53 protein-coding genes and 1 tRNA gene (1 of these 54 only partly in view) are annotated in these 55245 nt (G+C 72.3%); 30 read left to right on the top strand and 24 right to left on the bottom strand.

From position 1 onward, the window contains the following. The 5 genes in view from ACFCZ1_RS11710 to ACFCZ1_RS11690 are tightly spaced (at most 59 nt apart) and all read right to left on the bottom strand, a layout consistent with a single transcriptional unit that may run on beyond the window. Positions 1–351, bottom strand: partial view of a lipid II flippase MurJ gene (locus tag ACFCZ1_RS11710; protein ID WP_376678201.1) — the beginning only. Its footprint begins 1731 nt before the window's first position; the window shows 351 of its 2082 coding nt (coding positions 1–351); its start codon is at positions 349–351; its stop codon lies off the left edge, out of view. 59 nt (positions 352–410) lie between these two features. Next, positions 411–1817 (bottom strand): O-antigen ligase family protein, encoded by a 1407-nt coding sequence (locus ACFCZ1_RS11705; RefSeq protein WP_376678200.1) that lies wholly within the window; start codon positions 1815–1817, stop codon positions 411–413. Further along, on the bottom strand, positions 1817–3334 hold the full coding sequence (locus tag ACFCZ1_RS11700; protein WP_376678199.1) for an exopolysaccharide biosynthesis polyprenyl glycosylphosphotransferase: 1518 nt from the start codon (positions 3332–3334) through the stop codon (positions 1817–1819). The genes ACFCZ1_RS11705 and ACFCZ1_RS11700 overlap by 1 nt, the downstream gene beginning before the upstream one ends. Next, the gene (locus tag ACFCZ1_RS11695; protein WP_376678198.1) at positions 3331–4518 is read right to left on the bottom strand and encodes a glycosyltransferase family 4 protein; all 1188 of its coding nucleotides are present in this window, start codon (positions 4516–4518) and stop codon (positions 3331–3333) included. Before ACFCZ1_RS11695 ends, ACFCZ1_RS11700 begins: the two co-directional genes overlap by 4 nt. 20 nt (positions 4519–4538) lie before the next feature. After that, a complete protein-coding gene (locus ACFCZ1_RS11690) occupies positions 4539–5642 on the bottom strand; it encodes a DUF3344 domain-containing protein (protein WP_376678197.1) in 1104 nt (367 codons plus the stop codon). 39 nt (positions 5643–5681) lie between these two features. On the opposite strand from ACFCZ1_RS11690, the gene ACFCZ1_RS11685 reads away from it, so the two are divergent. From ACFCZ1_RS11685 to ACFCZ1_RS11665, 5 genes are all read left to right on the top strand, one after another. Next, complete coding sequence (locus tag ACFCZ1_RS11685) at positions 5682–6002, top strand: chaplin family protein (RefSeq protein WP_376678196.1); 321 nt, start codon at positions 5682–5684, stop codon at positions 6000–6002. Positions 6003–6120: 118 nt separating this feature from the next. Next, positions 6121–6531 (top strand): rodlin, encoded by a 411-nt coding sequence (locus ACFCZ1_RS11680; RefSeq protein ID WP_376678195.1) that lies wholly within the window; start codon positions 6121–6123, stop codon positions 6529–6531. Positions 6532–6771: 240 nt separating this feature from the next. Next, positions 6772–7005, top strand: coding sequence for a chaplin (locus ACFCZ1_RS11675; RefSeq protein WP_376678194.1), 234 nt, complete (start codon positions 6772–6774; stop codon positions 7003–7005). Positions 7006–7126: 121 nt separating this feature from the next. Then, on the top strand, positions 7127–8203 hold the full coding sequence (locus tag ACFCZ1_RS11670) for a chaplin (RefSeq protein ID WP_376678193.1): 1077 nt from the start codon (positions 7127–7129) through the stop codon (positions 8201–8203). A gap of 195 nt (positions 8204–8398) precedes the next feature. Continuing rightward, positions 8399–8743, top strand: coding sequence for a hypothetical protein (locus tag ACFCZ1_RS11665; protein ID WP_376678192.1), 345 nt, complete (start codon positions 8399–8401; stop codon positions 8741–8743). Positions 8744–8812: 69 nt separating this feature from the next. Here ACFCZ1_RS11665 and ACFCZ1_RS11660 read toward each other — a convergent pair whose 3' ends face one another. Both ACFCZ1_RS11660 and ACFCZ1_RS11655 read right to left on the bottom strand, forming a co-directional pair. Next, positions 8813–9052, bottom strand: coding sequence for a chaplin (locus ACFCZ1_RS11660; protein WP_376678191.1), 240 nt, complete (start codon positions 9050–9052; stop codon positions 8813–8815). 144 nt (positions 9053–9196) lie between these two features. Next, entirely contained in the window at positions 9197–9664 is a 468-nt protein-coding gene (locus tag ACFCZ1_RS11655) for a hypothetical protein (protein WP_376678190.1), read from the bottom strand. Positions 9665–9937: 273 nt separating this feature from the next. Between ACFCZ1_RS11655 and ACFCZ1_RS11650 the strand changes: the two genes are divergently transcribed. Further along, positions 9938–10348: a rodlin gene (locus ACFCZ1_RS11650; RefSeq protein ID WP_376678189.1), complete on the top strand. Its 411-nt coding sequence runs from the start codon at positions 9938–9940 to the stop codon at positions 10346–10348. Positions 10349–10440: 92 nt separating this feature from the next. Here the strand turns inward: ACFCZ1_RS11650 and ACFCZ1_RS11645 are convergent, their stop codons facing one another. Continuing rightward, complete coding sequence (locus tag ACFCZ1_RS11645) at positions 10441–11091, bottom strand: vitamin K epoxide reductase family protein (RefSeq protein WP_376678188.1); 651 nt, start codon at positions 11089–11091, stop codon at positions 10441–10443. A gap of 192 nt (positions 11092–11283) precedes the next feature. Here ACFCZ1_RS11645 and ACFCZ1_RS11640 point away from each other — a divergent pair, with 192 nt between their 5' ends. After that, positions 11284–12054: a DUF6227 family protein gene (locus ACFCZ1_RS11640; protein WP_376678187.1), complete on the top strand. Its 771-nt coding sequence runs from the start codon at positions 11284–11286 to the stop codon at positions 12052–12054. A 105-nt stretch (positions 12055–12159) separates the two neighbouring features. On the opposite strand, the gene ACFCZ1_RS11635 is transcribed toward ACFCZ1_RS11640, so the two are convergent. Further along, positions 12160–13752 (bottom strand): MFS transporter, encoded by a 1593-nt coding sequence (locus tag ACFCZ1_RS11635; protein WP_376678186.1) that lies wholly within the window; start codon positions 13750–13752, stop codon positions 12160–12162. Positions 13753–13815: 63 nt separating this feature from the next. Here ACFCZ1_RS11635 and ACFCZ1_RS11630 point away from each other — a divergent pair, with 63 nt between their 5' ends. Next, positions 13816–14793, top strand: a complete 978-nt coding sequence (locus ACFCZ1_RS11630; RefSeq protein ID WP_376678185.1) for a helix-turn-helix transcriptional regulator — start codon at positions 13816–13818, stop codon at positions 14791–14793. Between the two features lie 96 nt (positions 14794–14889). Here the strand turns inward: ACFCZ1_RS11630 and ACFCZ1_RS11625 are convergent, their stop codons facing one another. The 4 genes from ACFCZ1_RS11625 to ACFCZ1_RS11610 all read right to left on the bottom strand — a co-directional run bounded on the left by ACFCZ1_RS11625 (position 14890) and on the right by ACFCZ1_RS11610 (position 19671). Continuing rightward, entirely contained in the window at positions 14890–15867 is a 978-nt protein-coding gene (locus ACFCZ1_RS11625; RefSeq protein WP_376678184.1) for an RNA polymerase sigma factor RpoD/SigA, read from the bottom strand. A 492-nt stretch (positions 15868–16359) separates the two neighbouring features. Beyond that, positions 16360–17127: a dioxygenase gene (locus tag ACFCZ1_RS11620; RefSeq protein WP_376678257.1), complete on the bottom strand. Its 768-nt coding sequence runs from the start codon at positions 17125–17127 to the stop codon at positions 16360–16362. A 148-nt stretch (positions 17128–17275) separates the two neighbouring features. Then, positions 17276–18820 (bottom strand): MFS transporter, encoded by a 1545-nt coding sequence (locus tag ACFCZ1_RS11615; RefSeq protein WP_376678183.1) that lies wholly within the window; start codon positions 18818–18820, stop codon positions 17276–17278. Between the two features lie 62 nt (positions 18821–18882). After that, entirely contained in the window at positions 18883–19671 is a 789-nt protein-coding gene (locus tag ACFCZ1_RS11610; RefSeq protein WP_376678182.1) for a TetR/AcrR family transcriptional regulator, read from the bottom strand. Positions 19672–19919: 248 nt separating this feature from the next. On the opposite strand from ACFCZ1_RS11610, the gene ACFCZ1_RS11605 reads away from it, so the two are divergent. The 7 genes from ACFCZ1_RS11605 (at position 19920) to ACFCZ1_RS11575 (ending at position 26380) form a co-directional block, all read left to right on the top strand. Then, positions 19920–21197 (top strand): M6 family metalloprotease domain-containing protein, encoded by a 1278-nt coding sequence (locus tag ACFCZ1_RS11605; protein WP_376678181.1) that lies wholly within the window; start codon positions 19920–19922, stop codon positions 21195–21197. Positions 21198–21231: 34 nt separating this feature from the next. Next, positions 21232–21624, top strand: coding sequence for a molybdopterin-binding protein (locus ACFCZ1_RS11600; protein ID WP_376678180.1), 393 nt, complete (start codon positions 21232–21234; stop codon positions 21622–21624). 37 nt (positions 21625–21661) lie between these two features. Continuing rightward, entirely contained in the window at positions 21662–22384 is a 723-nt protein-coding gene (locus ACFCZ1_RS11595) for an RNA polymerase sigma factor (protein WP_376678179.1), read from the top strand. Continuing rightward, on the top strand, positions 22381–23124 hold the full coding sequence (locus ACFCZ1_RS11590) for a hypothetical protein (RefSeq protein WP_376678178.1): 744 nt from the start codon (positions 22381–22383) through the stop codon (positions 23122–23124). The genes ACFCZ1_RS11595 and ACFCZ1_RS11590 overlap by 4 nt, the downstream gene beginning before the upstream one ends. A 41-nt stretch (positions 23125–23165) precedes the next feature. Next, positions 23166–23684 (top strand): hypothetical protein, encoded by a 519-nt coding sequence (locus ACFCZ1_RS11585; RefSeq protein ID WP_376678177.1) that lies wholly within the window; start codon positions 23166–23168, stop codon positions 23682–23684. Between the two features lie 48 nt (positions 23685–23732). After that, entirely contained in the window at positions 23733–26039 is a 2307-nt protein-coding gene (locus tag ACFCZ1_RS11580) for a bifunctional polysaccharide deacetylase/glycosyltransferase family 2 protein (RefSeq protein WP_376678176.1), read from the top strand. A 62-nt stretch (positions 26040–26101) separates the two neighbouring features. Then, the gene (locus ACFCZ1_RS11575; RefSeq protein ID WP_376678175.1) at positions 26102–26380 is read left to right on the top strand and encodes a hypothetical protein; all 279 of its coding nucleotides are present in this window, start codon (positions 26102–26104) and stop codon (positions 26378–26380) included. 92 nt (positions 26381–26472) lie between these two features. On the opposite strand, the gene ACFCZ1_RS11570 is transcribed toward ACFCZ1_RS11575, so the two are convergent. Both ACFCZ1_RS11570 and ACFCZ1_RS11565 read right to left on the bottom strand, forming a co-directional pair. Further along, entirely contained in the window at positions 26473–26616 is a 144-nt protein-coding gene (locus tag ACFCZ1_RS11570; protein WP_376678174.1) for a hypothetical protein, read from the bottom strand. Positions 26617–26761: 145 nt separating this feature from the next. Next, positions 26762–27028: a hypothetical protein gene (locus ACFCZ1_RS11565; protein ID WP_376678173.1), complete on the bottom strand. Its 267-nt coding sequence runs from the start codon at positions 27026–27028 to the stop codon at positions 26762–26764. Between the two features lie 354 nt (positions 27029–27382). On the opposite strand from ACFCZ1_RS11565, the gene ACFCZ1_RS11560 reads away from it, so the two are divergent. Next, a tRNA-Arg gene (locus ACFCZ1_RS11560) sits at positions 27383–27455 on the top strand. A 76-nt stretch (positions 27456–27531) separates the two neighbouring features. On the opposite strand, the gene ACFCZ1_RS11555 is transcribed toward ACFCZ1_RS11560, so the two are convergent. From ACFCZ1_RS11555 to ACFCZ1_RS11540, 4 genes are all read right to left on the bottom strand, one after another. After that, entirely contained in the window at positions 27532–28800 is a 1269-nt protein-coding gene (locus tag ACFCZ1_RS11555) for an ATP-binding protein (RefSeq protein WP_376678172.1), read from the bottom strand. 994 nt (positions 28801–29794) lie between these two features. Continuing rightward, positions 29795–29995: a hypothetical protein gene (locus tag ACFCZ1_RS11550; RefSeq protein WP_376678171.1), complete on the bottom strand. Its 201-nt coding sequence runs from the start codon at positions 29993–29995 to the stop codon at positions 29795–29797. 116 nt (positions 29996–30111) lie between these two features. Beyond that, positions 30112–32013 carry an MFS transporter gene (locus ACFCZ1_RS11545; RefSeq protein ID WP_376678256.1) on the bottom strand — a complete coding sequence of 634 codons (1902 nt, stop codon included), beginning with the start codon at positions 32011–32013 and terminating at the stop codon, positions 30112–30114. Positions 32014–32126: 113 nt separating this feature from the next. Beyond that, positions 32127–35012 carry a hypothetical protein gene (locus ACFCZ1_RS11540; RefSeq protein WP_376678170.1) on the bottom strand — a complete coding sequence of 962 codons (2886 nt, stop codon included), beginning with the start codon at positions 35010–35012 and terminating at the stop codon, positions 32127–32129. Positions 35013–35175: 163 nt separating this feature from the next. Between ACFCZ1_RS11540 and ACFCZ1_RS11535 the strand changes: the two genes are divergently transcribed. From ACFCZ1_RS11535 to ACFCZ1_RS11525, 3 genes are all read left to right on the top strand, one after another. Beyond that, positions 35176–35910 (top strand): GPP34 family phosphoprotein, encoded by a 735-nt coding sequence (locus ACFCZ1_RS11535; protein ID WP_328926181.1) that lies wholly within the window; start codon positions 35176–35178, stop codon positions 35908–35910. A 223-nt stretch (positions 35911–36133) separates the two neighbouring features. Further along, entirely contained in the window at positions 36134–37018 is an 885-nt protein-coding gene (locus ACFCZ1_RS11530) for a helix-turn-helix domain-containing protein (protein ID WP_376678169.1), read from the top strand. 212 nt (positions 37019–37230) lie between these two features. Beyond that, positions 37231–37440, top strand: a complete 210-nt coding sequence (locus ACFCZ1_RS11525) for a DUF397 domain-containing protein (RefSeq protein WP_376678168.1) — start codon at positions 37231–37233, stop codon at positions 37438–37440. Positions 37441–37612: 172 nt separating this feature from the next. On the opposite strand, the gene ACFCZ1_RS11520 is transcribed toward ACFCZ1_RS11525, so the two are convergent. Continuing rightward, on the bottom strand, positions 37613–38497 hold the full coding sequence (locus ACFCZ1_RS11520; protein WP_376678167.1) for a hypothetical protein: 885 nt from the start codon (positions 38495–38497) through the stop codon (positions 37613–37615). A 127-nt stretch (positions 38498–38624) separates the two neighbouring features. Here ACFCZ1_RS11520 and ACFCZ1_RS11515 point away from each other — a divergent pair, with 127 nt between their 5' ends. Further along, positions 38625–39851 carry a PLP-dependent aminotransferase family protein gene (locus ACFCZ1_RS11515; RefSeq protein WP_376678166.1) on the top strand — a complete coding sequence of 409 codons (1227 nt, stop codon included), beginning with the start codon at positions 38625–38627 and terminating at the stop codon, positions 39849–39851. A 58-nt stretch (positions 39852–39909) separates the two neighbouring features. Here the strand turns inward: ACFCZ1_RS11515 and ACFCZ1_RS11510 are convergent, their stop codons facing one another. Both ACFCZ1_RS11510 and ACFCZ1_RS11505 read right to left on the bottom strand, forming a co-directional pair. Then, a complete protein-coding gene (locus tag ACFCZ1_RS11510) occupies positions 39910–40905 on the bottom strand; it encodes a hypothetical protein (RefSeq protein ID WP_376678165.1) in 996 nt (331 codons plus the stop codon). A 52-nt stretch (positions 40906–40957) separates the two neighbouring features. After that, entirely contained in the window at positions 40958–42574 is a 1617-nt protein-coding gene (locus ACFCZ1_RS11505; RefSeq protein WP_376678164.1) for an MFS transporter, read from the bottom strand. 175 nt (positions 42575–42749) lie between these two features. Here ACFCZ1_RS11505 and ACFCZ1_RS11500 point away from each other — a divergent pair, with 175 nt between their 5' ends. From ACFCZ1_RS11500 to ACFCZ1_RS11490, 3 genes are all read left to right on the top strand, one after another. Further along, entirely contained in the window at positions 42750–43532 is a 783-nt protein-coding gene (locus ACFCZ1_RS11500) for an SDR family oxidoreductase (RefSeq protein WP_376678163.1), read from the top strand. A gap of 51 nt (positions 43533–43583) precedes the next feature. After that, the gene (locus ACFCZ1_RS11495; protein ID WP_376678162.1) at positions 43584–46160 is read left to right on the top strand and encodes a bifunctional FO biosynthesis protein CofGH; all 2577 of its coding nucleotides are present in this window, start codon (positions 43584–43586) and stop codon (positions 46158–46160) included. A gap of 536 nt (positions 46161–46696) precedes the next feature. Further along, positions 46697–47824, top strand: coding sequence for an ADP-ribosylglycohydrolase family protein (locus tag ACFCZ1_RS11490; protein ID WP_376678255.1), 1128 nt, complete (start codon positions 46697–46699; stop codon positions 47822–47824). On the opposite strand, the gene ACFCZ1_RS11485 is transcribed toward ACFCZ1_RS11490, so the two are convergent. Next, entirely contained in the window at positions 47821–48438 is a 618-nt protein-coding gene (locus tag ACFCZ1_RS11485; RefSeq protein WP_376678161.1) for a hypothetical protein, read from the bottom strand. The genes ACFCZ1_RS11490 and ACFCZ1_RS11485 overlap by 4 nt on opposite strands. A 90-nt stretch (positions 48439–48528) precedes the next feature. Between ACFCZ1_RS11485 and ACFCZ1_RS11480 the strand changes: the two genes are divergently transcribed. The 3 genes from ACFCZ1_RS11480 to ACFCZ1_RS11470 are packed head-to-tail and all read left to right on the top strand — an operon-like array spanning position 48529 to position 52289. Continuing rightward, positions 48529–49671, top strand: coding sequence for a TIR domain-containing protein (locus ACFCZ1_RS11480; protein ID WP_376678160.1), 1143 nt, complete (start codon positions 48529–48531; stop codon positions 49669–49671). After that, positions 49592–51385: a WD40 repeat domain-containing protein gene (locus ACFCZ1_RS11475; RefSeq protein ID WP_376678159.1), complete on the top strand. Its 1794-nt coding sequence runs from the start codon at positions 49592–49594 to the stop codon at positions 51383–51385. Before ACFCZ1_RS11480 ends, ACFCZ1_RS11475 begins: the two co-directional genes overlap by 80 nt. Before the next feature lie 43 nt (positions 51386–51428). Next, positions 51429–52289 (top strand): TIGR03619 family F420-dependent LLM class oxidoreductase, encoded by an 861-nt coding sequence (locus ACFCZ1_RS11470; protein ID WP_376678158.1) that lies wholly within the window; start codon positions 51429–51431, stop codon positions 52287–52289. A 27-nt stretch (positions 52290–52316) separates the two neighbouring features. On the opposite strand, the gene ACFCZ1_RS11465 is transcribed toward ACFCZ1_RS11470, so the two are convergent. Next, complete coding sequence (locus tag ACFCZ1_RS11465; RefSeq protein ID WP_376678157.1) at positions 52317–52739, bottom strand: ATP-binding protein; 423 nt, start codon at positions 52737–52739, stop codon at positions 52317–52319. Positions 52740–52868: 129 nt separating this feature from the next. On the opposite strand from ACFCZ1_RS11465, the gene ACFCZ1_RS11460 reads away from it, so the two are divergent. From ACFCZ1_RS11460 to ACFCZ1_RS11445, 4 genes are all read left to right on the top strand, one after another. Further along, complete coding sequence (locus ACFCZ1_RS11460; protein WP_376678254.1) at positions 52869–53705, top strand: Scr1 family TA system antitoxin-like transcriptional regulator; 837 nt, start codon at positions 52869–52871, stop codon at positions 53703–53705. Beyond that, the gene (locus ACFCZ1_RS11455) at positions 53702–53953 is read left to right on the top strand and encodes a DUF397 domain-containing protein (protein ID WP_376678156.1); all 252 of its coding nucleotides are present in this window, start codon (positions 53702–53704) and stop codon (positions 53951–53953) included. The genes ACFCZ1_RS11460 and ACFCZ1_RS11455 overlap by 4 nt, the downstream gene beginning before the upstream one ends. A gap of 137 nt (positions 53954–54090) precedes the next feature. Next, positions 54091–54342: a hypothetical protein gene (locus tag ACFCZ1_RS11450; protein WP_376678155.1), complete on the top strand. Its 252-nt coding sequence runs from the start codon at positions 54091–54093 to the stop codon at positions 54340–54342. Between the two features lie 42 nt (positions 54343–54384). Next, positions 54385–55092 (top strand): hypothetical protein, encoded by a 708-nt coding sequence (locus ACFCZ1_RS11445; RefSeq protein ID WP_376678154.1) that lies wholly within the window; start codon positions 54385–54387, stop codon positions 55090–55092. Positions 55093–55245: the final 153 nt, after the last annotated feature.

The raw sequence follows: 55245 nt of genomic DNA, 5'->3' as shown, positions 1-55245 counted from the left end.
GGCGGATGCGAGGGACCCGCCGGATCCGGGGAGCGCGCCGGATCCGGGGGGCGAGCCGCTGGTGGCGTAGGCCGCCACCCGCACGCGTCCGCGCCCGGCGGCGCCGGGTACCGCTCCGGCGATGAAGCCGGGGTCGGTCGGAGGCGGAACCGCCTCGGCCCGGGCCGTCCCGCCCGGCCCGGGCTCGTCGCCGGAGCCGGGCAGCGCCGCGCCGCCGCCGCGGACCGGCGGGGGGCCGAAGACGAGGCCGGGATCCGGCGGCACCGGGGGCCGGGCGGGCAGGAAGGGGTCCCGCAGCGTCCCCGGGGCCGGATGCCGCAGGCTGCCGGGATCGGCGGGGCCGCCCGGCACACGGGCAGGGCCCGCCCCGGCCGGGGGGCCGGAGGCGGGCCGCCAAGGCGTGGTGTCCGTCACCGGCGGGCCGCAACCCCGGGGGCCCTGCCCCGCGGAACCTCACCGGAGACCGGCCCGGCGGCCGAGGGTGCCCCGCGCGGTGGGCCGGCGTCCCCCGGCGAGGGCAGGGCCCACCATGCGGCGAGTCCGATGATCACTCCGGTCAGGACGGTGGACGGCCCGCCGATGTCCGCGTAGAGGAAGTCGGTCAGCTGCCACACGAACAGCCCCACGGCGATCAGCCCGCAGTCGCGCGCGCGACTGCCGGAGGCGGTCCGGCGCAGCCCCGCCACCAGCAGCGCCGCCCAGCCGCCCGCCAGCGCCACCAGCCCGGTCAGCCCCTGCTCACTGAGGATCAGGAGGTACATGTTGTGCGGGGAGAGCAGCGGCTGGCGGAGGTACGCCTGCCCCGCGCCCCCGGTGTCACTGCCGGAGGACAGCCCCAGGGAGGAGTGTCCGTCACGGTTGGCCGGGAAGCCCTTCAGCCCCACCCCCACCGCCGGCCGCTCCCGCCACATCGACTCGGCGGCGGCCCACATCGTGTAGCGGTCCGTCACCGACTGGTCGGGGGCGCTGGAGACCTGCGTGATGGAGGTCAGCCGCTCCGCGACCATCTCGGAGCCGACCCCGAGCCCGCCCACCAGGACGACCCCGGCGGCCCCCAGCGCGACCAGCACCTGCAGGGCCCGCCGGATCCCGGCCAGCACCATCACCAGCACCGCCGCGCCGAAGGTGGCGATCCACGCGCCGCGGCTGAAGGACAGCACCAGCGGCAGCACCAGCGCCAGCGCGCAGCACCCGGCGATGCGCCGGACCCGCCGCGGCAGCCCCGGCGCCAGCGCGCCGGCCGTCGCCACGACCAGCCCGTAGGCCACCACCGTGGCCATGCCCATGACGTCACCGGGGCCGAAGGTTCCCACGGCCCGGATGTCCTCGCCCTGGTACGAGGCCCCGGTGTGGGTCGCGTACTGCACGACCCCCACCGCGCCCTGCACCAGCGCCAGCACCACGAAGCACCCGGCGGCGATCCGGAACTCCCCGGCGTCGCGCACCAGCAGCACCACGGCCGCCGGGACCAGCACGAACACCTGGAGGTAGCGGACGAAGCCGGGCAGGGCCGCGTACGGATCGCCCGCGGTCACCGTCGCGACCGCGAGCCCGACGGCGGGCGTCCCGAGCACGAGCACGCCCAGCGGGGTCAGCGCCCGCACCCGGCCGCGCAGCGCCTGCACCGCGCAGACGAACACCAGCAGCAGCGAGGCCGCGTCGGCCGGACCGACCTTCCCGGAGGCGGTCGCGTCCCCCGCGGGGAGCGGGGCGAGCAGGAAGAGCACGGTCGCGGCGAGCGGCAGCAGCGGCCAGTGCCGCCGCAGCAGGCCCGGCACGTCGGGCCGTACACCGTTGAGGGATACGGCAAGGCTCATCAGCTGCCCCCCAGCCGGAAGCGGAAGAAGGAGGCCGCGGTGCGGGCGAGGATCCACAGGTCCTGCCACAGCGACCAGGTGTCGATGTAGTGGTTGTCGAAACGGGCCCGGTCCTCGATGGAGGTGTCCCCGCGCAGGCCGTTGATCTGGGCCAGGCCGGTGATGCCGACGGGCATCCGGTGCCGGGCCTCGTAGCCGGGGTGGACGGTGGAGAACTTGGCGACGAAGAACGGCCGTTCGGGCCGCGGGCCGACCAGGCTCATGTCACCCCGTACGACGTTCCACAGCTGCGGCAGCTCGTCCAGCGAGGACTTGCGCAGGAAGGAGCCGACCGGGCTCATCCCGCGGTCGCCGGCCACGGTCCAGCGGGTGGCGGACTCGTGCTCGTCGGCGCGCAGCGTACGGAACTTCAGCAGGGTGAAGGGGCGCCCGTACAGGCCGACCCGCTCCTGCCGGAAGATCACCCCCGGTCCGTCCCAGACCCGTACGGCCAGCGCACAGGCGGCCATCACGGGCGCGGCGACGACCAGGGCGAGCAGGGCGAGCACGGCGTCGAGGGCGCGCTTGGCCCAGCGCTCCAGCGGCCGCGCCGGACGGGGCAGCAACGGCTGGACGGCGTACCCCCACAGCTGGTCGGCGGGGACCGCCACCCGCATGCCGGTGATCTTCGCGGTGCCGGCCGGGTCGGCGAGCCAGAGCCGGCAGCCGTGGTCGTGGAAGAGGCGGACCAGGGAAGCGGTGCGTTCGTCGGCCTCGGGCGGGCAGGTGAACACCGCGTGCCGCACGGAGTTCTGGATGACGGCGCGCCGGACGTCCTCGTGGGTGGTGAGCACCGGCAGGGGTCCGGTGTCCCCGTCGGCGGCACCGGTGTCGGCGACCCCGACGGGGCGCAGCCCGTACTCGGGCCGGCCGTGCAGGGCGGCGGCCACCGCGCCCGCCCCGGCGCCCGGTCCGACGACGAGGACGGAGGCGGGCCGGCGGATGCGGGTGCGACGGCGGAGCTGGTTGACGAACCCGCGTCCCGCGCACGCCAGTACGGCCTGGAGGCAGACGGCGGTGAGCACTGCGGCCCAGCCCAGGGCCCGGCCCGGATCCACGGCGGCCACGACCGTGGCGACCGTGCACCACAGGACGGCGGACCGCACGGCCAGTGCGGGCAGTTCGAGGAGGGCCGAGGGGGCGAGCCGCGGCCGGTACAGCCCGGCGTGCGCGTGCAGCACGCCGAGCAGTACGGCGAGCGGCGCGGCGGCCGTGGCCGGCAGGGCCGGTCCGGACAGCGCCGCCACGGTGAGTACGGCGGCCAGCGCGTCGGCGGTGAGCAGGGGGAGCAGCCCGGCCGCACTCACGTGGCGGCGGCCCCGGCCCGTGCGTACGGCGGGCCGGTCCTGGCCGGCCCTGGGTCCGCGCGGGGGGTGGATGGCGGTCGCGGAACGGCGTACGGCTGTGGCGCCGGCCCCGCCGGCGGGCCCCGTGACGCCCTGCCGGGTGTGCCGGGCGGGTGCGCTGTCCATCGTCATCGGCTGATGCGCTCCTGGTTCAAGGGCCGGGGCCTGCCCAGCAGTTCGTGGTACAGGCTGGTGACCGCGTCCGTGGTCCGCCGCACGTCGAAGTCGGTCCGTGCGTGCTGCCGGGCCTGCTCCCCGAGTTCGGCGAGGAGCCGCGGTTCCGCGAGGAGCCGTCCCAGGGCCTTGGCCAGCGCCGTCGGATCCTCCGGCGGCACCAGGCACAGGCGGCCCTGGCCGGGCGGCAGGCTCTCCCGGGCACCGCTGACGTCGGAGACCAGGACCGGGCGGCCGCAGGCCATGGCTTCGAGCGGGGCGAGCGCCATGCCTTCCCACCGCGACGGAAGTACAACGAGATCGGCGGCCCGAAGCCACGGTCGGATGTCGGCGGCGGCGCCGGCGAAGAGCACTCCGGGCGGGGCGGTGCGGCGCAGCCGTTCGGCGTCGGGGCCGTCGCCGACGAGGGCGAGGCGGGCTCCGGGAACGGTGCCGAGCAGCTCCGGCCAGGCCCGCAGCAGGACGTCCTGCCCCTTCTGGGGGCAGAGCCGGCCCACGCAGACGGCGAGGGGTCCGTCGCCCCGGAAGGCGGCGGGCAGCGGAAGTCCGGCGCGGGCCCGGTCCTTGTCCTGGCCGGGGTCCGGTCCGCCGGGGCGGAAGTGGTCCAGGTCCACCCCGTTGCGGATCACCGACCAGCGGGCGTTGATCCCTTCGGCCTCGCCGGTGCGGCGCTCGGCCTCGCTGACGCACAGCACCCGGTCGGCCCAGCGGGCCCCGTACCTCTCCCAGCGCAGCGCGAGTGCGCCGGTGGCTCCGGCGACGGCGTCGAAGGACCAGGCGTGGGGCTGGAAGACGGTGGGCAGGGACCCGCGCGCGGCGAGCCGCCCGGCGAGTCCGGCCTTGGCGCTGTGGGCGTGCAGGAGGTCGGGCCGGACGCGGCGCAGGAGCCGGCGGACGCCGAGCACTTCGGCGGGCAGCGCGGGCCCGGGGGCCCGCCCCGCCTGCCAGGTGAACACCTCGGCGCCGGCCTCCCGGGCGGCTTCGGCGAGCGTGCCGCCGGGCGGGGAGCCGACGACGGCGCGCAGGCCCGCGCGGGTCTGGGCCCGCACGAGGTCGGCGACGACCCGGGCGACACCGCCGTCTACGGGCTGGGCGAGATGGAGGACGGTCGTGGGCTGTGCTGCCCATGGCTGTGCGGGCACGGTGGAGTGGTCTCCTACGTTCAGCGGCGCGCGTCTGTCTGAACGAAGAGCACACCGAGGAAATGACCCTGGCTTTCACCCGTGAGCTTGAAACTCAGGCTGCGGGCCCCACCGGAGAGGGCGGGACTCAGGTCGAACACGTCGGCGTCATACCCGAGATTGTTCACATAATCGGGCTGTCGCACGAACCCCTGTTGTCCGAATTCCGTGATCGTGGAATTCATAACATCATTGAAAGGATTTTCCGCATCGCTGAGGGCGACGCGGCGGCCACTGTCGGCCGTCACGGTGAGTGAGTCCTCCAGGACGCCCCGGTCCCCGTCGTACGCGACCACCCCGACCTTCCCCGCCGTCCCGGGGGGCGCGTCCAGGCCGTCGAGCTCGACCAGCCCCTCGCCGGCCCGGGCCGCCAGCCCCTCGAAGCCGTCCCACAGCGAGATCCGGCGGACCGGCTCCTGCGGGTGCTCGTAGGCGACGACCAGCGTCCAGCCGCCCCAGGCGCCCGCCTCGGAGTGGCCCATGGCGATGTTGAGCTGGGCCACCGTCCACATGCCGGCGCCCCCCTTGCGCACCAGCGGGGTCACGTCGGCGGAGGCCTGGTAGGCATCGCTGCCGGCGTCCGAGCGGTGGCCCATCACCGTGTCGGCGATGACCTCCTTGTACGCGCCGCCCGGCTCGGCGACCAGCACCCGGCCGTTGTCCTCCGGCGGTTTCTGCTCGCCCACCCGGAGGTTCCCGCCCCAGTACAGGCGGGCGTACGAGACCTTCGCGCCCTGCGGGACCTTGAGCTCGGCCCGGGTCGAGTTGTAGGTGTCCGGGTCCTTGTCGACCTCGCTGTAGAACATCTCGAACTCGCCGTTGACCCCGGCCGCACCCCGCTTCACCTCGGCGCACGGCTCGGCCTGCGGGGACTCCTCCCGGCGGCAGCTGATGCCGGAGTTGGAGGCCCGTACCAGCCCGCCGTGCTGCACGGCCTGGTAACGCTGGGTGAACGGAACCCGGGGCAACTCCTTGGGAGCGGGCGCTTTGCGGAAGGGGACCGCACCCGCCTGCGGGGCGTTCACGGAAAGGACGAGGCAGGACAGCAGACCGAGCGTGCCGAGGATTCTGCGGGAGGAACCCATGACCCTGTCTCCATTTTCGATCAAGGGAACAAAACAGGAGTGAACTTTGTCAGAAATCGGGCTGGAAATCACGTCAGACTCGCTCGTACGGCCTTTTGGGCGATAGCACGCACCCTCGAAGCGGGGGGGTCGTTATGGGCTTCCCCGTTATTCGAACAGAAAGGGAAATCGGAGATACCGAAGGCGCTGACGTGCGGCGCCACCCCGGCCGTCGCGGGCGCCGCGGCCGACGCCCCCGGCGTCCTCGGCGGCAACCCGCTCCGGATCCCCGCCGCCGCCCCGGTGAACGCATGCGGCAACCCCGGCGACGTGATCGCCCTGCCGAAGCCCTCGTTCGGCAACACCCGCATGAACGTCTGAGCGTCAACCGCGCCGTCCGAAACGGCGGCATCCGGGTGAAGTCACGCAACCCGAGCGGGTCCAGGACCGTTGTTCCGGATGCTCCAGTACCGGGCAATCCTGCAAAAAAGGGACGACAATGATCAAGAAGATGATGGCCACGGCAGCGGTTGCGGCCTCGGTCGTGGGCATGGGCGCCGCCATGGCGCCGCAGGCGATGGCCATCGGGAACGACAACGGCGTCAACACCGTCAACGGCAACGGCGCTTCGCAGATCTACGGCAACCAGGCCACCTACGGCAACATGAGCCCGCAGATGGCGCTGATCCAGGGCTCCTTCAACAAGCCCTGCATCGCCCTGCCCGCCAAGGCCAACGTGCAGTCCGTGCTCGCCCTGCTCAACGTCGGCGTCCAGGACATCCCCGTCCTGTCCAGCCCGCAGAACCAGCAGTGCACCGAGAACTCGACGCAGGCCAAGGGCGACGAGGCCCTCTCCCACATCTTGGACAACATCCCGATCCTCTCCGGCAACGTCTCCGCCGGCAGCTGACCGGGGAACGCCCAGCGAGGCCGTCGCACCTTCGGGGTCGCGGCGGCCTCGCCGCGTGAGAATCCGCCGCCCCGGATTCGCTCCTTGAATACTGACGCGAATCCGCGGGCCGCCGTGAATTCACCCGGACCATCGGGGTGAATTCACGACAGGGCATCGAATTGCATGGTTTCTTTTATCCGGACCGCTCGTTGTTATTTCTGCAGTGGACACGCCTCTGCGGGAAAGGATCGAAATCAAATGATGTACAAGAAGGCAGTGGTGCTGGCCGCCGGCGCGCTGATGGCCGCCGGTGCCGCCTCCCCCGCCATGGCCGACAGCACCGCCGCGGGCAGCGCCGTGGGCTCCCCCGGTGTCCTGTCCGGCAACAACGTCCAGGTGCCGATCAACATCCCGGTCAACATCTGCGGCAACACCGTGAACGTCGTCGCGCTGCTGAACCCCGCGTTCGGCAACGTCTGCCTCAACCACTGACGCAGCGCTTGCGCCCGCGAGGGCAAGCCTCCTCGGGGTGGCCCCGGAGTGCACGGCGGTGCACTCCGGGGCCGCCTCCGATTCAGCACCGGCAGCAGCGCCGGTAGACAGGGAAGGACCCATGCGACAGGTACTGAGCCGACAGGTACTGGGCAAGGGGATGCTCACGGCGGCGGCCGCGTCGAGTCTGCTGTCGATCGCGACCGGCGCGGCCTACGCGCATTCCGGGGCGACGGCCGAGGCCTCGCACTCACCGGGCGTGCTGGCGGGCAACAGCGTCTCGGTACCGATCACCTTCGCGCCCAACGTGTGTGGCAACAGCGTGGACGGGGGTGCCGCCCTCAACCCCGCGATGGGCAACACCTGCGTCACCACGACCGGCTCGCACACCGACGACGGCCACGACTACGGGCGCCACCTCAGCCCGGAGCACGCCGAGGTCTTCGACCGCTACCTCCACGAGCGGGAGGGACGGCACAGGCTGCCGGAGCAGCGCCGGGAGACGCCGCGGTACGACACCCCGGCGCCGCGGCACGCGGCTCCCCGCCACGAGGAGCCGCGCGGCGACGGCCGCTACGGCGCTCCGGAGGAAGAGCGGCACGGGGAAGGGTGCGACGACCACCCCGAGTCCGCGCCGCCCCCCGCCCCGCCGGCGCACCACGCGCCCCCCGCGGCCCCCGCGCCCCCGGAGCCCGACCGGCCGCACCCGATGCCGGAACCGGTGGAGGAGGCCCCTCAGCCGCTCCCCGCGCCGGCGCCCGTCGAGGACGCCCCCCACCCGCTCCCCGCGCCGGCGCCCTGGCCCGAGCCCGCCCCGGAGGCACCGGCACCGCTTCCGGCCCCGGCCGAGGAAGCACCCGTAACGCTCCCGGCTCCGGCTCCGGAGGCCCACGCCCCCGTCGTGGAAGAGGCGCCCGCGCCCCGGCCGCCGCACGGAAGCCAGCCCGTGGGGCGCCCGGCGGACCAGCCGCCGGCCGCCCCGGCCGGTGACCTGCCCGTCCACCTGCCCCCGGCGGTTCCCGCGCCCGCTCCGGTGCCCGCGTCCGCGCCCGCACCGGCCCCGGCCCCGGCACCGGCCCACGTCAGCGCACCCGTGCTGGCCGAGACCGGCGCGGGTCAGCCCGCGGCCGCGGCGGCCCTCGCCACGGCGCTGATCCTGGGCGGCGCCATTCTGTACCGGCGGTCGCGAATCGCCTGACCCGGTGTTACCGGTAATCAGAAGAAACATCGGCCGGAGAATGCCTTTTCGGGTTCTCCGGCCGCTGTCATGCCCTCGTTCCCAACCGGGTGCCCGACGGCGTTTCCGCAGCGGCCGGGAATCGTTACCCAGGGCGAAAGCGGCGCGACGGTCGCCGCTGATGCCTCTGCCCACGAAAAGAAGAGGATTTCGATAATGAAGCTCACGAAGGTCGCCGCTGTCGTCGTCGGCTCCGTCGCCGCCCTCGGCTCCTCCGCCACCGCTTTCGCGGCCGAGGCCCCGGCCGCGATGCCCATGAGCCTGACGAGCGGGGTGACCGCGGTGACCGAAGCCGTGAACCCCGTCTCCGAGTCGCTGCCGCAGACCCTGGGCAACGGACTCGCGGAGCAGGGCGACAACGTCAACAAGGTCGTGGGCACCGTCCAGAGGGTCAACGAGGTCCGCAACAACGCGCCCGGCGAGGTACTCGGCCTCGCGAACGGCGCCACCCAGGCGTCCCCGCTCCTCGGCGGCGTGAAGCTCAACGGCGGCGCCCACTGAGCGACGCGGACACGACTGTGGGCGCCACCGGCGAGGCCGGGGCGCCCACGGTCGGTCGTACAGCCGACGTCAGTCGTTGACGCAGACGTTGCCGAACGCCGGGTTCAGCGCGCCGATGACGCTCACGGAGTTACCGCAGACGTTGACCGGAACGTGGACCGGGACCTGGAGCAGGTTGCCCGAGAGGACACCGGGGGAACCCACGGCCGCGCCCTCGGCCGACGAGTCGGCCATAGCGGAGCCGGCGGCACCGGCCGCAGCGAGACCAGCGGTGGCCAGGACCAGGGCGGCCTTCTTGGCAGAGTTCATGGGAAGTGCACCTTCTGTTCGATGTTCTGCCCCGATGCCGGGGCTCACACCGAGCGAAACGGTCCATCAACCCGGATGACACGGCTGTGTCCGCGATCAGACCTGTTCGGCTCAATAGTCGTAACCGCAGCGCCGTCAGGACCGTTACGGAAGGTTGCCCAGCGGGTCCGGGATCTCCGGGATCTCCGGGATCTCCGGGATCTCGACGCCGGGGAGCTCCGGCACGATCTCGACCGGCGCCCCCGGATCCGGCAGCGTGGGCGGTTCGAGACCCGGGATCCCGGGGATCTCCACGCCCGGGATCTTCGGGAGCTCGACGCCCGGGATCTCCGGCAGCTTGATCTCCGGGATTTTGATCTCCGGGAACTTGATCTCCGGGATCTTGATGTCCGGCAGGCTGACGCCGGGCGGCAGGAGGCCCCTGATGGCGTCGAGGATGCCCTTCACCAGGTCGTCGACGGGACCGGCCGCCGCCGCCCGGGTGTGAGCGGCCTGGTGGTCGCTCTCCACGGCGCCCGCGGGAGCCGCCGCACCGGAGAGTATGGCGACCGCGAGGGCCGACGGGACAAGAAGGCGGGCGCGGCGGGCGCGGGACGGCTTCGTGGAGCGCATGGATGTTCCTTACTCGTGGTCGCGGGGATGCCGGACCCTGAGCGGTCCGCTTCCTCACCCACCGTGCGAACACCCGACACGGAGCGCAACCGGAGATCCGGTGGCTGCTCGCTTCGTACGGGCTTCGCGCAGGCGTCCGGGGGCCGCTCACCCGGGACGGGGAAAACCTCGCCGCCCGCAGGCCGTTTGAGTGAAGCAGCGGAACCAACCCGCTGGCAGGGCAGTTGACCAGGGCGCTCCATCAGCGGGCACTCGTGCGACAGAAGGAACAAGATGTTCAAGAAGTTCATGACCGCCGCCGCGGTCACCGCCGTTGCGGTCGGCGCGGGCGCTGCCGCCGCGGCCCCGGCCATGGCCATCGGCAACGACAACGGGGTCAACACCGTCAACGGCAACGGTTCCCAGCAGATCTACGGCAACCAGAAGACCCACGGCGACATGAGCCCGCAGCTCAGCCTGGTCCAGGGCACCCTGAACAAGCCCTGCATCGGTCTGCCGGCCAAGGTCAACGCCCAGTCGCTCATCGCCGCGCTCAACATCGGCGTCCAGGACATCAACGTCCTGTCGAACCCGCAGAACCAGCAGTGCACCGAGAACTCCACCCAGGCCAAGGGTGACGAGCCGCTCTCGCACATCCTGAGCAACATCCCGGTCCTCTCGGGCAACGCCTCCGTCGGCAGCTGATCTCCGGGCCCCGTGCCCGAGGAGCGACGCGTGACGCGTAGAGGGCCCCGGCGGCGTCCAGCTGCCGGGGCCCTCGTGCGTGCGCTCCGCCGTCAGCCGGTCCAGAAGTCCCACCACCGGGTGAGGATGAGCATGCCGATCACTCCGGTGTGCAGGGCGGGCGGCGCCCAGCCGAACTCGGTGAAGAAGCCCCGCAGCGGGCCGGGGGCGGGGAACACGCCCGTACGGGCGTTGTGCGCGGTGACCGCCCAGAACATCAGCAGCGTGGCCACCCAGGCCAGGCAGCACCACAGGCAGAGTGCGTTGATCTCGTAGAGCGACTGGACCATCAGCCAGGAGCAGAAGCCGACGCCGAAGAGCATCCCAGCGTTCAGACCCAGCCAGAACCAGCCACGGTAGCGGGCGCCGGCCAGCAGGCCCGCGCCGGCGCACACCACGACGGCGTAACCCAGCAGTCCCAGCATGGGGTTGGGGAAGCCGAAGGCCTGCGCCTGCTCGCTCTGCATCACGCTGCCGCAGGAGACCACCGGGTTGAGACTGCAGGCGGGCTTGAAGTCCGGGTCCTCCAGCAGGAGGAACTTGTCGAGGGTGATCACCCAGGAGGCCAGCAGCCCGGCCGCTCCGGTCAGTGCCAGCAGCCAGGCCGTACCCCGTCCTGTGGCGGGTGGGGCCGGCCGTTCGCTCTCGCGCCGGGCGCGGGACTGCCCCTGCTGGCGGGGAACGTCCACTGTATTCGTTGCCATGTGGCCCATAGTCCCGCGCTCCGCCACAGAGCGGGCCTAACCATGCTCATCCATACGCAAGTTGACCTGAAGGGGTGGCGGGAACCCCTGATGGTTCCCGGACGTTTTACCGAACCCCGGACGTGATGTCAGAGCCAGGGGCTACGTTGAGCTTCCGCGAAGTGACAAGCTGCGACGGCCTGGAGACCCACCGTGAGCGATCCGTACGAGACAACCGAGGCGCACCTCGACCGGCTCCTCGGCCGCGCCCTGAACTCCTTCGACCTGCCCGACAGGTTGGTAGAGCGCCTCGGCACGGCGCTCGCGCACAGCTCTTCGCTGTACAGCACCCACCACAGCCCGGCGACGGGCGTCTGGCGGGAGACCCACCGGCACACCTACCTGCTGACCGACGGCGGTTCGGTGGCGCTGTGGGAGCTGGCGTACCGGCAGGAGGGCGACCGGACGGTCCGGCACGAGATCTTCGTGAGCAAGGCGGAGACCTGCCTGGCCGTGGCCCGGCTGTTCGGTGAGGTCCCCGCCCAGGCCACCCTGGACCCGGCGTTACTCCCGGGCGACGAGGAGCCCTACGACGACGTGGCCGCGCTGACCGCGCTGTTCGCGGCCGGTGCGTCGGCGCACCGGCACCGGGAGTACGCGGTGGAGCAGTCCGCCGACCACGCCCGGCGGGTGCTGCGCCGCGCGGAGAACACGGACCGGCCCGGCAAGCCGGTGGCGGAGCGCCTGCGGTCGGCGTACGCCCACCAGATCACGCAGTCGTTCGGCGGCGGCCCGTGCCTGCCGGGCGCGCGGGACGTGGTCTTCAGCCTGTACGAGCACGCCTTCGTCCTGCTGGACGGCAGCGAGGTGAGCCTGTGGGAGGTCGAGCACACGGCGACGCCGGACGGGCGGCACATGTGCGAGGTGTACGAGAGCGAGGCCGCAGCGCGTGGAGCCATGGAGCTTCGCGCGCGGGTACGGTGACGCGGACCGCCGCCTGGCGCCGCCTCCCGCAGCCGGTGACCCATGAACGGAACGGACGTGCCCACCCCTGAGGGCGGGCACGTCCGTGGCGGGAGTCGGCCTGCGTCAGACGGCCGGGACCTTGTCCGGGGCCGGGGCCCCTTCCGGGGCCTGGTGCTCGGAACCGCCCTCGCGCTGCTCCATCGGGAGCGAGGTGCGCGGCAGCATGAACATCACCGCCCAGATCACGACGAGGATGGCGACGACCCACCACAGCGCGTTGCGGAACGCATCGACGTAGGGGGCGCCGAAGACCGTCTCGTTCTCGATCACGCCGAAGTACACGACGGAGGTGAGGGCGAGGCCGAGGGCATTGCCCATCTGCATGGTCGAGTTGATCAGCCCGGAGGCGGAGCCGGCGTGCTCGCGCGGCACCTCGGACAGCACGGCGTCGGTGAGCGGGGCCACGATCAGGCCCATGCCGAGGCCCATGACGATCAGCGGCGCGGCCATCTGCCAGGAGGCGATCTCCATGCCGTAGTGCGCGGACTCCCAGATGTAGAGGAGCAGGCCCGCGGCCATGGTGAGTGCGCCCGCCTGGAGCACCTTGCGGCCGAAGCGCGGCACGAGCTTCTGGACGGACATGCCGGCGGCGACCGAGACCGCGATGGAGAAGGGGATGCCGGTGGTGCCGGCGCGCAGCGCGCTCCAGCCGAGGCCCATCTGCATCATGAGCGTCCACACCAGGAAGAAGATGCCGGTCGCGAGGCCGAAGGTGAGCTGGACGGCGATACCGCCGGCGAAGCTCCTGACCTTGAAGAGGGAGAGTTCGACGAGTGGGGAACCGTCCTTCCTGATCTTGTGCTTCTCGTAGGCGATGAAGGCGACGATCACGAGGGGCACCGCGCCCATGCAGACGAAGCCCCACAGCGGCCAGTCGTTCTCCCGGCCCTGGGTGAGCGGGTAGATCAGCATGACCATGGCGGCGGTCGCCAGGACGACACCGACCAGGTCCAGGCGCAGCGCGTTCGGGGCCTTGGACTCGGTGATGAACTTGCGGCCCAGGATCACGCCGGCGATGCCGACGGGCAGGTTGATCAGGAAGATCGGGCGCCATTCGAGACCGAACAGGTTCCATTGGGTGAGCAGCGCGCCGAGCATCGGACCCGAGACGGCGCCGAGGCCCACGATCGCACCGAACATGCCGAAGACCTTGCCGCGCTCGTGCGGCGGGAAGGTGACGTGGATGATCGACAGCACCTGCGGCACCATCAAGGCGGCCATTGCGCCCTGGAGGATGCGCGAGGCGACGAGGATGCCCGGGTCGGCGGCGATGCCGCAGAGCAGCGAGGCGGTGGTGAAGCCCGCGATGCCGATGAGGAAGAGCCGCTTGCGGCCGTAGATGTCACCGAGGCGGCCACCGGTGATCAGGCCGGCGGCGAAGGCGAGCGCGTACCCGGCGGTGATCCACTGGATCGCGCTGGTGGAGGCGTTCAGGTCCTGGCGCATGCTGGGTATGGCTATGTTGACGATGGTGACGTCGACCAGGTCCATGAAGGCCGCGGTCATCACGATGGCGAGCGCCAGCCAGCGGCGGCGGTCGGCGGTCGAGCCGTCGGTGGGTGAGCCGTTCGTGGATGCGGGGGCTGTCTCGGTCCGCTCTTCTCGTACGGGCCCGTTCTCTCTTCCGGGCGATGTCTTGGACGTCTCGGTGCTCATGGAGAGAAACCTAGACGGGATGTAGGTCAGTCGGTGTCCTATTTCGCTGGCAACCTGGATGCCATGACCGACACCCCGGCACGGCTGCTCTCCCTGCTGTCCCTCCTCCAGACCCCGCGCGAATGGCCGGGGAGCGAGCTGGCGCAGCGGCTGCGGGTGAGCTCGCGGACGATCCGCCGCGACATCGAGCGGCTGCGGGACCTCGGCTACCCGGTGGAGGCCACGCTCGGGGCGGAGGGCGGTTACCGGCTGGTGGCGGGAGCGGCCATGCCGCCACTGCTCCTCGACGACGAGGAGGCGGTGGCGATCGCGGTGGGGCTGCGGGCGGGCGCCGGGCATGCGATCGAGGGGGTCGAGGAGGCCTCCGTCCGGGCTCTGGCCAAGCTTGAGCAGGTGCTTCCGTCACGGCTGCGGCGCCGGGTGAGCGTGCTGCAGTCGGCCACGACCGCGCTGACCCGGGGGGACGGGCCGAGCGTGGACCCGGGGACGCTGACGACGATGGCGTCGGCGGTGGCGGGGCCGGAGCGGCTGCGGTTCGCGTACCGGGCGGGGGACGGGGCCCGGTCGCGGCGGCTGGTGGAGCCGTACCGGCTGGTGAGCACGGGGAGCCGCTGGTACCTGGTCGCCTATGACCTGGAGCGCGAGGACTGGCGGACCTTCCGGGTGGACCGGGTGGGCGAGGCGTTCGCGACGGGGGCCCGGTTCGTGGCGCGGCAGCTGCCGATGGATGCGGAGGAGTTCGTGCGCCGGGGGCTGCGGGGCGGGGACACGACGTACGCGGTCGAGGTCACCTTCGCGGCGGACGCGGCGGCCCTGCCGGGCTGGTTGCGGGAGTCGGCGGCCGGGGGTGCGGACGGGGAGGGCGACGGGGACGGCGACGGCGGCGGCCGGACGCGGATCCGGTTCGAGACCGCGGACGCCCCGGAGTGGCTGGTGGCGCGGCTGGCGCTGACGGGAGTGCCGTTCACGGTGCAGGCTCCGGCCGCGCTGGCCGCGGCGGCGCGGGCGCTGGGAGCGCGGCTGGCGGGCGCCGGGGCGTAGCGGGCCGGGGCGGGGCCCCGATTCCGGGGAGGGACACGGGGCAGGGGGGAGCCCCGGCACCTGGGGGGGATAGGTACCGGGGCTCGTCGGGGGGGGTCAGGCCACGGCGTCGAAGCCGGTGTCGCGCGCCATGCGCTTCAGTTCCAGCAGGGCGTGCTTCTCGATCTGGCGGATCCGCTCACGGGTCAGGCCGTGCTGCTTGCCGACCTCCGTCAGGGTCCGCTCGCGGCCGTCGACGATGCCGTACCGCATCCTGATGATCGAAGCGGTGCGCTGGTCGAGCTTGCCGAGCAGGTCCTCCAGCTCCTCGCTGCGCAGCAGCGAGAGCACGGACTGCTCGGGGGAGATCGCGGAGGTGTCCTCCAGGAGGTCACCGAACTGCGTCTCGCCCTGGTCGTCGACCGACATGTTCAGGCTGACCGGGTCGCGCGCCCAGTCCAGTACGTCGCCCACGCGCTTCTCCGTCGAGTCGAGCTCGGCGGCGATCTCGGCGTGCTCCGGGTCCCGGCCGTTCTCACGGTTGAACTCGCGCTGGATGCGGCGGATCCGGCCGAGCTCCTCGACCAGGTGGACGGGGAGGCGGATGGTGCGGGACTGGTCCGCGATGGAGCGGGTGATGGCCTGGCGGATCCACCACGTCGCATACGTGGAGAACTTGAATCCCTTGGCGTAGTCGAACTTCTCGACCGCGCGGACCAGACCGGCGTTGCCCTCCTGGATGAGGTCGAGGAGGGGCAGACCACTGCGCGGGTAGCGGCGGGCGACGGCCACGACGAGGCGCAGGTTGGAACGGATGAAGACTTCCTTGGCGCGCTCGCCTTCGGCGGCGAGCGCCTCCAGCTCCTCGCGCGCGGGCGTCTCGCCCTCGCGCTCTATGACGCCGTCGAGGATCTGCTGGGCGTACACGCCCGCCTCGATGATCTGGGACAGCTCCACTTCCCTGGCGGCGTCGAGCAGCGGGGTGCGTGCGATCTCGTCCAGGTACATGCCGACCAGGTCGCGGTCTGCGATCTCCCCGCCCGCAGCGCGAGCGCTGCTCGTGGACTGACGACGGGCGACGGCGCGGGTTGCCATGCGTGCTCCCTTGCGATGAGTTCGGTCGCGGTGCGGCTGCCGGACGGCACCGGTGGTGCGGTGTGCGTCCCCGGACACTCTCCCGAGTGCCCGCATCCGAAGGAAACAACGACTGGAAACGGGACAGAATTCCCACGTTGCCCTCTCGTTTTCGAGATCTTGCAGTATCCTGCCCCGCCGCGAGAGGGGGCAGTGCCCCTGCAAGGACACGAAGAGGTGCAGGTCAGGCCCGGAACGGAGGCTGACCTGACAGTTCCCGCAGAGGTGCGGGACCACCACGTCCGCGAGACCGCCGTCACCTTCGGCACGGCCGTCTTCGCTCCGCAACAGCGCCGCCCGTGGCCGCACTCCCACCCTGAAGACGGCCGCCACCGCCTTCTGGTTGCCTGGACCGGCCATCGAATCGCTGGATAGGCGACAAGCCTCCTTTTCCGTATGAAACCGGCCTGCACCATGTCGCGGGGGCCGGTCACGGGGGCGCTGCGGGACGTCCTAGCCGAACTGGAGGGAACGCTTCGAGAGGCCCATCCAGAAGCCGTCCACCGCGTCGCGGCGGGCGGTGAGGTCGCCCGCCGCGTCGGCCGCGCCGAGGGTGACGAAGAGCGGGGCGAAGTGTTCCGTACGGGGGTGGGCCAGGCGGCCCGCCGGGGCCTTGGCCTCGAAGTCGAGCAGGGAGTCCAGGTCGCCCGCGGCCAGGGCCTCGTGGCCCCAGGCGTCGAATTCGGCGGACCAGGACGGCACGCCCGGACCCGTGTGCCGCAGCGCGGCCAGGTTGTGGGTGAAGAAGCCGCTGCCGACGATCAGGACGCCCTCGTCGCGCAGGGGTGCCAGCTTGCGGCCGATGTCCATCAGGCGGCGCGGGTCCAGCGTCGGCATGGAGATCTGCAGGACCGGCATGTCGGCCTCCGGGAACATCTCCACCAGCGGGACGTACGCGCCGTGGTCCAGGCCGCGGTCCGGGATGTCCTGGACCGGAGTGCCGGGAGCCTGCAGCAGCTTCCGCACCGAGGCGGCGAGCCGCGGGGCCCCCGGGGCGTCGTACCGGACCCGGTAGTAGTGCTCGGGGAAGCCCCAGAAGTCGTAGACGAGCGGGGCCGGCGTGGTGGCGCCGAGGGCGAGCGGGGCCTCCTCCCAGTGGGCCGAGACCATCAGGACCGCCGTGGGGCGGGGCAGTTCCGCGGACCAGGCGGCCAGTTCCCCCGGCCATACGGGGTCGTCCGCGAGCGGCGGCGCGCCGTGGCTGAGGTAGAGCGCCGGCATGCGGGTCTGGGCGGGGGTGGTCACGGTGACGCTCCTCGGTCGTCGGTACGGGGTCACCCGAAAAGACTAACCCCGCTTGGTTCAAATTTGAACCAAGCGGGGCGGTCAGTCATTCCCGGGCGGGCGCCCCGTCAGAGGGCGGTCACCGTCAGTGGGCGATCACCGGAACCTTGAGCCCGGCGTCCTCGGCGGAGCCGGTGCCCGCGCCGGAGGCCACCGGGCCGCCCGCGCCGGGACGGCCGGTGTTGATCAGGGTCAGCGCGATGGCCGAGCTGGCGGCCAGGATGCCGACCGCCCACCAGATGGCGGAGGAGTAGCCCTCGACCATGGCCTGCGCCTGGACGAGCCCGCCCGCGGCCCCGCCCGCCGCGGCCTCGGCCGCGTGGTCGGTCAGGTACGCGGTGGTCGCCGAGGCGGCGATGGTGTTCAGCAGCGCGGTGCCGATGGCGCCGCCGACCTGCTGCGAGGTGTTGACCATGGCGGAGGCGACACCGGCGTCGGCCGCGTTCACCCCGTGCGTGGCCAGGGACATGGCCGGCATGAACGCCGTACCCATGCCGAGGCCGAGCAGCAGCTGCGCCGGCAGGATCAGCGCCGGGTACGAGGACCCGACTTCGAGCTGGGTCAGCAGGAGCATGCCGGTGGCGGCGAGCAGGAAGCCCGGTCCCATCAGCAGGCGCGGCGCGACCCGGGTCATCAGGCGGGCACCGATCTGGGTGGAGCCCGTGATCATGCCCGCGATCATCGGCAGGAAGGCGAAGCCGGTCTTGACGGGCGAGAAGCCCTTCACGACCTGGAGGTAGTAGGTGAGGAAGAGGAACAGGCCGAACATGGCGATGACGGCCAGGCCGAGCGAGAGGTAGACGCCGCCGCGGTTGCGCTCCAGCAGGACGCGCAGCGGCAGCAGCGGGGACCTCACCTTGGACTCGGTGTACACGAAGGACGCCAGCAAGGCCGCCGATGCGACGAACATGCCCACGGTCGTCCCGTCCGACCAGCCGGCCGACTCGGCGCGCGTGAAGCCGTACACCAGGGCGACGAGACCGAGCGTGGACAGGACCACGCCGGGGATGTCGAGCGGCGCGCGGTTGCGGCCGCCGGCGGGCTCGCGGACGACCAGCCAGGCACCCGCGGCCGCGACGATCGCGAAGGGGATGTTGACGAAGAAGGTCCAGCGCCAGTTGAGGTATTCGGTGAGGAAGCCGCCGAGGATCAGGCCCACGGCGCCGCCGCCGCCCGCGATCGCACCGTAGATGCCGAAGGCCTTGGCGCGCTCCTTGGCGTCGGTGAACATCACCGCGAGGAGGGAGAGGGCCGCAGGGGCGAGCAGCGCGCCGAAGGCACCCTGGAGGGCCCGGGCGCCGAGCATCATGCCCTCGCCGTTCGCGGCGCCGCCGAGCGCGGAGGCCAGGGCGAAGCCGGCGAGGCCGACGACGAAGGCGTTCTTGCGGCCCCACTTGTCGGCGATGCGGCCGCCGAAGAGGAGCAGTCCGCCGAAGGCCAGCGCGTACGCGGTGATGACCCACTGGCGGTTGCCGTCGGAGATGCCGAGGTCGCTCTGGGCGGAGGGGAGGGCGATGTTCACGATGGTCGCGTCGAGGACGACCATCAGCTGGGCCAGGGCTATGAAGACGAGTGCCTTCCAGCGGCTGGGATCTGCGGCCGGCGGAGATGTCGCGGCTGTTTTTGGCATGGGGGTACCCACTTCACTGTGCGGAATGACCGAAAAGAGCTATTTCGAGAAGCTTGAGCGCGTCACATGGTTTTCTGCCTCAGGTCTTCCAGCGTCGCGGCCGAGCCCGGCAGCGGGGAGGGCGCCGGGGCGCGCAACCCGTCGAGGAACAGCTGGAGATGACGGTGGACGAAGCGGTCCGCGTCCAGGCAGGCGATGCCGGGGAGGGGCCGGCTGAGCTGGGAGAGGGCGATCATCAGGTCGCCGACGCCGATGTCCGTACGGACGAGTCCGGCGTCCTGGCCGGCCGCCAGCAGGGTGTCCACGGCAGCCTCCAAGGCGCCGCGCGCGGCGAGGAGTTCGGGGTGGTCGCGGTCGAAGCCGTCCGCGAGCATCGGGCACAGGGCACCGATCCGCTCGTCGGCGGCGGCGTGCGTGAACCGGCACAGCGCGGCGAAGGCGTCGGGCTCCTCGGCGAGGGAGGCCTCGGCCGAGGCGGTGACCTGGTCCATGACGTAGAGCACGACGTGATGGACGAGGGTCGGGCGGTCGGGGAAGTGCCGGTAGAGGGTGGCGTTGCCGATGCCGGCCCGGCGGGCGACCTCGTCGAAGGGGGCGCCGGAGCCGTGTTCGACGAGCACCTCGCGGGCCGCCGCCAGGATCCGCTCGCGGTTGCGGACCGCGTCGGCGCGCGGGCGCGGGACGCGGGTCCGGGCAGCCGTGCCGGTCGCACCGGCGGCACCGGCCGCACCGCCCGCCGGGGCGCAGGCCGGGCCGGCGGGCGCGGGCGCCGGGCCCACGGCCGCGTCCGGGGCGGACTGGGCCGCCGGGACGGACGGGGCCGCCGGGGCGGTGGTGGTGGAGCGCTTCATTCCGGGGCCTCCCCGACTCGGTGACACGCACGGACCCCGCCAACCGGGGAGCCTGTCCCCACTTAGGTGGACTCACATGCAAACGGGGATCCCGTCCCCGGTTATTTCACTCCTCCGTGTGACCTGAGCCACAACCCGCTTCACGTTCGGCCTCTCCCGACGCGCGGGCGCGCCGCAGCCGTCGGAGGGTGAGCGAACAGAGCGCAGACCGGGCAGGGCCGGCTGCCGCGGACCCGAAGGCGATCTCCATGCCGCAGACCCGCCACCGGATACGCAGACCACACCGCAGCTGCGCGTTCATCGCGCTGACCGCGCTGGCGCTCGGCGTCACGGCGACGGCGAGCACGGGGATATCCAGCCGGACCCGTTCGGCGGCGGGGCCCGTGGCCACGACCGCCGAATCGGCCCTCGCGCCGTGCCGGATCACCGGCACGATGGGCGTGCAGATGTCCGAGGGCATGCCGACCCCGCCGGGGTACTCGCGCTCGACCGGTGAGGTCAGGGCACTGAACCTGATGATCGACTTCCCCGACGCCAAAGGCGAGGGATCGGCGCTGGACCGGCTGGCGGAGTTCTTCCCCCAGACCTCCGACTGGTTCCGGACCAGCTCCTACGGGCGGCTCAGCTACCGGGCCGAAGCGCCGATAGGGACCTGGCTGCGGATGCCGATGCCCTTCGCGGCGTACGGGATCGAGCGCGGGTCCGCGTACGAACCGGGCTACCGGCAGCTCGTCGAACACATCGCCAAGGCCGCCGACCCCGAGGTGGACTTCAGCCGGTACGACCTGATCAACATCCTGGTCACCCCCAACGCCGGGCCCTCCGCCCTGGACACCGTCCTGTCGGTGACCTTCTCCGGCAACGGAGAGGCCCCGACGGCCGACGGGGTGCCCCTGGCCAACACGTCCTTCGTCTACAGCCGGCAGGACGACGGCTCCGGCACCCACCGCGAGACCGGCTACCGGGTGCTCCCGCACGAGAACGGGCACGTCTTCGGACTGCCCGACCTCTACACCTCCGACGGCGGGGGAACGGTCGGGCACTGGGACATCATGAGCGAGGACTGGGGCGCCAACAACGACCTGCTGGGCTGGCACAAGTGGAAGCTGGGCTGGCTGGACGGCACACAGATCAGCTGCGCGTCGAAGTCGGGCGTCAGCGACCACGTCCTGGCGCCGCTGGCGCTGGAGGGCGGCACGAAGCTGGCCTTCGTCCCGCTGTCGGAGAGCACCGGATACGCGGTGGAGGTGCGGACCCGGGCCGGCAACGACGAGGCCGTGTGCAAGCCCGGCGTCCTCATCTACAAGGTGGACTCGGACGTGGACACCGGACGCGGCCCGGTGACGGTGTCGGACAGCGCGAACGCGAGCGGGGGCTGCACCCGGCGGCCCAATGTGCACGCCGAACTGTCGGACGCGCCGTTCCGCCCGGGCGAGACGTTCACCGACGAGAAGGCGGGCATCAGCGTCTCGGTGGTGGGCGAACTGCGCAACGGCAGCTACCAGGTGCGGATCATCCGGCCGTAGCCGCCCGCTCCCGGCGGCGCCTTAGGGTGGGCGCATGGAGTCCTACACCATCGGACAGGCGGCGCGGCTGCTGGGCGTGAGCGTCGACACCGCTCGGCGGTGGGCGGACGCCTCGCGCTTCCCGACCCGCCGGGACGGCAAGCGCCGCATGGTCGACGGGCCCGACCTGGCGGCCTTCTGCGTGGAAGCCGCCCAGGAAGGCTCGGAGGAGGCGGACGCCCCGTACACCTCGGCCCGCAACGCCTTCCCCGGCATCGTGACCGGGATCAAGCTCGGCGATGTCGCGGCGCAGGTGGAGATCCAGGCCGGGCCGCACCGGGTGGTGTCGCTGCTGACCCGCGAGGCCGTCGAGGAACTGGGGCTGGAGGTCGGCATGCGGGCCACCGCCCGCGTGAAGTCCACCAGCGTGCACATCGACCGCGACTGAGCACATCGGCTGAGCCGCCCCGGGCGCATGCCGCATCATGTCCCGCGTGCACAGTGCGGAGGAGTTCGGCCCGGCCGACAGCGAAGCAGGCGTCCCCGGTGGCATACCGGATCCCGGCGCCATGTCCGACGAGATCAGAGCGGCACGGCACGGCGACGAGGCGGCGTTCAGGGCGCTGTTCCGGGCGGTGCAGCCGGGGCTGCTGCGCTACCTGACCGTGCTGGTCGGGGAGGACGCCGAGGACGTGGCGTCCGAGACCTGGCTGCAGGCGGCCCGCGATCTGGGCTCGTTCAGCGGGGACTTCGGGGACTTCCGCGGCTGGGTCGCGGCGATCGGCCGCGACCGCGCGCTGGACCCGCTGCGCCGCCGGGGGCGCCGGCCGGATGCCGAAGGGGCCGCGCAGGCCGCGCCCGGTACGGCCCTGTCCGCTGCGGCCGCACCCGGTACGGCCGACGCGCTGGCACTGATATCCCGGCTGCCCCGCGATCAGGCGGAGGCCGTGCTTCTGCGGGTGGTCATGGCCCTGGACGCGGAGGGCGCCGCCCGCGTCCTCGGCAAAAGGCCCGGTGCGGTGCGCAGGGCGGCACACCGCGGCCTGCGCGAGCTCGCCGGGCTCATCGCACGGCAGGAGGCGGGTCCGCCGGGGGGCCAAGGGCGCGCGGAGGGGGCGGACGGGGCGGCCCGGCCGAAGCCGCGGCGGAGGGGTTTCACCACGGGAGTGACATCGGCGGCGCCTTCGACGCTGAAGAGCAAGAGATGAGCACGCACCGAACCCACCGGATCGACCACGACACCGCCGAGCGGCTGCTCGCCGGTGCCCGGGCCGGTACCGGTGCCGGTGCCGGTGCTGGACACGACGCCCTCGTGAGGCTGCTCGCCGCTGCCGCCGCCCCCGCGGCGAGCAGCGAACTGCCCGGCGAGGAGGCGGCCGTGGCCGTGTTCCGGGCGGCTCGCCTCGCCCCTGCTGCCGCCGTGTCCCGCACATCCCGTACATCCCGTACATCCCGGAGGCGGTCGGTGCGCACGCCCGCGGTGGTCCTCGCCGCGAGGGTGGCGGCCGCCGTGCTGGCCACCGCCGTCGGCGGTGTCGCCGTCGCCGCCGGTACGGGCCACCTGCCCGCCGTCCTGGACGGTGGGCCCGAGGACGGCGTTCCGGCCCCCTCGCCATCGGCCGGTGCCGGGGCCCCCGGTGCGCGGAACCCGGGCACGCCCTCCGCCTCGCCCTCCGCCTCGCCCTCCACGGCGCTCCCCGACCCGGTGGGCGGCGGGAGCGGAGCAGTTAGCGGCTCACCTGCTCCGCGGCCGACGGACATCGCCGACGGCGCCGCGTCACCGGCGCAGACCGGCCGGCACGAACCCGGCGCCCGCCCCGGCAGCCCGGGGCCGACCCGGAGCCCGGGGGCGCCGGCCGTCCGGCCGACCGGCCCACCGGCCACCGACCCGGCTCCCTCCCCGTCCCCGCCCCGCAAGGACACACCGACCGGTCGCCCCACAGGGTGACCCCGCCGCTCCCCGCCCGCCACCCGCAGAGGCTGCCCACGATGCAACAACCGGCTTACCGGGACGACGACACGATGCCGCTCCCCCGCATCTGCGACGTCGCGACGGACGCCCCCGCCCCGAGCCCTGTCTTCGTCGACTCCTCCGGCCGGCGCCAGCGCCGGGTACGCCGCCTCGGCTGGTTGCTCGTCGTCCCCGCCGCCGCTTACATCGTGCTCCTGATCAGCTCACTGTTCGGCGGACCCACGCTCCAGTCCCCGTTCCTGCCGTCCCCGCGTGTCCCGGAGAACACCCAGAGCAGACCTCCCGTGGCCGAGCCGGGCTCCCCCTCACCCGGCGCCGTACGCCGCACCGGTGCGCCCGACACCTCGCCCCGCCCGTCCCCCTCCCCGTCCCGCGCCGGAGTCCAGCCGACGACCGGGGGCGGGCCCGGCACCACCAGCGGGCCGGCTCCCTCCGCCTCCCAGGGGAGCAGCCCGGCGCAGGGGAACGGATCCGGCCGCTCCGGCAAGCCCACGTCCCCGCCCGGCCAGGGCGGGAAGCCCACCGCTCACCCGTGAGCCGCCCCGTGACCCGCCCGGACCACCACAGGTAGGAAGCACATCCCCTTGTCGAAGAACCGCCGCCTGCCCCGGGGCCGGCACGGCACCGTGCGCAACGTCCCCCTGCGCACCCACTGGCTGCTGCTCACCGCGCTCGTCCTCACCCTCTCGGCCGCGCTGCTGCTGCAGGGCTACAGCAAGCACATGTTCGACACGACGGCCGACGGCGCACCGCGCGCGGCGGGTCCGGCCGCGGCCGTGCCGGAGCAGATCCTGTCGGGCGGCCCGGTCATCGACGGCGCAGCCGCCCGGACGGTCGGCGCCGCGCCCCGCACCATCGCCCTGACCTTCGACGACGGCCCCGACCCGGTCTGGACGCCGAAGGTCCTGGACGTCCTTCGCCGCAACGGCGTGCACGCGACGTTCTTCACCGTCGGCGCCCAGGTGGCGGCCCATCCGGAACTGGCCCGGCAGATCGTCGCGGACGGCCACCAGCTCGGCGTCCACACCTTCACCCACACCGATCTGGGCGCGGCCTCCGACTGGCGGCGCTCCCTGGAACTGCGCGAGAGCCAACTGGTCGTCGCCGGCGCCACCGGGGTCACCACCCCGCTGCTGCGCCCGCCCTATTCGTCGACCAACCGAGCGCTGGACGACGCCGGCTGGGCCACCGTCACCCAGGCCGGACGAGAGGGCTACCTGACGGTCCTCACCACACTGGACAGCGAGGACTGGCGTCGCCCCGGCGTCGGGCAGATCGTCGCCAACGCCACTCCCAAGGGCAGTGCCGGCCAGGTCGTCCTCATGCACGACGCGGGCGGCGACCGCTCGCAGACCGTCGCGGCCCTTGAGCAGCTCGTCCCCCGGCTCAAGGAGGCGGGCTTCCGCTTCGCCACCGTCAGCGACGCGGTCGGCCTCCCGGCACCCACACGACCGGCCACGACCCTCGACCGCTGGCAGGGCCTCGCCCTGAGCCAGGCGCTGCGCACGAGCGACTGGGTCCTCGAAGTGCTCTCCTGGCTGCTGTGGGCGGCCGGTGCGATCAGCGTGCTGCGCGCGGTGGCGGTGTTCGTCGCCGCCCGCCGTCACGTGCGGATGCGCCGCAAGCCCTGGGGGAACCCGGTCACCGAACCCGTCAGCGTCATCGTCCCCGCCTACAACGAGAGCGCCGGCATCGAGGCCGCCGTCCGCTCCCTGGTCGCATCGGACCACCAGGTGGAGATCATCGTGGTCGACGACGGCTCCACCGACGGCACCGCCGACATCGTCGAGGCCCTGCGCCTGCCCGGTGTGCACGTCATCCGCCAGCGCAACGCCGGCAAGCCAGCGGCCCTCAACACCGGCATCGCCGCCGCGTCCTGCAACCTGCTGGTCATGGTCGACGGCGACACCGTCTTCGAGCCGGACGCGGTCCGCATGATCGTCCAGCCCTTCGCCAACCGGCGCGTCGGCGCGGTGTCGGGCAACGCCAAGGTCGTCAACCGCGGCGGCCTGCTCGGCCGCTGGCAGCACATCGAGTACGTCGTCGGCTTCAACCTCGACCGTCGCCTCTTCGACCTCGCGGAATGCATGCCCACCGTGCCCGGTGCGATCGGCGCGTTCCGCCGCGAGGCGCTCCTGCGCGTCGGCGGCGTCAGCGACATCACCCTCGCCGAGGACACCGATCTGACCATGGCGCTGTGCCGGGACGGCTGGCGCGTCGTCTACGAGGAACGGGCCAAGGCCTGGACCGAGGCCCCCGCATCACTCGGCGCACTGTGGAAGCAGCGCTACCGCTGGTGCTACGGCACCCTGCAGGCCATGTGGAAGCACCGCGGCGCCCTCACCCAGCGGGGCCAGGCCGGGAAGCTCGGCCGTCGTGGCCTGCTCTACCTGCTGATGTTCCAGGTCCTGCTGCCGCTGCTCGCCCCGGTCGTGGACATCATCGCCGTCTTCGGCCTGGTCTTCCTCGACCCCCTGCGGATCGTCGGCCTGTGGAGCGCGTTCCTCGTCCTCCAGGTCCTGATGGGCCTGTACGCCTTCCACCTCGACGACGAGAGGCCCGGGGCGCTGTGGAGCCTACCGCTCCAGCAGTTCGTCTACCGCCAGCTCATGTACCTGGTCGTCATCCAGTCCGTCTTCACCGCGATCGCCGGATCCCGCCTGCGCTGGCAGCGGATGGAACGCTACGGAAGCCTCCAGGCCCCCGCCGGGTCCGGCTCCGAGACGCAGCCGCGTTCACGACCACAACCACAACCTCAACCGCATCAGGCCGCGGAACCCGCCCCGTACCTCGCCGCCCCGTACCTCGCCGCGCCGGGCGTCGAGCGCTGGCCCCCGTACCCCCAGGAGACCGGAAGCGCCGGCGGCCCGGCGGGCATGCCGCCCTGGTAGCTCGTGGTTACGCTGGAGATGCGGAAGAAGCCAGCCGTGATGACGAGGTGGGAGGTGCACCGATGAGACGACGTCATCACTTCCACGTCGATCACGCCGGGCACTCGGTCAGTGCCACCGTCCAGACGGGCCGCCGAGTGGAGGTGGAGGTGCTCGTCGACGGCAAGGAGACGGGCCACGCCACGACGCACGACGACCATCCCGTCAGCGTGCCCGTGGAACTGCCGACCGATCCACCGAGCACGGTGTCGGTGCGCGCCACACCCGGTCCGGGCGTGCCGCGCTGCTTCCTCGAGGCCGCCGGAGCCGATCCCCAGGTCATGTCCCCGCGTCCGTACTGACCGCGGTCACCGGCTTCCTCCCCGGCCCCGCACTCCCGCGGCCCGCGAAGGTCCGGCCGCCGGCTGCCGCGGTACCCCGGCGCTCCTCTTCGTCAGCCGCCCGGGGGGAGAACCGCGGCCGTCCAGCCGCTGACGAGGGCCGCCGTGACGCCGAGCAGTGCGGGCGCCCGGTGCCCGGGCCACCGTGCGGAGAGCAGGCTCCCCACGACGGCTCCGAGGAGCCACGGCGGCGCCATCAGGGCGCGAGGCTCCTGACGTCCGGGCGCGGGGTCCGGCCCGAGCCGAGCGGGCTGGATATCGAGCGCGAAGCCGTGCCGACTACCCGCCATTCATCCCTGCGTTGTGCGGCGGTTCCGCGTTTGAAGTTCTCCCGGGTCAAACTCATCCCGGTTGCCTCGTCGAAGTGCTCAGAAAAATCCATCTTCTTCCTCCCACCACGTCGATCGGTCCAATCGGCCCGGCCTCCGTCGCCAGGACGCCGGCCTCGAAGCGGCTACGTGCTCCGAGGCGGCCCGTCATTTCCGACATCATCCGGCGGGCGGTGCGCAGACCGATGCCGAGCTTCTTCGCTGCGATCTCGTCGGTGGCACTTTGGGTGGGCCGGCACAACTCCCGTTCCCGGTCGGGGGTGCGCCCAGTCGACGCCATGCGCTCCCACGCTCACAGGACCGACGCAAGGGTGCCCGTCACATCAGGTGACACCCGGCGCGGCAAGGAGGGAGGCGGTCTGGCGCGGTGAGGCCGCCCACGGACCGACGCGGCCCCGCTGATCTGCATCGGCCGTGCCCGGCTCAGCGACTCCGTCGCCCGAGCCAAGATCACCCACGGCCTCGCGGCCTGAGCCAGTACACACGTATCTCCGCTTACGGATCATGCACCACCCGCTACACTGACCGCGGTGGCCAGGCCTCACAGCCAGGTCTCCGCACCCTGCCGGGAAACCCGTCCGGATCGTCGCGTCCACCTGGACCGATTTTCAGACACGTTTTCCGACAGATCCCCGCCTTCGTAGCTCAGGGGATAGAGCACGGCTCTCCTAAAGCCGGTGTCGCAGGTTCGAATCCTGCCGAGGGCACACATCGAGGACCCCCAGCCGATCTCGGCCGGGGGTCCTCGTCGTCGTGCGGGAACGGGCGGGGCCGGGGCGGGAGTTACTCCGCGCCCTCGGTGGCCGGTGGGGCGGGGAGGGTGAGGCGGGCCTCGGCGCCGCCCGGGGCGGGGTTGCGGAAGGCGAGGATGGCGCCGAGGGTGCGGGCCTGGCCCGCGGCGATGGTCAGGCCCAGGCCGTGGCCCTTGTTCATGCCCTCCGTACGGAACCGCTGCGGGCCGGCGGTCAGGAGGTACTCCGGGTAGCCGGGGCCCGCGTCCGTCACGGTCACGGTCCGGCCGTCCACCCTGACCGCGACGGGGGCCGCGCCGTGCTTGTGGGCGTTGGCGATGAGGTTTCCCAGGATCCGCTCCAGGCGGCGCCGGTCCGTCTCCACCCGGGGGGACGAGACCACCTCCAGGGCCGTGTCCGTCCCCGAGGCGCGGATCGTACGGGCCGCCAGGTCGGCCAGGTCGTGGGAGTCGAGGTCCACGCGCTCGGTGCCCGTGTCCAGCCGGGAGATCTCCAGCAGGTCCTCGGTGAGCGCGCGCATGGCCCGTACGCGGTCCCGTACGAGCTCGGCCGGGCGGCCCGGCGGCAGGAGCTCGGCGGCCGCGTTCAGGCCGGTCAGGGGGGTGCGGAGCTCGTGGGCGACGTCCGCCGTGAACCGCTGCTCGGCTTCCAGCTTGCGCTGGAGCGTGGAGGCCATCGTGTCCAGGGCCCGGGAGACGGCCGCCACTTCGTCCTTGTTCCGCGGGCTGTCGCCGACCCTCGCGTCCAGGTCGCCGGCGCTGATCCGGCGCGCGACCTGCGCGGTCAGGTGCAGCCGCCGGGAGATCCGGGTGACGCCGAGCGCGCCGATGAGGAGGGTGCCGCCGATGGCGAGCACCGAGGAGCCGAGGATGGCCCGGTCCAGTTCGGCGATGGTCCGCTCGGCGGCGGTGAAGTCGATGGAGACGGCTATGGCGCTGTCGTGGTCGGCCGGGCCCGCCGCCCACATGGCGGACCGGCCGCGGTGTTCGCCGATGGCCGTGCCGCGCTTGCCGCTGACCGCCAGCCGGCGCAGTTCCGCGGGCAGGCCGACGGGGTCTATGCCCTCGCCCCGCGCCATGCGCGAGCCGGCCTCGTACGCGGCGACGGTCCGCTCCAGCTTGGCGAGCGCCTTCTCGCGCGCCGTGCCGACGGTCTGGTGCGTCATGGCGTTGTGCACGAGGCCGCCGAGGAGGGCCGCGAGCCCGCAGCACATGAAGGTGATGAAGAGGGCGGCCTTCCAGGTCAGGGTGGAGGTCCAGGCGGGCAGCCGGAGGCTGATCGTGCGCTGGGTCTCGCTCATGATCCTGGGACCCGTCCGTCCTCACTTGTCCGTCGCCGGGCTCCCCGGTCAGCTCACGGTAATGCGCCCGCCTGAGCGGGCATCAGGCGGCCTCCGGTCGAGATCACGCCAGATCAGGCCAGATCACGTCGGGGCCCGCCGGATCAGCCGGATCGCGGTGGATCACAGGGGAATCGCGTGGGAATCGCGGGGAATCGCGGAGGGATCGCGGAGGGATCGCGGTGGATCACGCCGCCAGGTCGGCGCAGAAGACGGCGTCGTCGCGGCAGGGGTGGCACACCGGGTGGCACAGGCGGTGACCGCGAGGGCGGTCACCGCCCCTGCGAGCCGGACGGGGCTGCGGAGGCGGGTCCGGGCGGCGGCGCGGGTCCGGCAGGAGGGCGGGTCCGGGGCGCGGGCGGGGTGCGCACGGGGCGCCGACCCGCGCGGCGGCGCGGGCACAAGCGGGGCGCGGGCACAGCCACGCGCGGCGGCCCGGGCACGTGGGCCCCAGGCACCCGCGGCGGCACGGGCACGCCGGGCGCAGGCACCGGCGGCGGCGCGGGTCCGACAGGAGGGCGGGTCCGGGGCGCGGGCGGGTGCGCACGGGGCGCCGACCCGCGCGGCGGCGCGGGCACAAGCGAGGCACAGGCACAGCCACGCGCGGCGGCCCGGGCACGTGGGCCCCAGGCACCCGCGGCGGCACGGGCACGCCGGGCGCAGGCACCGGCGGCAGCGCGGGGGCATGGCGTACTCCGGGCGGGGGCATGGCGTACTCCGGGCGGGGGCCGGCGCAGGGCGGGCTCGGAGCCGGGCCGACCGCCGACCGCCCTGTCAGCCGGTTTGCCCTGACGGCCGTCCCGATCGCCGCGAGGGCGATGTGCGCACCGTCCATCGGCGACGTGACGATCGCCCGACACCTGCACGTCCCCCGCAAAGCCGTGAAAGGTCGGGCGCGACGCACGAAGCCCTCCCGGCCGTAGCCGGAAGGGCCGTCCGAGTAGTTACGAAAAGGTCAGCTCAGGCCTCTGCTGCGCTCGCCGATGCGGTCGCCCTGCGGAGTTCCGGCCCGCTTCAGGTCCGCCTTCGTGTGCGCCCCGCCCTTCACCTTGCTCCGCACCAGGCCGTCGAAGCCGTGGCCTGCCGGACGCGGCGGCCGATCCGGCTCCTGGGCCTGGAAAGCCGCTCGGAAGTCCTGCTTCTGCTCTTTGCTCATCCCGTCGTCAACTCCCTCGGGAAGCACCCAATCGGACTACTGGGATCGTAAGCAGATATACGAGACAACGCACCCGGACCGGACGCAAAGTTTCCGGATGCCGATCGCCTCCCGGATCAAGGCCGGGGCGGAGCGGGCCGCTCCGGCAGCCCCAGCGACCCGTTGACCAGTTCCTCCGGGCACGGCGTGCCCCGCGGCAGCTGGTACTTCGCCGCCACCCGGTACTCCCCCGCCGTCGGCGCGAGCAGCTCCGTCCACACGTCGCCGGAATCGTCCGGAGCGGCCTTGAACAGGCATCCGGCCGTGTTCGCGTACTCCTTCGGAGCGGCCGCCTTCGCCTTCGACGCGAAGGTCTCCTCCGGCGGCGCCACCGGCTTGCCGGCCGTGTCCACCAGCCCCAGCCACGGCGAGTGCGGGATGCGCACCAGCACCCGCCCGGGCCGCTGCACGTCGATGACGAGCCGGTCGGCGCCCGCCCGCACCACCGTCGCCGGCCCGGACACCAGATCGGTCGGCTCGTGCACCTTGAACAGCTGCCAGTTCACGTCGCCCCACACCAGCTGGAGGTACGGGAGCCCCTGGCGCACCAGCTTCGCCTCGTCCTCCCCGCCCGAATCGGGTTTGTCGGCGGGCAGCACCACGTAGTGCACGGCCCAGCGCTCCAGCCAGGCGCGGTAGCTGTCGGCGGTGAGGGTGTCGTCGTAGAAGAGCGGGTTCCGCTCCAGGTCGGCCTGCCGGTTCCAGCCGCGCGCGAGGTTCACGTACGAGGGGAAGGCGGAGGATTCCCGGTGACTGCTGGCCGGGACCACCTCGACCCGGCCCCGGTCCGCGCCCGCCTTCTGCAGCTGGTCGACGAGCGGGGCCAGCTCGCGGTTCCAGGCGGCCACCGGAGTGGTGCGCACGATGTCCATGACGCTGTTGGTGGTGATCCAGATGTTCAGCCCGGCGAAGGCCAGCAGCACCCCGTACCAGTGCCGCGAGCGCCTGACCGGGTACGGGAGCGCCGCGAGCAGCACGGCCCCGCCGAACAGCATGACCAGCCGGGTCACGTTCGAGCCGACCTGGGAGTCGATCTGCCAGGTCAGGTAGACCCCGAAGGTGTAGACGGCCGAGGCGATCCGGACCGTCTTCCAGCGCTTCGGCACGAGGAACAGGATCGCCAGGGCGAACACGAACGGCGGCGCGGCCGAGCCCAGCTTCATCGGCTGCGTCCCGGCGAAGGGGAACAGCCAGGCCGACAGCCCGACCACGGCCACCGGCGCCAGCCCCAGCGCGTACGCGCCCGGGCGCCGCCTGCTCAGGAACAGCGCGGCCGCGATCACCCCGAGGAAGAGCCCGGCGACCGGGCTGGCGGCGGTCGCGAGTCCGGCCAGCGGGGCCGCGACGGCCGCCTTGGCCCAGCGCCGCTCCGCCCATTTGCGCGGCCAGCAGAAGACGGCGGCGACCGCGCCGAGCGCGAACATCACGCCGAGGCCGAACGTCACGCGGCCCGAGAGGGCGTTGCAGAACAGCCCGTACACCCCGGCCAGGGCGGGCCACAGGGGCTCGCGCACGGCGCCGCGGCAGCGGGTCAGGACCAGGGCGAGCAGCGCGGCCGAGACGGTGCCCGCGATCATCATCGTGGTCCGCACGCCGAGCATGTGCATGAGGTACGGCGAGACCACGCTGTACGAGACCGGGTGCATGCCCCCGTACCAGGCGAGGTTGTACGCCGAGTCGGGGTGGCGGCCGACGAACTCCGCCCAGGCGTCCTGCGCGGCGAGATCGCCCCCGCTGTTGGCGAAGCTGAAGAACCAGACGACGTGCAGCACCCCGGCGAGCAGCGTCGATACGGCGACCGGGTGGCGGCGGAGCCGGTGCAGGAGCCGGTGCAGGAGCCGACGGGGTATGCCGCCGGGCGCGGCGGGAGCGGGCAGCACGGCGCCGCCCTCGCCGTCGGCGATCGGCGAAGCGGCTGCCCGCGGGCGTCCCTGCTGCTCAGCGGTGGTCACTGCCGCACTCCCCGCACTCCCCCACACATGGATCAACACACGGGTCCACACCTGCGGACACGTCCCGGGTCCCGGGACGTGAGACGTGCTCCGGCGCCCCGGGGTTGCCCGGGGCGCCGGATCCACGCTCCCACCTGCTGTCAGCCGACGCGCGTCAGCTTGCTGCCAATGCCCGGCGCGGCGAGGTCGCTCTGCAGGGCCACCGGCACCTTCACCTGGCTCGCGCCCTCACCGACGGTCAGTACGCCGATCTCGGTGCCGGCCCTGGCGGTCTGCGGGATCTTGCTGCCGCCGTCGGCCAGCTTCACGTCCACGGTGAGGCCGGCCCAGCCGACCGCCTGGACGTCGGCGGTGGCCACGACCGGGGTCCGGCCGCCGAGGCCGTCGTCCACGTGTCCCACGACATCACCCTTCTTCACGACGGGCGCGCCTTCGAGGGCCTTCTGGGTGGCGATCATCAGCTGCTTGCTCGCGGCGAGCACGCTGTCGATGATCGGCGGCTTGTGCTGGCCGAGGACGGCTCCGACGATCAGCTGGTTGGTCTTGCCGACCTTCTTCTGGGCGGCGAAGAGGAGGTTTCCGCCGGCCTTGGTCGTCGTACCGGTCTTGATGCCGAGCGAGTCGTTGTACGGGACCAGGCCGTTCCAGTTCCGCCAGCTCTTGCCCGACGGGTCGACCCAGCTGGGCTTGGAGGTGATCTCCAGCAGCGCGTCCATCTCGACGAGCTTCAGGCCCAGCTTCACCTGGTCCTCGGCGGTGCTGACCGTCGTCGCGTCCAGACCCGAGGGGTCGGTGTACGTGGTGTTGGTCATGCCGAGTTCCTTGGCGGTGTCGTTCATCTTCTTGACGAACGCCTCCTGGGAACCCGAGTCCCAGCGCGCGAGCAGCCGCGCGATGTTGTTGGCCGACGGGATCATGAGGGCGGCGATCGCGTCGTGCTCCGAGATCTTGTCGCCCTCCTTGACCGTGTCGAGGGTGGACTCGTTGTCGGTCGAGTTGTTCTTCTTGCCCTCGGTCTCGGCCGTCTTGTCGACGTCGATCATCTGGCCCTGCTCACCCTTCTTGAAGGGGTGGTCGCGCAGGATGATGTACGCCGTCATCGACTTGGTGACGCTCGCGATCGGCACGGGCTTCTGCTCGCCGGACTGCCCGAGGGTGCCGAGGCCGGCGGCGGCCATGTAGGCCTGGCCCTCGCTGGGCCAGGGCAGGTCGGGCTTGGCGCCGTCGAAGGTGTACGAGGACTTCGCGGTCATCACGAGCTTCGGCTGGGGCAGGGGGCGCACCAGCTGCACGACGGCCAGGATGATCGCGAGGAGCACGACGAGCGGGAAGTAGATCTTGAACCGCCGGATCGCGGTGCGGAGCGGGCTCGGCGGCGGCGGCGGGTTGTTCGTGAGGTCCGCCAGCATGTCGAGCGGCGGCTTGGGCGGCAGGGGCTGCTGGGTGGTCCGTTCGGTGCGGTCCGTCGCGGCGGCGGGCGCGGGGGCCGGCGCGGGGGCCGGGACCTTCGGGGCCGGAGCCTTCGGGGCCGGAGCCTTCTGAGCCGGGGCATCGGCCGTCTTCGGCTTCGGCTTCGGCTGCTGCCCGGGCTCGTCGGTCCGTAGCGGCACGAAGGTGCTGGCCTTCGGCGCCGCCGCGGCGGATTCGGCAGCGGCGGGCTTCACCGCGCGGAACACGGCGGTGCGCTCGCTGTCGGCGGACTCCTCCGCCTGAGCGGCGGCCTTCGACTCGGCCTTCGACTCGGCCTTCGACTCCGTCGCTGAACCGGCATCCGCAGCCGGCTTCGGCTTCACCGCACGGAACACGGCGGTGCGCTCGCTGTCGGCGGACTCCGCCTCGGAATCCACCTTCGGAATCCGGAACACCCCGGTCCGCTCTCGCGGAGCGGGCTCCTTGACCGACTCGCCCGCGGAATCGGAATCGGAATCGGAGGGGGAGGTGGAGGGAGACGCGGAGGGGGACGCGGACGCCGAGGCGGAGTCAGCCTTCGGCTTGACGGCCCGGAACACGGCGGTGCGCTCACTGTCGGCCGATCCGCCGGCGGGAGCGGCCTTCGGCTCCGCCGAAGCGGAACCGCCGGACCGGTCGGCCGGGGTCTCCTTCGACCCGGCTGAAGCGGAGTCGGCAGCGGCAGGCTTCACGGCCCGGAACACGGCGGTGCGCTCACTGTCGGCCGATCCGCCGGCGGGAGCAGCCTTCGGCTCCGCCGAAGCGGAACCAGCGGGCCGTGCGTCGGAGGCCGGCTTCCCGGTGCGGAAGACGGCGGTGCGCTCGCTGTCGGCCGGCCCATCGGCGGCAGCCGCCTTCGGCTCCACGGAAGCGGAATCGGCAGGCCGATCGGCCGGAGCCGACTTCCCCGCCGGGGACTCCTTCGGCGCAGCCGAACCGGAGCCCGCGGACCGCCCGGCAGCAGCCGGCTTCTCGACCTCCGACACCACCTCCGACTTCACCGAAGCGGAATCGGCAGGCCGATCGGCCGGAGCCGGCTTCCCCACCGGGGACTCCTTCGGCGCAGCCGAACCGGAGCCCGCGGGCCGGTCGGCCGGAGCCGGCTTCTCGACCTCCGGATCCGCCGAAGCGGAATCCACAGACCGGTCAGCCGGAGCCGACTTCGACCCGGCCGGACCCGAAGCGGAACCAGCGGCCTGCGGCCGCACGGCAGCCGGATCCGCCGCCTCGGCCTCGGCCTCAGCCCCGGCACTCGAACCCGACCCCGACCCTGAGGCCCGCTCCGCCCGTTCGGAGGACCCGGCGGCGCCGGGGTCCGGCGCGGGCACCGCTGCCCGACTCGCCGCTTCCGGAGCCCGGTCCTCCTCGGAGGTCTCCTCGTCGGCCGTGGCGACCCACGCCGCCACCACGTCCCGCAGCGCATCCCGCTCAGCGGCGGGGGCCTCGGAATCCCGCGGCCGGAACACCGAGAGCCTCGGGTCACCCTCCGCGGAGGTCGACGCCACCCCCGGCGTTCCTTCATCAACCGACTTGTCGGGGGACTCGCCCGCCACCAGTTCCTCCTCCGTCGTCGCCATGTCCGGCTGTCCGAATGTCTAACAGTGTCCCGTCTAGGGGGCATCGCCCCCGTGCTAGACGAGAACGACATAGCTGCGGGTTCCCCCACAAAGCGGCCACGCGCTCTCGACAGATGAATGTGAGAGGCGTCACCCTGTCACTCATCCACGCGGGGAGGCATGGATGGGCAGGAGCCGCAGAACAATTCCGGAGGAGCTTCTGTTGCTCGCCTTGGACCCGGCCACGGGTACCACGGCGCAGCCGCAGTCGCTCGACCTCGGCCTGGCCGGGGCACAGCTAGTGGAGCTGGCTCTGGCAGGACGGATAGCCCCTGACGGGGATCGTATCGCCGTGGTGATGCCACGGCCGACAGGAGATCCGACTCTGGACTCCGCACTGGAACTGCTGCGCAGGCGCGGCAGTCCGGTACGGGCCGTCCACTGGATCGGTGGACCCCGCCTGGGGCTCCGCCAGATTTACCTCGCGCACCTGGAGCGCTGCGGCATGGTCCACGCCGTCGCGGGACAGATGTGCGGGGTGCTGCCGACAACTCGCTACCAGGCGACGGACACGGCGATCAGCCGGGAGATCCGTGCCCGGCTCGACAGTGCGATCCGCACCGGCGTACCGCCGGACCCGCGGACCGCGGCGCTTGCCGCACTGGCCCACGCGGTCGGGCTCGGCAAGCACCTGTACCCCGGCAACGAGGGGCGGTCGTCCAGGTCCCGGCTGCGGGACCTGATCCGGCACGACCCGATGGGCGGACTCGTGGCGCACGCCGTGATGGACGTCCAGAACGGTGTGGCCGCACAGCCGCGCCGTGACCGCGCACCAGCACCGCCGGCCCGTGCCACGGCGAGCAGCGTCCCGCTGCAGCCGCGCCGGACGGGTGCGATGGCCCGCGCGGCCGCCCACTGATCCACCCGCTCCATCGCAATGCCATCGCCGTGACCGACGTCCGCAAAGACCCGGTTCGGGAGCCGCCAGCGCGCGGGGTGACGAGGCCGATACACCGGCCGCGTCGCCCCGCGCGTCTGTTTTCCCGGCCGTTCCCCAGCGGTGACGCCCGCTTCGGTGGCAGTCTGCTCGACATCAGACACGCAGAGAGACCGCTACAGAAGAAGGCGGAGGTGCCGTTCACGTGGCGTCCAATGTCAATCCCACCGTCCGACGCCGCCGACTGGGCATGGAGTTGCGCAAGCTCCGCGAGGACAAGGGCATGACGGCCGAGCAGGTCGCCGAGCGCCTGCTCGTCTCCCAGTCCAAGATCAGCCGGCTGGAGAACGGCCGCCGCTCCATCAGCCAGCGCGACGTACGGGACCTGTGCGAGGTGTACGAGGTGGAGGACCTCCGGCTGGTGGACTCGCTCATGCAGATGGCCAAGGACTCCCGCCAGCAGGGCTGGTGGCACGCCTTCGGAGACATCCCGTACAGCGTCTACATCGGCCTGGAGACGGACGCCGCGAGCCTGCGCACGTACGAACCGCTGGTCATCCCGGGGCTGCTCCAGACCACGGAGTACGCGCAGGCCCTCGTCCGCGGCGCGTGGCCGGAGACCGCTCCGGCGGACGTGGAGAAGCGCGTCCAGGTCCGGATGCACCGCCAGAAGCGGCTCTCCGAGACGGACAACAACAACCCGGAGCTCGGACCGCTGCGGCTGTGGGCGGTCATCGACGAGGCGGCACTGCGCCGGCGCGTGGGCGACGACCAACTGATGGTCCGCCAGCTCCAGTACTTGATAGAGCAGTCGGAACAGCCGCACGTCACGGTGCAGGTGATGCCGTTCTCGCTCGGGGCGCACCCCGGCGTCAACGGCCAGTACGCCATCCTCGAATTCCCGGACGCCTCCGACTCGACCGTGGTCTACATCGAGGGCGTGACGAGCGACCTGTACCTGGAGAAGGCCAACGACGTGCAGAAGTACAGCGTGATGTACGAACACCTGCGCGCCCAGGCCCTCAACGTCGACCAGACGCGGGAGTTCATCTCGGGGATCATCGACCGCTACGCGGGCAAAGGCGAGTAAATCACCAGGAGGCAGGGCGAGTCCGGGAGCGCGGCGGGGCGGGTCGGCACGGTACACCGTCACTCCCCGGCCACATAAGACCTGACTGGAATATGCCACTCGGTCGGGTGAACGGCTCCTTCACCTATCAGGAGCTGCGGGTAGCGTCGATCACGTCGGCCGGACCAGTGGCCGACACGCCAGCAGAACTACTCGCTGAACCGGAGAGAAACATGGCTATTCGCCAGGGCGCCACGGACAACTGGACCAAGTCCTCCTATTCCGCCAACGGGGCCTGTGTCGAGGTCAAGTCCCCCGTCATGGAAGCCATCGCGGTCCGCGACTCGAAGGTGCAGGACGGCCCGTCCCTCACCTTCGCCCCCGGCTCCTGGTCCTCGTTCGTCGACGGTGTCACCGAGGGCCGGCTGGGACGCCTCGCCTAAACGTCACTGCATGCGACCCAGCCACCCCGGATGCGCCGTCGGAACCACGGGCCATCCGTGCTACCGCAGCACTGACTAGAGCCCTCTCGACTGGCCGCCGTCCTGGCCGAGGGGGCTCGGCCGTGTCCGGGGGCTCCCGGGTGCGGTCACCTCAGCTGGTCACCTCAGCTGCTCACCTCAGCTGGTCGACGTACCGGTCCGTTCCCGGGACCGTGGGGACGAATGGCGCCACCAGCTCGACCCGCCCGAGTCCCGCCTCCGCGACCTCGGCGTCCAGCCCCTGGAAGTGGGCCCAGCAGGCCGGCTCCCGGGGGTCCTGCTCCAGGAACCACAGCAGCGTGAGGCGGGTGTCGACCCCCTCGACCTGCTTGACGTACGTCATCCGGTCGCCGGGCAGCGGCGTGGGCCGGAAGACCGTCACCATCGCGGCCGCAGAGCCGTGCAGCCGCTCGGGCAGGGCGCGTGCGCGCAGCCATTCCAGCAGTTCGGCCCGCCGCTCCGGGCCGTCGGCGTCGACGACCTGCACGACGAGGCCCGCGTACGGATGGTCGAGGGCGTGGAAGTCGCGCGGGCCCGCGGCGCCGTCGCGGTAGACGGTGGCCTCGTGGTCCTGGAAGGCCGTGAACACGTGGGTGCGGTCCCGGTACACCCGGCCGTCGCGGTTCAGCCGCTTGTTGATGCCGACCGTCCACTTCATGTGCTCGTCGTAGCGGCCCTCGGTGACCCAGTACGTGGACAGGTAGCAGCCGGCGGTGACCGGCTGGGCGACGGCCGACTTCTCGGGGTAGCGCAGCTCCTGGAGCTCGCGGGTGGCCACCCAGCGGCGGCCCGCGTACATCCACGGCATGGCCATCGCACCGGCGTAGTAGTGGTCGTCCTCGTACCAGCGGTTGTACGCGTACTCGTGCCCCGGGTGCGGCTCCACCATGGTGATCAGCGCATGGCCGGGGCGGACGCCGTAGGGGCCGACGGCCGCGAGGGCGGCGTAGTCCTCGGCGCGGGTGTCCTGCTGCGGCCGCCGGTCCTGGGGCGGGCGGCCCTGCTCTCCTGTCGTCATGGGACCGGTCTAGCTGATGTGCCGTCAGATGGGGAGGGGGCGGAGCCGGTTCACGATGTGACACATGCGTGCCGTCTGCATCTTTCTGGGGCTACGATGCGCCCACCCGACTCCCCGAGGAGCTCCCGTGCCCGCTGAAGCCGCCCTCCCCGTCACCGTGTCGCCGCCCCCCGCGTTCGCCGCGCGCGCCACGTCGGTGGGGGGTTCGCCCGTACGCGAGATCCTCGCGCTCACCGGGCGCCCCGGGATCGTCTCCTTCGCCGGCGGCCTCCCCGCCCCGGAGCTCTTCGACACCGAGGGGCTGCGGACCGCGTACGACGCCGCCTTCTCGGCCTCCGCGCGGCGGGCGCTGCAGTACTCGACCACCGAGGGGGCGCCGGAGCTGCGGGCAGCCGTCGCGCGGCGGGCGACGGCGCGGGGGCTGGCGACGGGCGAGGACGACGTGATCGTCACCTCGGGCTCCCAGCAGGCCCTCACGCTCATCACGAGCGCCCTGATCGAGCCCGGGGACGTGGTCCTCGTCGAGAACCCCACCTACCTGGCGGCGCTCCAGTGCTTCGCGCTGGCCGGGGCGAGGGTGGTGGCCGTGCCCTGCGACGAGGAGGGCCTGATCCCCGAGGCCCTGGCCGAGGCCGTCGTACGGGAACGCCCCAAGCTGCTCTACACGATCCCCACCTTCCAGAACCCGACCGGGCGCACCCTGCCGGGGACCCGGCGGGCGGCGGTGGCGTCGACGGCCGCCCGCCTCGGGCTGTGGCTCGTCGAGGACGATCCGTACGGAGACCTGCGCTACGAGGGCGCGGAGGTCCCCTGGCTGGCGGCCCACCCGGGGGCCGAGGACCGCACGGCGCTGCTCGGCAGCTTCTCCAAGATCATGGCGCCGGGGCTGCGACTGGGCTGGCTGCGGGCCCCGGCGGCCCTGCGCCGGGCCGCGGTGATAGCGAAGCAGGCGGCCGACCTGCACACCTCGACGGTGGACCAGCTGGCCGCGGCCCACTACCTGGCCGCGGCGGATCTGGACGCCCACATCGCAGGAGTCCGCGCCGCCTACCGTTCGCGGCGCGACGCCCTGTTGGCGGGCCTGGCCGGTGTCCTCCCGGCGGGCTCCGCGTGGAACCGCCCGGAGGGCGGCATGTTCGTCTGGGCCCGCCTCCCGGAGGGCCACGACGCGACGGCCCTCCTGAAGACGGCCCTCGCACACGAGGTCGCCTTCGTGCCGGGGTCCTCCTTCTTCACGGGCCCCCCGGACCCCCGCACCCTGCGCCTGTCGTTCACGACGCACACGCCGCAGGAGATCGCGCGGGGCGTGGCCCGCCTGGGCGCGGCGCTGACGGAGCACGGGAGCCGGTGGTAGCGGTGCCCGGCGGCGGGCGGCGGCGGGCGGCAGCGGCGGCGGACCGTTCCCCGCACCGTCACGGGCAGGCCGCGGCCGGGTCGTCGTGCACGAGGGCGCAGATCATCTGCGCGCCGCGCCGGTGATCGGGGTACGCCGCGAGCAGCTCGGCCTTGAAGTCGTTCCACTGGCGCGTGATCTCGGCGGTGGCCCCGGCCGTGGCGCGGCGGAAGTCGTCATCCGTCCTGGATCGGGCGGACTCGGCGGTGTCCTTGTTCAGGTCGCGGTTGTGGGAGACGCGGCCGTCGCAGTCGGCGGGTTTGACGCCGGTGGAATCGAAGTCGGGGTAGCAGCCGGTGGCGAGGTCTTCGGGAACGCGCTCGCGCGCCTCCCGGGTCCAGTCGGCGTCCTTCATCGCGCTGTAGCGGCGGATGTCGAGGAACGGGGCCACGTCCGTCCGCTCCAGGCCGGGCGGGTTGGCGGGGCCCACCGGACCGGGGGCGGCCCGGTCGCTCCAGTTGGAGTGCGCGTAGAAGTCCTCGATCTGGTGCCAGCCGCGGCCGAGCTGTTCGATGAGGACGCACTTGGCGCGCCCGGGCTTCTCCTCCCACGCGCAGGGGGAGGACAGGTCGCTCTGGTCGGCGCGCACCGTGCCGCCGGCGTCGACGAGGCCGTCGGCGGCCCGGACCGCGCTGCGGAAGCGGGCGACGGAGGTGCGGACGCACGCGAGGAGTTCGGTGGTGGCCTCGTCCCGGGTGCGGGGGTAGCCGGGGGCGTGGCGCGGGGCGAGGTAGTCGGCGTTGTCGCAGTGCAGGGGGCCGACGTCGAAGTAGGGGCGGCGGTCGTTGGCGTTGATCGCCCCGTCGCGGGCGTCGGCCATCGCGGTCAGGGTCACGGGCTGCCAGGGCAGTGCGGCCCGGGTGATGTCCTCGTGGTTGTCGCCGGTGAAGGCGTGGGCGGGACGGGCCGGCACGGCGGCCAGCGCGGCCCCCAGGAAGACCGCGGCAGCCACGAGGGCCGTCCGGGGCGGGCCGGGCAGCGGGCGGTGGGACGTACGGGGCGCCGGTACGGCCATGACTCCATCCTGCGCGCCCCGCTGCGGCCCCGCACGTCCCGCCGGGGGCGGGCTACGCCTCCGGCGAGCGCGGCTGGGCCGACGGGATCCGGTTCACGAAGAACAGGGCGACGATCGCGGCGAGGGCGAGGATGGCCAGCGCCGCGCGCAGGCCGTCGAGCCTGGCCTCGGCGTTCGCGTCCAGTGCCGCCTCGGAGACCGCCGCGCTCGTACCGGCTTCGTCGAGGGCGGTCCGGAGCTGGGCGTCGGACAGGAACGGCGCGCCGCTCTGGAGCTTGACGGTCGCCTGGCTCGTGACGCTGTCCGGGACCGCCGGATTCTGCTCGATGCCGTTCAGGAAGGACGTGGCGAGCGCGGCGATCATGACGGATCCGGCGAGCGCCGTACCGATCGAGGCGCCGAGGTTGGTGACGGCGTTCTGTACGCCGCCGACTTCCGCACTCTGCGCCTGCGGCACCGCGGACACGGTGACCGACCCGAGCTGGGACGCCAGCGCTCCCATGCCGAGCCCGATCAGCAGGAGGGGGAGGGTGACGACCTCCGCGCCGGCGTCCAGGTCGAGCGCGGCCATCAGGACCACCGCGCCCGCCAGCAGCGCGAAGATCCCGAGCCGCACCACCCGCCGCGGCGAGACGTCCGGGAGGAAGCGCGGGATCAGGGTCGCGGCGGCCAGCAGGCTCACCGAGAGCGGCAGGAGGCGGGCTCCGGTCTGCAGTGCGGACAGACCCAGGGCGACGGACAGGTAGAGCGGGACGACGAAGAACACGCCCATCTGCACGAGGTACTGGAAGAAGAACATCGTCAGCCCGCCGCTGAGCTGCCTGTTCCCCAGCATGGCGGGATCGATGAGGGGATCTCGCCCCTTCTCCACGACCCTGGCCTCCCAGCGCAGGAAGACCCAGGTGAGCAGCAGCCCCGCCAGCATCAGCCACACCGTCAGGGAGACCCCGAACCAAGCGGGCGCGTCGGGCTTCGGCTTGAACCAGCCCCATTCGTCGGACCGGAGCACGCCGTACACGAACAGACCGAGCCCGATCGCGGAGAGGACGGCGCCGGTGTAGTCGATGCTGCGGCGCTCACCGGGCGGGGCGTCCGCGATGCGGCGGGCGAGCACGAGGATGGCGAGCACCACCAGGACCTCGCCGGCGAACACCCACCGCCAGGAGAAGTACGTCGTCGCGATACCGCCGATGAGCGGCCCGACCGCGATCGCCACGGCCCCGGCGGCCATGACGAGTCCATAGGCGGTGGGACGGCGCTCGACGGCGAAGTTGCTGGCGACGAGCGCCACGATCGCGGGCAGGATGAGCGCCGCTCCGACTCCCTCCAGGAACGACCAGCCCAGCAGCAGCACCGGAAGGCTCGGTGCGATCGCCGTGGTGAAGGAGCCTGCCCCGTAGATGCAGCAGCCGATCATGAAGGCGCGTTTGCGGCCGATCAGCGCCCCGACCTTGCCGCCGGGGATCATGAACATCGCCATCACGAGGGTGTAGGCGGTGATCGCGCCCTGGATCCCCGTCACGGTCGTGCCCACGTCCTCGGCCACCGTCGCGATGGAGACGTTCATGACGGAGCTGTCGAGGGCCATCAGGAACTGGCCGGACGCGAGCGTCACCAGAACCGTTCGTGCCTTCGCGGAGCTCTGAGCCGTGCCTGCCCGGGATGCCATGGGCGCATGCTTCCAGCCGTCCACGGCCCCGGAAGGCCGACCCGCCCGCCAGTCAACCGGATGGAGGGACCGCCCCGTCCTCCCCGGGGTTCCGCCGCCCCTCCCCTTCACATCACCGCGCCGCCCCCGTAATCTGACGCGCCGTCAGATCAGTGCGTCCGCCTGGAGGCTCGTCATGCTGCTGCAAGGGAAGACCGTCATCGTCTCCGGAGTCGGGGCCGGGCTCGGGCACCAAGTGGCCGCCGCCGTCGTGCGCGACGGCGGGAACGCCGTCCTCGGAGCGCGCACCGAGGCCAATCTGGTCAAGTCCGCCGCCGAGATCGACCCCGAGGGCACGCGCACCGCGCACCTGGTCACCGACATCGGCGACGAGCGGCAGTGCGAGGCCCTGGCCGAGCTGGCGCGGACCCGCTTCGGCCGGATCGACGCCGTCGTCCACGTCGCCGCCTGGGACTCGTACTTCGGAGGCCTGGCCGACGCCGACTTCGGGACCTGGCAGCAGATCCTCGACGTGAACCTGCTCGGGACCCTGCGCATGACCCGGGCCTGCCTGCCCGCGCTCAAGGAACGCGGCGGGTCCGTCGTGATCATCGGTACGCAGTCCGCCGTGGCCGCGCCCAGCGAGGTGCAGCAGGCCGCGTACGCCGCCTCCAAGGGGGCCCTGACCTCCGCCATGTACTCCATGGCACGCGAGCTCGGCCCCCACCGGATCCGGGTCAACACCGTGCTGCCCGGCTGGATGTGGGGCCCGCCCGTGCAGGCCTTCGTCACCTTCTGCGCCCACACCGAGGGCGTCCCCGAAGCCGAGGTCCACGCCCGCCTGACCGGACGCATGGCACTGCCCGACCTCGCCACCGACGGGGACGTCGCCGACGCCGCCGTCTTCTTCGCCTCCGACCGCGCACGGGCGATAACCGGCCAGTCCTTGCTGGTCAACGCCGGTGAGCTGATGAGATGAGCCACCCCCTGGCCACCCCGCCCCGGGAACATCGGATCGTATGCTCGGCCCATGACCACTCCGAGTGACGCTCCGACCGAAAACGCGATGCGCCGTGCGCTCCGGCGGGCCCGCGACGGCGTCGCGCTCGACGCGACCGAGGCGGCCGTACTCCTGCAGGCGCGCGGCGAGGCCCTGAGGGACCTCGCCGCCTCCGCCGCGCGGGTCAGGGACGCCGGGCTCGCCGCCGCCGGGCGGCCCGGTGTCATCACCTACTCCCGCAAGGTCTTCATCCCGCTCACCCGCCTCTGCCGCGACAAGTGCCACTACTGCACCTTCGTCACCGTCCCCGGCAAGCTGCGCAAGAGCGGCCACGGCCTGTACCTCTCCCCCGACGAGGTCCTCGACATCGCCCGCCAGGGCGCGGCCATGGGCTGCAAGGAGGCCCTCTTCACCCTCGGCGACCGCCCCGAGGACCGCTGGCCCGAGGCCCGCGAGTGGCTCGACGCGCACGGCTACGACGACACCCTCGCCTACGTGCGCGCCATGGCCATCCGCGTGCTGGAGGAGACGGGCCTGCTGCCGCACCTCAACCCGGGCGTCATGACCTGGTCCGAGCTCCAGCGCCTCAAGCCCGTCGCCCCGTCCATGGGCATGATGCTGGAGACCACCGCCACCCGCCTGTGGTCGGAGCCGGGCGGCCCCCACCACGGCTCCCCCGACAAGGAGCCGGCCGTACGGCTGCGGGTGCTGGAGGACGCCGGCCGCTCCAACGTCCCCTTCACCACCGGCGTCCTCATCGGCATCGGCGAGTCCTACGAGGAGCGCGCCGACGCCTTCTTCGAGCTGCGCCGCATCCAGCGCGCCTACCACGGCATCCAGGAGGTCATCGTCCAGAACTTCCGCGCCAAGCCGGACACCGCCATGCGCGGCATGCCGGACGCGGAGCTGGAGGAGCTGGCCGCGGCCATCGCCGTCGCCCGGCACGTCCTGGGCCCGAGCGCCAGGATCCAGGCGCCGCCGAACCTCGTGGACGCCGAGTACGCGCTGCTCATCGGCGCGGGCATCGACGACTGGGGCGGGGTCTCCCCGCTCACCCCCGACCACGTCAACCCCGAGCGCCCCTGGCCGCACATCGAGGAGCTGGCCGAGCGGACCGCCGCCGCCGGTTTCGAGCTGCGCGAACGCCTCACCATCTACCCGGAGTTCCTGCAGCGCGGCGAGCCCTGGCTCGACCCCCGCCTGCTGCCGCACGTACGGGCGCTGGCCGATCCGCAGACCGGGCTGGCCGACGAGGGCGCACCCGTCGAGGGCAGGCCGTGGCAGGAGCCGGACGAGGGCTTCACCGCGTACGGGCGCACGGACCTGCACGCCACCATCGACACCGAGGGCCGCACCGGCGACCGGCGCGACGACTTCGACGAGGTGTACGGCGACTGGGAGGCCCTGCGGGAGGCCGCGGCGCCCGGGATGGTCGCCGAGCGCATCGACACCGACGTGCGCGGCGCCCTCGCCCAGGCCGCCGACGATCCGACGAGGCTGACGGACGCGCAGGCGCTGGCCCTGCTGCACGCGGACGGCCCGGCGCTGGACGCCCTGTGCCGGATCGCGGACGACCTGCGCAAGTCGGTCGTGGGCGACGAGGTCACGTACATCGTCACGCGGAACATCAACTTCACCAACGTCTGCTACACCGGCTGCCGGTTCTGCGCCTTCGCGCAGCGCCGCACGGACGCCGACGCCTACACGCTCTCCCTGGACCAGGTCGCCGACCGCGCCGAGCAGGCCTGGGACGTCGGCGCGGTCGAGGTCTGCATGCAGGGCGGCATCCACCCGGACCTTCCCGGGACGGCGTACTTCGACATCGCGCGCGCGGTGAAGGAACGCGTCCCCGGCATGCACGTCCACGCCTTCTCCCCGATGGAGGTCGTCAACGGCGCGACGCGTACGGGGATGTCCGTACGGGACTGGCTGACAGCGGCCAAGGAGGCCGGGCTGGACTCCATCCCGGGCACCGCGGCGGAGATCCTGGACGACGAGGTCCGCTGGGTCCTGACCAAGGGCAAGCTCCCGACGGCGGACTGGATCGAGGTCGTCACCACGGCGCACGAGCTGGGGATCCGCTCCTCGTCCACGATGATGTACGGGCACGTGGACCAGCCCCGGCACTGGCTCGGCCACTTCCGCACACTGGCCCGGATCCAGCAACAGACCGGCGGCTTCACGGAGTTCGTCACGCTGCCGTTCATCCACACCAACGCACCCGTGTACCTGGCGGGCATCTCCCGGCCCGGCCCCACGGTCCGCGACAACCGGGCGGTGACGGCGATGGCCCGGATCCTGCTCCACCCGCACATCCCCAACATCCAGACCAGCTGGGTCAAGCTCGGCGCGGAGGGCGCGGCCGAGATGCTCCGGTCCGGGGCCAACGACCTCGGCGGGACGCTGATGGAGGAGACGATCTCGCGGATGGCCGGGTCGGCTTACGGCTCGTACAAGTCGGTGCAGGACCTGATCGCCGTCGCGGAGGCGGCGGGGCGGCCCGCGAAGGCCCGTACGACGCTGTACGGGGAGGTCCCGCGGGAGCGCCAGGAGGCGGCGCACGCCTCGGACGGGCACCTGCCGGAGCTGCTGCCGGTGCTGGACTGACGGGACGGGGCGGTACGCGCAGGAGCCCGGCCGGGGCGTTCCGGCCGGGCTCCTGCGCCGCGTCGGGCCCGGTCGGCCGACGCGCAGGTCCGCAGGTCCGCAGGTTCCGGCGGTGGCGGAGGCGACCGGCGACCGGCGACCCGCGAGCCGCGAGCCGCGAGCTGCGAGCCGCGACTGACAGAATGCGCCATCGGCCGGGGCGGCGGCCGGAAGTGTTCGGGTTCCGGCCGTTCTCCGCCCTCATACGGGCCGCTTGACGGACTCCCTCCGGCCTCGGCGGAAGGTGTCCACTACAGTGCCCGCCAGTGCTGTTGCGGGGCCGTTGGCCCGCATGGGCGGGAACGGTGGGGTCGGTGGACGAGTCGATCAGGACTGGTGCGGTGGTCATCCAGGGCACGGTGGGCGGTACGGACGCGCCCGGCGGACCGGCCTTCGCGAGGACGGGCCCGCCGGGGCAGATGCGCCGGGCGGAGCTGGTGCCCCCCGCCGGGCAGATGAGCCAGGCGGGGCCTTCCGGGCCCACGGACGGCCGCGGCATGCGCACCGCCTCCTCGAACACCGGCCTGTGGGGCCGCGCCGAGCAGCAGGACTTCCGCAGCCGGGTCCGCGGCACCCTGCTCGGCTCCGCCCTCGGCGACACCCTCGGCGCGCCCCTCGCCGGCCGCTCCCTCGAGAAGATCCGCGAGATCCACGGTCCCGGGGGCCTGACCCACCCCGTGCCCGTCCACGGCCGCTGCGGCGCCGTCACCGCCGCCACCCAGCTCACCCTCTTCACCGTGGACGGCCTGATACGGGCCCACGTACGCCGCGACACCGGCGCCTGGCACCCGCCCACCGACGTGCACCGCGCCTACCTCCGCTGGGCGGCCACCCAGAACGACTGGGGCCCCGACGAACGCCGCGCGGACAACGGCTGGCTCGCGCGTCAGGAGTGGCTCTACACCCGCCGCGACCCGGCCCGCGCCTGCATGACGGGCTTCGCCGACGGTCTGCTCGGCACCCTCGCCCACCCGAAGAACCCCACCGCCCGGGACGCCGCCGCCACCGCCCGCTCGGCCCCCTTCGGGCTGCTGGTCGGCTGGGAACCCGCCCTGGTCCTCCAGCTCGCCGTCGAATGCGCGACGCAGAGCCACGGCCACCCCACCGCCTACCTCTCGGCCGGGGCCTTCGCCGTGATCGTCCACGGCCTTACCCGCGGCGATTCCCTCGACTCCGCCGTCCAGCGCTCCCTCGGCCTGCTGGGCTCCCGCCCGGGCCACCAGCCCGTGACCGACGCCCTCCAGCACGCGCTGTCGGCGGTCACCCAGGGCGTGCCGGGCCCCCACGTCGTCGAAGCCCTCACCACCGGCGCCGGCGACGGCGCCGAGGACGCGCTGGCCATCGCCGTCTACAGCGCCCTGGTCGCCGAGGACATCGCCCACGGCCTGCGCCTCGCCGTCAACCACGGCGGGGACTCCACCGCCGCCGGGGCCCTGTGCGGGGCTCTGCTCGGCGCCCTCCACGGCGAGACGGCCCTCCCGGCCGCGTGGCTCGCCGACCTGGAAGGACGCGCCACGGTCCTGGAACTCGCCGACGACTTCGCCCTGGAGATGACCCAGGGCCCGGCCCTCCACGGCCCCTCCCTCGCCTCCCCGGCCTGGCTTTCCCGCTACCCGCGCGGCTAGACCCCGTCCGCCGCGGGCGCGTCCGTGGCGGCGGCATCGGTCGCGGACGCCTGCCTCGGCACGCGTGCGGTGATCAAATCGCCGACGCCGGCCACTTCGTTGAGCGATGCCGCGAGCGACAGCAACACCCCGCGCACGCTGTTGATCTCATCGCGCAGCTCCGCCGCCCGCGCCCACCGCCGTTCGTGCGAAACGGGGTCGACGTGGTCCCCGCGCGTCGCCTCGTGCGCGGTGATCAGCGGGTGCCACTTGCTGAGCAGCGGCCTGATCGAGAGGTTGAGCACGTTGACCGCGAGGACCCCGAAAGTCACGTGCCCCGGCGCGACGCGCGGGGCGACCGCCGGCCCGTACCGGCGCAGGATCTCCCTCGTGGTGCCGAAGACGGTGTAGAGCGACGACAGCGCCTCCCGCAGCAGGCCCTGGTCCTCACCCAGCTCCACCACGGAGATCCGGGTCGCCAGTTCCACATACAGCTCCCAGGCGGCCTCCCGCTCGGAGTCCACGGGCTCCCAGACACCGCTGATCTCCCCGACGAACGGAATGGCGAGCTTGACCGTGATCTCCTGCGGCCCGAACCCTCCACCGCCACGCCTGCCCCTGCGTCGCAACACCATTCCCCCGCCCCCTCCCGTGCAACGAACCCCGCGTGTAACCCTATGAGTTGAACGAGATCACACAAGGGGCCGGCGAGCTGGGGGGCAGCCATGGACCACGGACGCGACGCGTTCATCTCATACAGCCACAAGCGGGATTCCGCCCTGGCCGAGGGGCTTCAGCGCGGCCTGCACCGACTCGCCCGGCCCTGGACACGTCGTCAAGTGATCAACGTCTTCCGGGACACGACCAGCCTCTCGGCCAACAACGACCTCGGCGGATCCATCAAGAGGGAGCTGGAACACTCCCGCTACTTCATCTACCTGGCGTCTCCGGAGGCGGCGCAATCGCGCTGGGTACGTGAGGAGATCGAGTTCTGGATCGACAACCGCCCCATGGACCGCTTCCTCATCGCGGTCAGCGGTGGCACGGTCGCCTGGGACACCAACACTCGTGACTTCGACTGGGACGCCACCACCGCTCTGCCGGCGGTCCTCCGTGGCAAGTTCGGCACCGAACCCCTTTGGGTGGACCTCACCCGCTTCCGGGAATCCGAGAAACTCTCCTTACGCCAGGCGGAGTTCCGCGACGTCGTAGCCACCCTTGCCGCCCCGCTCCACGGCCGCACCAAGGACGCGCTCGACAGCGAGGACCTCCGCCAGCACCGCATCGCCACCCGCATGCTCCGCGGCTCCGTAGCCGCCCTTTCCCTGCTTCTGGTGACCTCCCTCGTCGCCGGCGTCTTCGCCTGGCAGCAACGGGGCGAAGCCCTCGTCCGTGCCCGGCGTTCCGCCTCCCAGGCCCTCGCGGCCCGCGCCCTGGAGATAGCCGGTACCGACCCGCGCAGGGCGGCCCAGCTCGCCCTGTACGCGGAAGCGGTGCAGCCGACCGGAGAGTCCGCGCAGGCCATGGCCCGGGCGGTGGCGGCCAACGAAGGCGTGGCGCGGCACTTCGAGGCCGGAGGCGATCAGGTGTCCGAGTCCCGCGGTGCGGGGATGATCCCCCTACAACAACGTCTCGATCAGCCCCGACGGCAGCACCCTCGCCTACTACCTGGACTTCAGCGAGGTGCGTCTCCACGACATTCGATCCGGCAAGTCCCTGCCGCCGCTTCCCACCCATGGGCCACAGAACGGAGGGGCCCTCCAGTTCAGCGCCGACGGCAGGCTGCTCATGGTGGAGACCACCTACAACGTGATCGAGCTGTGGGACGTGCCCGGCACCAAGCTGATGCGGACCATCGTCGCCAGTGACGGAAAAGAGCTGGCGAACGCCTTCAAGAGGCTGCAAAGCCATGCCCTGTCCGACGACGGGAAATGGCTGGCCGCGACCTACTACACCCCTGCCATGGACGTCGAACACCTCAGCGTCTGGGACACCGACACCGGTAACGCAGTCACCGAAGGGCCTGCCACATCCGAAGGGCTCAGCCTCGCCTTCGACGGCTCGAACCAGCTCGTCACCTTCGCCCGCGACACCGGCACCGTACGGGACTACACGCCGCAGTCGAACACATGGAGCGCGCCGCGCCAGGTACCCGGGATACCCACTGGGGACCAGACCGGAGGCGTCGTCCTCACCCCTCACGGCGAGCGGGCGTACGTACTCGCTCCGAAGAAGGGCGGCAAGGACGAACTGTGGGACCTGAGCGCAGGCAAGCGCATCGCCGAACTGACGGATGGGCAGCCACTGCCCACGAACTCGACCGGCACGCGTGCCATCGCCCTGCCCGCCGACAACGGGCAGCTGATGTCCATGTCGGACGGCCAGTCGGTGGTGGCCTACGACTCCGCCCTGCGGCGGCGACGGACTCTCGGGTCGTTCACGTGGCCCGTCCTCACCGTCGCCACATCCGCCGACGGGAAGTGGGTGGCCGCGGCAGCCGAGAACGGGGCGGTGTCCCTCTTCGCCACGACGACCGGGCAGGGTGGCGAGAACCTGCCGAACGAGGACCGGGTCAAGCCCGGCGAGGTCACTTCGACCGGCCGGATGGCGCTGCGGTCGAGCGAGAACAGTACTGAACTGTGGACGATCAGCGATGGCGACGCCGGTATCCAGCGCCGGGGACGCATCCCCAAGAAGATCTCCCCGAACGATTCCGTGGTGGCCGTGAACACCGATGGCAGCCTCGCCGTCCTGGTGGAGGGATCGGAACTGACGCTCTGGGATCCTCGCAAGGGAACCCAGGTGGGAGCTTCCCGGACGTTCCCCGAGCAATACTCCAACCCGGGCCATCGTCCCCTCCTCTTCATGCCGGACGGTGTACATGTCGTCGTGGCCGGGGCCAGCCGGCTCTTGCTGCTCGACACCCGGACACTTGAGACCCGCCAGGACCTCGGCGAGTACAACACCTCGTCGGACAACGCGGAAACCAGCGGGGACGGAAGCGCCCTGGCCGTCTTCGACGGCAGTGACGTGACCGTGTGGAAGTGGAACGCCGAAACCGGCCTCAAGCAGACGCGCAAAAGCTCCCTGGGCTCCATAGCGACCATGGGGATCACCATTGTCGTCAGCCACAACGGCGAGAAGGTGGCGGCCGTTGACGGAAATCACCGAATCGCCATCCTCGACGTCAGCAATGGACGGCTCACCAAGAGTTCGGCCGGAATCCAGTACGGGGACCGTTCCGCCGTCTTCAGCAACGACGCCAGGCTCCTCCTACAACGCGTCAAGAACGGCGCCGAGTGGGCTCTGCAGTTCTGGGACGCGGCCTCCGGTGACGCCGTCGGCAGCTGGACCGTCCCGGCCTGGGGCACCGACAGCGCGAGCACGGTGCAGCTGCTCTCCGGCCCCGGAGGCAGGGTCCTCTCCCTCAAGGAGGACGGGACCTTCACCCGCCACACGATCGACTTCGCCTCGTGGCGGACAGCCCTCTGCGCACTCGTGCCGGAACCGCTCCCCAAGGACGAGTACGACCGCTACCTCAAGGACATCGACGTTGCCGCGCCCTGCCGTGCGCAGGGGTAACGCCGTACCGTGGCTGTCCCACGTCTCGGAGGTGCCACACGCCATGCGGATCGCCACGACCATCTTCCTCACCGACCGCACCGTCTCGCCCGTGCGTCTCGCACGGAGTCTGGAGGAGCGGGGGTTCGCCGGGCTGTACCTGCCCGAGCACACCCACATCCCCGTCTCCCGGGACACCGCCGCGCCCATGGGCGGTGAGCTCCCCGAGATGTACGGGCGCACCCTCGACCCCTTCGTGGCCCTCGCGCAGGCCGCCGCCGTGACCGAGCGGCTGCACCTCGGTACCGGCATCACGCTCGTCGCCCAGCACGACCCGATCGGCCTCGCCAAGCAGGTCGCCACCCTGGACCACCTCTCCGGCGGCCGCGTCACCCTCGGCGTCGGCTACGGGTGGAACGTCGAAGAGGCCGCCGACCACGGAGTCGAGTGGCGCACGCGCCGTGAGCTCGTACGGGACCGGATGGCGCTGATGCGCGCCCTGTGGGCCCCCGAGCCGACGGCGCACGTCGGCGAGTACTCCTGCGTGCGGGCCAGCCACGCCCACCCGAAGCCGGTCCAGGCCCCGCGCGAACTCGGCCCCGGCGTACCCCTGCACGGCCCCCGGACGCTGATCGGCGGCCAGGCCGGCCCGAAGCTGTTCGCCGCCGTCGCCGACCACGCCGACGGCTGGCTCCCCATCGGCGGCGGCGGCCTCACCGAGTCGCTGCCGGTGCTGCGCCAGGTCTGGGAGACCGCCGGGCGCGACCCGAAGACCCTCCAGGTGGTCCCGTACGCCGTCCAGCCCAGCCCCGGCAAGATCGCCCACTACGCCGACCTCGGCATCGAGGAGGTCGTCCTGCAGCTCCCCTCGGCCCGGGAGGCGGAGATCCTGCGCGCCCTGGACGACTTCGCCCAGTACCTCTGAGAGCCCGCTCGACCGCGCGGCTCCGCCTCACCGCCCCAGCTCGGCCCAGACCGTCTTGCCGATCACCCGGTCCATGACCCCCCAGTCGGCGGCAACGGCATCGACGATGCGCAGGCCGTAGCCGGTTTCGGCCTGGAAGGCGTGCGGCTGCACGGCGGGGCGGCGGTCGCGGCGGGAGTCGGAGACCTCGACGCGCAGAACGCCCTCCAGCAGGGTCATCCGCAGCTCGAAGTCCCGGCTGGGGACGCGCCCGTGCGTGACGGCGTTGGCGGCGAGCTCCGCGACGAGGAGCCCGACGTCGGCGGAGAGCGCGGTGGACTCGGGGATCCCCCAGTCGTGCAGCTCGACGAGGGCCAGCAGGCGGGCGAGGCGGGCCCCGCGGCGGGTGGAGCTGAAACGCTGAGTGAACGTGCGTACGAGGGCCGGGGTGGGTCCGGCAGGTGCGGTCATGGTGCCAACATCCCGGCCGACCAGGTTCGTTCAACACCATGCGGACTCGTACAAACCAACTGTACGAGTTCATTCCCTGGACGGTGGGAGTCACCGTGCGTGAACATTCCTCCCGGGGAGGTGACCGCCATGGTGAGTGCCGACGACAGCGGTGACGGCGAGGTCGAACCGGATGACACCCTGCGCAGCTTCGGCGAGACGGTGAAGGCCTCCCGCAAACGGGCCGGCCTGACCCAGGAACAACTGGCCCCGCTGATCAGGTACTCGGTCCAGTACGTCGGCTCGGTCGAACAGGGCCGCCGCCATCCGTCCCGGAACTTCATCAGCAAGACCGAGGCGGTACTGGACACCTTCGGCGTCATCGGCATCGCGGCGAGGCAGCTGGCGCGAAGGCGGGGGCTGGCGTCCTGGTTCCGGCGGTGGGCAGAGCTGGAGGAGTTGGCCGTCACCCTCAATACGTACGAGTGCCGTTCGGTTCCGGGACTCCTTCAGACCGAGTCGTACGCCCGCGCCCTCATCGGCAACGTTCCGCCGCTGGCCACGCCCGAGGAGGCCGACGCCCGTGTGGCGGTGCGCATGGAACGACAGAAGCTGCTGCTCCGCACCCCGTACGTCCTCTTCAGCTTTGTCATCGAGCAGTCTCTGATCGAGAGGCGGACGGGCGGCCCGGAGGTCACACGGGAGCTGATCGACCGCCTGCTGGAGTGCGGGAGACTCCCCAACGTCGACATCCAGATCATGCCGACGATCAGCCCGGATCACGCAGGCACGGACGGCCCCTTCCGACTCCTCGAAACCGATGAACACGAGTGGCTGGGGTACACCGAGGGACAGGAGTCCGGCCATGTGATCTCGGACCCGAAAGCCATCAGCCTCCTCCACCAGCGGTATGCCAAACTTCGCATCCAGGCCCTCAATCCCGCGGACAGCGCGGGCCTGTTGATGCGAATGCGAGGATCCCTGTGAACAGCTCCCCGTTGCGGTGGTTCAAGAGCAGCTACAGCGGCAGTCAGGGCGACGACTGCGTCGAGGTGGCCCTCTCCTGGCACAAGTCCACGTACAGCGGCAGCGAAGGCGACAGCTGCGTCGAGGTCGCAGCCTGTACGGAAGCCGTCCACGTCCGGGACTCCAAGGTGACGGCCGGTCCCGAGCTGGCCGTCACCCCCACGGCCTGGCGCGACTTCCTCGGCGGCGTCACAGCAGCCCGGCGGTAAGCGACAACCGCTCCCCTGGGCATCAGGGATGCCCAGGGGGAGTTCCCGCCCGCCGGTGAGGGAGCTGTCAGGAGCCCGCCGCCCAGAGCCGCGAAATCCCCTCGACCGGCGGCTCCGCCTCGCCGACCATGGTCGGCATGCCAGGTCAGCGCAAACGCAAGCAGCGACGTCTCCGGGAGACGGACCGGCGCTCCCTCCCGGAGGGACCGGGCCGGTGGGAGACGCTCCTTTCCACCGAGGACCACGCTGAGTTCCGGACCTTCGTCCACCGCATGTACGCACAGGGCCTCGCCACCGACCCCAACCTCGTACGGCTGGACCAGTTCTGCGGCCGCCTGCAGCACCCGACCACCTACCGCGTCAGCGTCTTCGTCCCCGCGCCTGCATAGGGTGGGGGCGAGTGGCATATGACGTGGATGGAGGGGGCCGGGGTGGACGAAGCCCGGATTGCCGAGCGCAAGGGGCAGGCTTTCGAGGGCCTGCCGCCGGGTCCGGCGCGGACCCGGAACAGCCTGTTCTGGGCGGCGCTGATTCCGGTGACGGCGACGCTCGGCGGCGTCCTCGCCCAGTACCCCTACGGCATGCTCTGGGTCGGTGTGCTCCTCGTGCTCGCGGCGGCCGGTATCGGCGCGGGCGTCGCGGGCTCGGGCTGGAACCGGGCGGGAGTGGCGACGGTCGTCGGCTTCGGGACCATGGCCCTCGGCATCTTCGCCGGCCCCAGTCTGTACGAGGCGTACGCGATGCGGCTCGGCGAGCGGGTCGAGGCGGTGGTGGTCGACACCGGCGAGCGGACCAACCTCAAGGGGGATTCCCGGTCCTTCTGCCGCGTGGCCGACCCCTCGGGCAGGGTCCGGGAGCTCGGCCAACAGCAGAACTGCTACGGCACGTTCACGCGGGGCCAGCACGTCGTCCTCTTCGAGGACCCGCTCGGCATCCTCGACCCGAGGATCGAGGCCACCGGCGACCGTACCCTCGCCCCCCTCGGCCTGGGCATCAGCGGAGGCCTCTTCCTGCTGGTCGGCGGCGCCATGCTGTCGGGCGGGCTGCGTCGCCGCTCGGACAGGGACCTGCTGGAGGAACACCGCCGCAAGCACGGCCCGCCCTGGCGGTCCGGGCCGCCTTCGAAGCGGACCATGTGAGCGGGCCCGGATCCGCACGCACGGGAAATGACGAGGGGCCCGGGGGGGCGCACCCAAGGGGCGGGCCCCCCCCGGTGACGCCCCCCCGGGACGGGGGGTGTTTTGGGGGGGAAAGGGGGGGGAAAGAAACAGCACCCCCCCGGTGTTGTTTAT

Source organism: Streptomyces sp. NPDC056224, from assembly GCF_042267665.1.
Classification (GTDB): Bacteria; Actinomycetota; Actinomycetes; order Streptomycetales; family Streptomycetaceae; genus Streptomyces.
This window is presented reverse-complemented; position numbering and strand designations above follow the sequence as displayed.

Coding starts and splice junctions, on each gene's coding strand:
- ACFCZ1_RS11465 (WP_376678157.1), bottom strand. CDS start 52,739: ATGACCGCACCTGCCGGACCCACCCCGGCCCTCGTACGCACGTTCACT.
- ACFCZ1_RS11485 (WP_376678161.1), bottom strand. CDS start 48,438: ATGGTGTTGCGACGCAGGGGCAGGCGTGGCGGTGGAGGGTTCGGGCCG.
- ACFCZ1_RS11575 (WP_376678175.1), top strand. CDS start 26,102: ATGAGACGACGTCATCACTTCCACGTCGATCACGCCGGGCACTCGGTC.
- ACFCZ1_RS11650 (WP_376678189.1), top strand. CDS start 9,938: ATGTTCAAGAAGTTCATGACCGCCGCCGCGGTCACCGCCGTTGCGGTC.
- ACFCZ1_RS11630 (WP_376678185.1), top strand. CDS start 13,816: ATGACCGACACCCCGGCACGGCTGCTCTCCCTGCTGTCCCTCCTCCAG.
- ACFCZ1_RS11655 (WP_376678190.1), bottom strand. CDS start 9,664: ATGCGCTCCACGAAGCCGTCCCGCGCCCGCCGCGCCCGCCTTCTTGTC.
- ACFCZ1_RS11625 (WP_376678184.1), bottom strand. CDS start 15,867: ATGGCAACCCGCGCCGTCGCCCGTCGTCAGTCCACGAGCAGCGCTCGC.
- ACFCZ1_RS11500 (WP_376678163.1), top strand. CDS start 42,750: ATGCTGCTGCAAGGGAAGACCGTCATCGTCTCCGGAGTCGGGGCCGGG.
- ACFCZ1_RS11555 (WP_376678172.1), bottom strand. CDS start 28,800: ATGAGCGAGACCCAGCGCACGATCAGCCTCCGGCTGCCCGCCTGGACC.
- ACFCZ1_RS11585 (WP_376678177.1), top strand. CDS start 23,166: ATGCAACAACCGGCTTACCGGGACGACGACACGATGCCGCTCCCCCGC.
- ACFCZ1_RS11460 (WP_376678254.1), top strand. CDS start 52,869: ATGGTGAGTGCCGACGACAGCGGTGACGGCGAGGTCGAACCGGATGAC.
- ACFCZ1_RS11470 (WP_376678158.1), top strand. CDS start 51,429: ATGCGGATCGCCACGACCATCTTCCTCACCGACCGCACCGTCTCGCCC.
- ACFCZ1_RS11670 (WP_376678193.1), top strand. CDS start 7,127: ATGCGACAGGTACTGAGCCGACAGGTACTGGGCAAGGGGATGCTCACG.
- ACFCZ1_RS11510 (WP_376678165.1), bottom strand. CDS start 40,905: ATGGCCGTACCGGCGCCCCGTACGTCCCACCGCCCGCTGCCCGGCCCG.
- ACFCZ1_RS11700 (WP_376678199.1), bottom strand. CDS start 3,334: ATGACGATGGACAGCGCACCCGCCCGGCACACCCGGCAGGGCGTCACG.
- ACFCZ1_RS11525 (WP_376678168.1), top strand. CDS start 37,231: ATGGCTATTCGCCAGGGCGCCACGGACAACTGGACCAAGTCCTCCTAT.
- ACFCZ1_RS11570 (WP_376678174.1), bottom strand. CDS start 26,616: ATGGCGCCGCCGTGGCTCCTCGGAGCCGTCGTGGGGAGCCTGCTCTCC.
- ACFCZ1_RS11565 (WP_376678173.1), bottom strand. CDS start 27,028: ATGGCGTCGACTGGGCGCACCCCCGACCGGGAACGGGAGTTGTGCCGG.
- ACFCZ1_RS11705 (WP_376678200.1), bottom strand. CDS start 1,817: ATGAGCCTTGCCGTATCCCTCAACGGTGTACGGCCCGACGTGCCGGGC.
- ACFCZ1_RS11490 (WP_376678255.1), top strand. CDS start 46,697: ATGCGCACCGCCTCCTCGAACACCGGCCTGTGGGGCCGCGCCGAGCAG.
- ACFCZ1_RS11450 (WP_376678155.1), top strand. CDS start 54,091: ATGCCAGGTCAGCGCAAACGCAAGCAGCGACGTCTCCGGGAGACGGAC.
- ACFCZ1_RS11495 (WP_376678162.1), top strand. CDS start 43,584: ATGACCACTCCGAGTGACGCTCCGACCGAAAACGCGATGCGCCGTGCG.
- ACFCZ1_RS11605 (WP_376678181.1), top strand. CDS start 19,920: ATGCCGCAGACCCGCCACCGGATACGCAGACCACACCGCAGCTGCGCG.
- ACFCZ1_RS11610 (WP_376678182.1), bottom strand. CDS start 19,671: ATGAAGCGCTCCACCACCACCGCCCCGGCGGCCCCGTCCGTCCCGGCG.
- ACFCZ1_RS11620 (WP_376678257.1), bottom strand. CDS start 17,127: ATGCCGGCGCTCTACCTCAGCCACGGCGCGCCGCCGCTCGCGGACGAC.
- ACFCZ1_RS11480 (WP_376678160.1), top strand. CDS start 48,529: ATGGACCACGGACGCGACGCGTTCATCTCATACAGCCACAAGCGGGAT.
- ACFCZ1_RS11665 (WP_376678192.1), top strand. CDS start 8,399: ATGAAGCTCACGAAGGTCGCCGCTGTCGTCGTCGGCTCCGTCGCCGCC.
- ACFCZ1_RS11660 (WP_376678191.1), bottom strand. CDS start 9,052: ATGAACTCTGCCAAGAAGGCCGCCCTGGTCCTGGCCACCGCTGGTCTC.
- ACFCZ1_RS11645 (WP_376678188.1), bottom strand. CDS start 11,091: ATGGCAACGAATACAGTGGACGTTCCCCGCCAGCAGGGGCAGTCCCGC.
- ACFCZ1_RS11520 (WP_376678167.1), bottom strand. CDS start 38,497: ATGACGACAGGAGAGCAGGGCCGCCCGCCCCAGGACCGGCGGCCGCAG.
- ACFCZ1_RS11595 (WP_376678179.1), top strand. CDS start 21,662: ATGTCCCGCGTGCACAGTGCGGAGGAGTTCGGCCCGGCCGACAGCGAA.
- ACFCZ1_RS11540 (WP_376678170.1), bottom strand. CDS start 35,012: ATGGCGACGACGGAGGAGGAACTGGTGGCGGGCGAGTCCCCCGACAAG.
- ACFCZ1_RS11535 (WP_328926181.1), top strand. CDS start 35,176: ATGGGCAGGAGCCGCAGAACAATTCCGGAGGAGCTTCTGTTGCTCGCC.
- ACFCZ1_RS11680 (WP_376678195.1), top strand. CDS start 6,121: ATGATCAAGAAGATGATGGCCACGGCAGCGGTTGCGGCCTCGGTCGTG.
- ACFCZ1_RS11675 (WP_376678194.1), top strand. CDS start 6,772: ATGATGTACAAGAAGGCAGTGGTGCTGGCCGCCGGCGCGCTGATGGCC.
- ACFCZ1_RS11635 (WP_376678186.1), bottom strand. CDS start 13,752: ATGAGCACCGAGACGTCCAAGACATCGCCCGGAAGAGAGAACGGGCCC.
- ACFCZ1_RS11590 (WP_376678178.1), top strand. CDS start 22,381: ATGAGCACGCACCGAACCCACCGGATCGACCACGACACCGCCGAGCGG.
- ACFCZ1_RS11600 (WP_376678180.1), top strand. CDS start 21,232: ATGGAGTCCTACACCATCGGACAGGCGGCGCGGCTGCTGGGCGTGAGC.
- ACFCZ1_RS11505 (WP_376678164.1), bottom strand. CDS start 42,574: ATGGCATCCCGGGCAGGCACGGCTCAGAGCTCCGCGAAGGCACGAACG.
- ACFCZ1_RS11615 (WP_376678183.1), bottom strand. CDS start 18,820: ATGCCAAAAACAGCCGCGACATCTCCGCCGGCCGCAGATCCCAGCCGC.
- ACFCZ1_RS11475 (WP_376678159.1), top strand. CDS start 49,592: ATGGTGGAGACCACCTACAACGTGATCGAGCTGTGGGACGTGCCCGGC.
- ACFCZ1_RS11690 (WP_376678197.1), bottom strand. CDS start 5,642: ATGGGTTCCTCCCGCAGAATCCTCGGCACGCTCGGTCTGCTGTCCTGC.
- ACFCZ1_RS11550 (WP_376678171.1), bottom strand. CDS start 29,995: ATGAGCAAAGAGCAGAAGCAGGACTTCCGAGCGGCTTTCCAGGCCCAG.